This is a genomic window from Corallococcus sp. AB045 (assembly GCF_003668895.1).
GTDB classification, from domain to species: Bacteria; Myxococcota; Myxococcia; order Myxococcales; family Myxococcaceae; genus Corallococcus; species Corallococcus coralloides.
On sequence record NZ_RAWN01000017.1, the window covers coordinates 1 to 57671 of the forward strand.

The 57671-nt window shown below is 69.3% G+C and carries 42 protein-coding genes (1 of these 42 running past the window's edge); 21 read left to right on the plus strand and 21 right to left on the minus strand.

Annotated features, from left to right (window positions below; translation table 11 throughout):
• Positions 1–99: 99 nt before the first annotated feature.
• From D7Y21_RS06400 to D7Y21_RS06410, 3 genes are read right to left on the minus strand one after another with little or no spacing between them, the layout of a single operon-like run.
• Positions 100–594 carry a DUF3106 domain-containing protein gene (locus tag D7Y21_RS06400; RefSeq protein WP_121711932.1) on the minus strand — a complete coding sequence of 165 codons (495 nt, stop codon included), beginning with the start codon at positions 592–594 and terminating at the stop codon, positions 100–102.
• Entirely contained in the window at positions 594–1073 is a 480-nt protein-coding gene (locus D7Y21_RS06405; protein ID WP_121711934.1) for an anti-sigma factor, read from the minus strand. The genes D7Y21_RS06400 and D7Y21_RS06405 overlap by 1 nt, the downstream gene beginning before the upstream one ends.
• Complete coding sequence (locus D7Y21_RS06410; RefSeq protein ID WP_120576842.1) at positions 1070–1672, minus strand: RNA polymerase sigma factor; 603 nt, start codon at positions 1670–1672, stop codon at positions 1070–1072. Before D7Y21_RS06410 ends, D7Y21_RS06405 begins: the two co-directional genes overlap by 4 nt.
• Positions 1673–1762: 90 nt before the next feature.
• On the opposite strand from D7Y21_RS06410, the gene D7Y21_RS06415 reads away from it, so the two are divergent.
• The 3 genes from D7Y21_RS06415 to D7Y21_RS06425 all read left to right on the plus strand — a co-directional run bounded on the left by D7Y21_RS06415 (position 1763) and on the right by D7Y21_RS06425 (position 6115).
• A complete protein-coding gene (locus D7Y21_RS06415; protein WP_147469200.1) occupies positions 1763–2533 on the plus strand; it encodes a hypothetical protein in 771 nt (256 codons plus the stop codon).
• A gap of 112 nt (positions 2534–2645) precedes the next feature.
• Positions 2646–3731: a recombinase RecA gene (gene recA / locus D7Y21_RS06420; RefSeq protein WP_120561791.1), complete on the plus strand. Its 1086-nt coding sequence runs from the start codon at positions 2646–2648 to the stop codon at positions 3729–3731.
• 167 nt (positions 3732–3898) lie between these two features.
• On the plus strand, positions 3899–6115 hold the full coding sequence (locus D7Y21_RS06425; RefSeq protein ID WP_121711938.1) for an alkaline phosphatase: 2217 nt from the start codon (positions 3899–3901) through the stop codon (positions 6113–6115).
• An 84-nt stretch (positions 6116–6199) separates the two neighbouring features.
• Here the strand turns inward: D7Y21_RS06425 and D7Y21_RS06430 are convergent, their stop codons facing one another.
• A complete protein-coding gene (locus D7Y21_RS06430) occupies positions 6200–8755 on the minus strand; it encodes a carboxypeptidase regulatory-like domain-containing protein (RefSeq protein WP_158627241.1) in 2556 nt (851 codons plus the stop codon).
• Positions 8756–9093: 338 nt separating this feature from the next.
• On the opposite strand from D7Y21_RS06430, the gene D7Y21_RS06435 reads away from it, so the two are divergent.
• Together D7Y21_RS06435 and D7Y21_RS06440 are read left to right on the plus strand one after the other, a co-directional pair.
• Positions 9094–11151 carry a right-handed parallel beta-helix repeat-containing protein gene (locus tag D7Y21_RS06435; RefSeq protein ID WP_121711942.1) on the plus strand — a complete coding sequence of 686 codons (2058 nt, stop codon included), beginning with the start codon at positions 9094–9096 and terminating at the stop codon, positions 11149–11151.
• 53 nt (positions 11152–11204) lie between these two features.
• On the plus strand, positions 11205–13511 hold the full coding sequence (locus D7Y21_RS06440) for a Tex family protein (RefSeq protein ID WP_121711944.1): 2307 nt from the start codon (positions 11205–11207) through the stop codon (positions 13509–13511).
• Positions 13512–13523: 12 nt separating this feature from the next.
• On the opposite strand, the gene D7Y21_RS06445 is transcribed toward D7Y21_RS06440, so the two are convergent.
• From D7Y21_RS06445 to D7Y21_RS06460, 4 genes are read right to left on the minus strand one after another with little or no spacing between them, the layout of a single operon-like run.
• Complete coding sequence (locus D7Y21_RS06445) at positions 13524–16217, minus strand: NACHT domain-containing NTPase (protein WP_121711987.1); 2694 nt, start codon at positions 16215–16217, stop codon at positions 13524–13526.
• Complete coding sequence (locus tag D7Y21_RS43600) at positions 16196–16762, minus strand: HEPN domain-containing protein (protein ID WP_121711946.1); 567 nt, start codon at positions 16760–16762, stop codon at positions 16196–16198. The genes D7Y21_RS06445 and D7Y21_RS43600 overlap by 22 nt, the downstream gene beginning before the upstream one ends.
• Positions 16665–17786: a hypothetical protein gene (locus D7Y21_RS06455; protein WP_121711948.1), complete on the minus strand. Its 1122-nt coding sequence runs from the start codon at positions 17784–17786 to the stop codon at positions 16665–16667. Before D7Y21_RS06455 ends, D7Y21_RS43600 begins: the two co-directional genes overlap by 98 nt.
• Positions 17783–19636, minus strand: coding sequence for an HSP90 family protein (locus tag D7Y21_RS06460; RefSeq protein WP_121711989.1), 1854 nt, complete (start codon positions 19634–19636; stop codon positions 17783–17785). The genes D7Y21_RS06455 and D7Y21_RS06460 overlap by 4 nt, the downstream gene beginning before the upstream one ends.
• 210 nt (positions 19637–19846) lie before the next feature.
• Between D7Y21_RS06460 and D7Y21_RS06465 the strand changes: the two genes are divergently transcribed.
• Together D7Y21_RS06465 and D7Y21_RS06470 are read left to right on the plus strand one after the other, a co-directional pair.
• Positions 19847–20707 carry a metal-dependent hydrolase gene (locus D7Y21_RS06465; RefSeq protein WP_120561782.1) on the plus strand — a complete coding sequence of 287 codons (861 nt, stop codon included), beginning with the start codon at positions 19847–19849 and terminating at the stop codon, positions 20705–20707.
• A gap of 202 nt (positions 20708–20909) precedes the next feature.
• A complete protein-coding gene (locus D7Y21_RS06470; RefSeq protein WP_233612004.1) occupies positions 20910–22301 on the plus strand; it encodes a TerB family tellurite resistance protein in 1392 nt (463 codons plus the stop codon).
• Positions 22302–22326: 25 nt separating this feature from the next.
• Here the strand turns inward: D7Y21_RS06470 and D7Y21_RS06475 are convergent, their stop codons facing one another.
• Both D7Y21_RS06475 and D7Y21_RS06480 read right to left on the minus strand, forming a co-directional pair.
• Entirely contained in the window at positions 22327–23700 is a 1374-nt protein-coding gene (locus D7Y21_RS06475; protein ID WP_121711950.1) for a spondin domain-containing protein, read from the minus strand.
• A gap of 54 nt (positions 23701–23754) precedes the next feature.
• On the minus strand, positions 23755–25347 hold the full coding sequence (locus tag D7Y21_RS06480; protein ID WP_121711952.1) for an FAD-dependent oxidoreductase: 1593 nt from the start codon (positions 25345–25347) through the stop codon (positions 23755–23757).
• A 94-nt stretch (positions 25348–25441) separates the two neighbouring features.
• On the opposite strand from D7Y21_RS06480, the gene D7Y21_RS06485 reads away from it, so the two are divergent.
• On the plus strand, positions 25442–26038 hold the full coding sequence (locus D7Y21_RS06485) for a TetR/AcrR family transcriptional regulator (RefSeq protein WP_158627243.1): 597 nt from the start codon (positions 25442–25444) through the stop codon (positions 26036–26038).
• Positions 26039–26048: 10 nt separating this feature from the next.
• Here the strand turns inward: D7Y21_RS06485 and D7Y21_RS06490 are convergent, their stop codons facing one another.
• The 4 genes from D7Y21_RS06490 to D7Y21_RS06505 form a co-directional block, all read right to left on the minus strand.
• On the minus strand, positions 26049–26927 hold the full coding sequence (locus tag D7Y21_RS06490; RefSeq protein ID WP_120562554.1) for an aldo/keto reductase: 879 nt from the start codon (positions 26925–26927) through the stop codon (positions 26049–26051).
• Between the two features lie 57 nt (positions 26928–26984).
• The gene (locus D7Y21_RS06495; RefSeq protein ID WP_121711954.1) at positions 26985–27764 is read right to left on the minus strand and encodes an SDR family oxidoreductase; all 780 of its coding nucleotides are present in this window, start codon (positions 27762–27764) and stop codon (positions 26985–26987) included.
• Positions 27765–28151: 387 nt separating this feature from the next.
• The gene (locus D7Y21_RS06500; protein ID WP_121711956.1) at positions 28152–29966 is read right to left on the minus strand and encodes an ABC transporter ATP-binding protein; all 1815 of its coding nucleotides are present in this window, start codon (positions 29964–29966) and stop codon (positions 28152–28154) included.
• A complete protein-coding gene (locus D7Y21_RS06505) occupies positions 29963–31744 on the minus strand; it encodes an ABC transporter ATP-binding protein (RefSeq protein WP_121711959.1) in 1782 nt (593 codons plus the stop codon). Before D7Y21_RS06505 ends, D7Y21_RS06500 begins: the two co-directional genes overlap by 4 nt.
• 165 nt (positions 31745–31909) lie before the next feature.
• Between D7Y21_RS06505 and D7Y21_RS06510 the strand changes: the two genes are divergently transcribed.
• Complete coding sequence (locus tag D7Y21_RS06510; protein ID WP_120561776.1) at positions 31910–32944, plus strand: aldo/keto reductase; 1035 nt, start codon at positions 31910–31912, stop codon at positions 32942–32944.
• Positions 32945–33076: 132 nt separating this feature from the next.
• The gene (locus D7Y21_RS06515) at positions 33077–35431 is read left to right on the plus strand and encodes an arylsulfatase (RefSeq protein ID WP_121711995.1); all 2355 of its coding nucleotides are present in this window, start codon (positions 33077–33079) and stop codon (positions 35429–35431) included.
• Between the two features lie 60 nt (positions 35432–35491).
• On the opposite strand, the gene D7Y21_RS06520 is transcribed toward D7Y21_RS06515, so the two are convergent.
• Entirely contained in the window at positions 35492–37288 is a 1797-nt protein-coding gene (locus D7Y21_RS06520; RefSeq protein ID WP_121711960.1) for a M4 family metallopeptidase, read from the minus strand.
• Between the two features lie 364 nt (positions 37289–37652).
• Here D7Y21_RS06520 and D7Y21_RS43420 point away from each other — a divergent pair, with 364 nt between their 5' ends.
• Positions 37653–39851, plus strand: a complete 2199-nt coding sequence (locus D7Y21_RS43420; RefSeq protein ID WP_121711962.1) for an FUSC family protein — start codon at positions 37653–37655, stop codon at positions 39849–39851.
• 165 nt (positions 39852–40016) lie between these two features.
• Here the strand turns inward: D7Y21_RS43420 and D7Y21_RS06530 are convergent, their stop codons facing one another.
• Positions 40017–41612, minus strand: coding sequence for a HEAT repeat domain-containing protein (locus tag D7Y21_RS06530; protein ID WP_120561773.1), 1596 nt, complete (start codon positions 41610–41612; stop codon positions 40017–40019).
• A 103-nt stretch (positions 41613–41715) separates the two neighbouring features.
• On the opposite strand from D7Y21_RS06530, the gene D7Y21_RS06535 reads away from it, so the two are divergent.
• From D7Y21_RS06535 to rsmB, 4 genes are read left to right on the plus strand one after another with little or no spacing between them, the layout of a single operon-like run.
• Complete coding sequence (locus D7Y21_RS06535; RefSeq protein ID WP_120561772.1) at positions 41716–42306, plus strand: signal protein; 591 nt, start codon at positions 41716–41718, stop codon at positions 42304–42306.
• Positions 42307–42340: 34 nt separating this feature from the next.
• Positions 42341–43279, plus strand: coding sequence for a methionyl-tRNA formyltransferase (gene fmt, locus D7Y21_RS06540; RefSeq protein WP_121711964.1), 939 nt, complete (start codon positions 42341–42343; stop codon positions 43277–43279).
• Between the two features lie 49 nt (positions 43280–43328).
• Positions 43329–44288: a type II 3-dehydroquinate dehydratase gene (locus tag D7Y21_RS06545; RefSeq protein WP_199724179.1), complete on the plus strand. Its 960-nt coding sequence runs from the start codon at positions 43329–43331 to the stop codon at positions 44286–44288.
• Positions 44285–45601: a 16S rRNA (cytosine(967)-C(5))-methyltransferase RsmB gene (gene rsmB / locus D7Y21_RS06550; protein WP_121711966.1), complete on the plus strand. Its 1317-nt coding sequence runs from the start codon at positions 44285–44287 to the stop codon at positions 45599–45601. Before D7Y21_RS06545 ends, rsmB begins: the two co-directional genes overlap by 4 nt.
• 31 nt (positions 45602–45632) lie before the next feature.
• Here the strand turns inward: rsmB and D7Y21_RS06555 are convergent, their stop codons facing one another.
• Together D7Y21_RS06555 and D7Y21_RS06560 are read right to left on the minus strand one after the other, a co-directional pair.
• The gene (locus tag D7Y21_RS06555) at positions 45633–46532 is read right to left on the minus strand and encodes a LysR family transcriptional regulator (protein WP_120561769.1); all 900 of its coding nucleotides are present in this window, start codon (positions 46530–46532) and stop codon (positions 45633–45635) included.
• Between the two features lie 129 nt (positions 46533–46661).
• Entirely contained in the window at positions 46662–46958 is a 297-nt protein-coding gene (locus tag D7Y21_RS06560) for a hypothetical protein (protein ID WP_120561768.1), read from the minus strand.
• Between the two features lie 73 nt (positions 46959–47031).
• On the opposite strand from D7Y21_RS06560, the gene D7Y21_RS06565 reads away from it, so the two are divergent.
• On the plus strand, positions 47032–48141 hold the full coding sequence (locus D7Y21_RS06565; protein ID WP_121711968.1) for an MJ1255/VC2487 family glycosyltransferase: 1110 nt from the start codon (positions 47032–47034) through the stop codon (positions 48139–48141).
• Positions 48142–48182: 41 nt separating this feature from the next.
• Here the strand turns inward: D7Y21_RS06565 and D7Y21_RS06570 are convergent, their stop codons facing one another.
• Positions 48183–49223 carry an SDR family oxidoreductase gene (locus tag D7Y21_RS06570; RefSeq protein WP_121711969.1) on the minus strand — a complete coding sequence of 347 codons (1041 nt, stop codon included), beginning with the start codon at positions 49221–49223 and terminating at the stop codon, positions 48183–48185.
• Between the two features lie 43 nt (positions 49224–49266).
• The gene (locus D7Y21_RS06575; RefSeq protein WP_120566565.1) at positions 49267–49776 is read right to left on the minus strand and encodes a peroxiredoxin; all 510 of its coding nucleotides are present in this window, start codon (positions 49774–49776) and stop codon (positions 49267–49269) included.
• 161 nt (positions 49777–49937) lie between these two features.
• Here D7Y21_RS06575 and D7Y21_RS06580 point away from each other — a divergent pair, with 161 nt between their 5' ends.
• The 3 genes from D7Y21_RS06580 (at position 49938) to D7Y21_RS06590 (ending at position 53445) form a co-directional block, all read left to right on the plus strand.
• Positions 49938–51071, plus strand: a complete 1134-nt coding sequence (locus D7Y21_RS06580) for an aminotransferase class I/II-fold pyridoxal phosphate-dependent enzyme (protein ID WP_121711971.1) — start codon at positions 49938–49940, stop codon at positions 51069–51071.
• A 160-nt stretch (positions 51072–51231) separates the two neighbouring features.
• On the plus strand, positions 51232–52116 hold the full coding sequence (locus D7Y21_RS06585) for a hypothetical protein (RefSeq protein ID WP_120566566.1): 885 nt from the start codon (positions 51232–51234) through the stop codon (positions 52114–52116).
• Positions 52117–52155: 39 nt separating this feature from the next.
• Positions 52156–53445, plus strand: coding sequence for a hypothetical protein (locus D7Y21_RS06590; RefSeq protein ID WP_121711973.1), 1290 nt, complete (start codon positions 52156–52158; stop codon positions 53443–53445).
• Positions 53446–53481: 36 nt separating this feature from the next.
• Here D7Y21_RS06590 and D7Y21_RS06595 read toward each other — a convergent pair whose 3' ends face one another.
• Positions 53482–54504, minus strand: coding sequence for a hypothetical protein (locus tag D7Y21_RS06595; RefSeq protein ID WP_121711975.1), 1023 nt, complete (start codon positions 54502–54504; stop codon positions 53482–53484).
• A 407-nt stretch (positions 54505–54911) separates the two neighbouring features.
• On the opposite strand from D7Y21_RS06595, the gene D7Y21_RS06600 reads away from it, so the two are divergent.
• A complete protein-coding gene (locus tag D7Y21_RS06600) occupies positions 54912–55652 on the plus strand; it encodes a PP2C family serine/threonine-protein phosphatase (protein WP_120566569.1) in 741 nt (246 codons plus the stop codon).
• Positions 55653–55853: 201 nt separating this feature from the next.
• On the plus strand, positions 55854–57671 hold the 5' portion of the coding sequence (locus D7Y21_RS06605) for a methyl-accepting chemotaxis protein (RefSeq protein WP_120566570.1). 6 nt of this gene lie beyond the right edge of the window; the window shows 1818 of its 1824 coding nt (coding positions 1–1818); it begins with the start codon at positions 55854–55856; its stop codon lies beyond the right edge, outside the window.

A 57671-nucleotide genomic window follows, 5' to 3' on the forward strand; every position in this document is an offset into this window, starting at 1 on the left:
CGGGGACCTCGTCGGTCGGCGGGGGCGGCGGGGACTGCTGGGCGGACGCGGGCACACCCGCCGCGAGCGCGAACAGCAGCAGCCAACAGGGTGCGGGCCTCACTTGTTGCGCCGCCTTTCGCGCAGCCGCTCGCGTGCCTCCTGTCGCTGCTCCTGGGACATCTGCCGCCAGCGGCGCATGTTCTCCAGCATCTGCTCGCGGCGCTCCGGGTGTTCCTTGAGATAGGCGCGCACCCGTTCGCGCAGCTCCGCGCGGCGCTCCAGGGTGAGGCCGCGCAATTCGCGCACCTGCTCACGCACCGCCTGCCGCTCCTGGGGCGACAGCCTCTGGAAGTCGCGCAGGTTGTTCCTCAGCCGCTCGCGCTCCTCCGGAGGCAGCTGCCGCCAGCGCTGGAGGTTCGCGCGCACGCGGGCCTGCTCTTCCGGAGGCATCGCCTTGAACTCACGCAGCTTCGCGCGCAGGGACTCCTTCTGCTCCGGTGGGAGCTTCTCGAAGCGCTCCGCGGCGGTGGGCGCGGGGGCGTTGGCAGCTCGGGCCGGAACGCCGATGAGCAGCGCCAGGGCCAGCACTCCGGCGGTCATCCTTCCCAGCATCACGGCACCCCCAGTTCGTGGAGGTTCTCGACGACCTCCAGGTCTTCGGAGCTGTTGAGCCCCAGCACTTCGTAGTCCTCGACCAGCTCCAGGTTCGCCGCCACCTCCAGCGCGCCCGGGTCCCACTCCTCCAGCGCGGGCGCCTCCACGCGCGTGCGCCCGGCCACGAGCAGCGTCAGCACCACCGCGGCGGCCAGGCCCGCGGAGGGCACGAGCACGCCGGGCCTCAAGAGGTGCGCGAACCGCTCGCGCCAGGTGGGCGGCAGCGCGTCCACCCGCGCCAGCAGCTCGCGCCGGGCGGCCGGAGAGGGCGTGAAGGCGGGCAGCTCCGCCATCCGCGCCACCGTGAGGCGCAGCAGTCTCTCCGTGCCCTGGCACTCGGCGCAGGTGCCCAGGTGGGCCTCCACGCGTGCGCGGTGCGGGGGCGGCAACTCCCCGTCCACCCAGGCCGTCAGGTCTTCTTCGAACGCACAGCTCATGCCCGACTCCTCGCGGGCACGGTGCCCGCCTGCAACGCTTCAATCCTGCGCGCCACCGCCAGGGTGGCCCGGTGGATGAGGCTCTTCACGGCGGCCTCGCTCGCCTCCAGCGCCTCGGCGATGTCCCGGTACGCCATGCCTTCGAAGCGGCACATGGTGAACGCGGCCCGTTCGCGGTCGCTCAAATCCTTCAGGGCCAGTCCCACCGCCGCCTCCAGCTCCCGGCCGCTCAACGCCTGGTCAGGCCTGTCTCCGTCGGGCCCTGGCATCCGCATCGCCCCCACGTCTTCCTCCGCCGGGGCCTCCGCCGTGAGGCGCGCCACGCGGTACTCGCCGCGCCGCATCTCATTGAGGCAGTGGTTCGTCGCCACCCGGAAGAGGAACGTCTTGAACTTCGCCGTGGGCTTGTAGGAGCGCGCGTGGCGGTAGAGCTTCACGAAGATGTCCTGCGTGAGCTCCTCCGCCCGCGCCGCGTCCCCCACGAAGCGGAACGCGAAGCGCGCCACGCTCGCGTGGTGCCGGTCGAAGAGCCAGGCGAAGGCCTGCTTGTCGCCCGCCGCCACCTTCAGCATCGCCTGCGTGTCCGGGTCCCAATCCATCCGTGAGGCCAGAAACCCCGTTGCCCGCTGGAAGTTGCGGGCCCGCCCACTTTGAACCCCACGCCGCGCCCCGGTTACAGTTTCGCCACCGTGTCCGATGCTTTCCGCCCACGTTCGCGCACACCGGCTCCCCACCTGGGAGAGGAGGCGGAGCCACCGTCGGACCTGGCGGCCTGGGAGGCTGCGTCGGAGCCTCTGGCGCAGGGCGGCACGCCCACCCCGCCCACGGACTCGCCGCTGCCCATGTACCTGCTGGCGCAGCAGGCCCGGCGCGCGGGAGGGGACGAACAGAAGCGCCTGGCCTGGAACCTCAACCAGCTCCTGGAGGAGCTGGGGGCTCAGGGCGGGGGCCGGACGGAGGCGGACGCCTTCCACCGGCTGCTGGAGGGGGGCAACCTGGACGGGCTGGTGGACTCGGACGGGCGCTCCTGCCGGGCCACGGCGGTGGAGTCCCTGCTGTCGCTGGGCTTCCCCTACGCGCTGGAGGTGCGCCCGGAGGACCTGGAGCACCTCACGAACGCCCCCGTCCCGGGCACGCGGCTGACGCCTCCCAGGGGGGGGCCCTTCCCGGCCCTGGCGGTGGGGTTGGGGGCGCTGGCGCTCCAGGTGGTGCTGGGACTCACAGGCGTCGTCGTGCCCGGCGGGCTGCTCATCCTGCAGGGGCTCTTGACCCTGCTGTCCCTGACCGTGCTGACGGTTGCCTCCGTGGGCTCTCCCCTGTATCGCGGAGCCCTGGCGCTGCTGACGGTGGTGTCCGGGGTCGGGTTGGGGATGGTGCTGGTGCCAGAGGTTCCGGCGGGTTGGGCGGCCGGACTGGGCGGGCTGGTGGCCGCCTTCCTGGCTGCCCTGCGCAAGAGCTGACCGCCAGGACCCAAAACGGATGTCAGAGGGGTGGACTAGGGTCTACCCATCGCGTACTAAAAGCGCGTTCAGGTGGACCGGGGTGGTCCACTCTTCCAAGGAGCGACGAGAAATGGCCGTGAATCAGGAGAAGGAAAAGGCGATCGAGCTGGCGCTGGCGGCGGTGGAGCGTCAGTTCGGCAAGGGTTCCATCATGCGGCTCGGCAACGACGAGCCCATGATGAAGGACGTCCAGGCCATTTCGACGGGGTCCACTTCGCTCGACATCGCCCTGGGCGTGGGCGGCGTGCCGCGCGGGCGCATCATCGAGATCTTCGGGCCGGAGTCCTCCGGCAAGACGACGCTGTGCCTCCACATCGTCGCGGAGGCGCAGAAGAAGGGCGGCGTGTGCGGCTACATCGACGCCGAGCACGCGATGGACGTGGGCTACGCGCGCAAGCTGGGCGTGCGCACCGACGACCTGCTCCTGTCCCAGCCGGACACCGGTGAGCAGGGCCTCGAAATCGCGGAGATGCTCGTTCGCTCCGGCGCCATCGACGTGCTGGTGGTGGACTCGGTGGCCGCGCTCGTGCCGAAGGCGGAACTGGAAGGCGAGATGGGCGACGCGCACATGGGCGTGCAGGCGCGCCTCATGAGCCAGGCGCTGCGCAAGCTCACGGGCACCATCTCCAAGAGCCAGACGTGCGTCATCTTCATCAACCAGATCCGCATGAAGATTGGCGTGATGTTCGGCAACCCGGAGACGACGACGGGCGGCAACGCGCTGAAGTTCTACGCGTCGCAGCGCATGGACATCCGCCGCGTGGGCGCCATCAAGAACGGCGAGAACGTGGTGGGCAGCCGCACCCGCGTGAAGGTCGTGAAGAACAAGGTGGCGCCTCCGTTCAAGGAGGTGGAGTTCGACATCATGTACGGCGCGGGCATCTCGAAGGAGGGCGACCTCATCGACCTCGCCTCCAACGACAACATCATCGAGAAGAGCGGCAGCTGGTTCTCCTTCAAGGGAGAGCGCATCGGCCAGGGCCGGGAGAACGCGAAGGAGTACCTGCGCGAGCACCCGGACACCTACAAGGAGGTCGAAGCGCTGGTGCTGGAGAAGTACGGCATCGGCAAGCCCGCGGGTGCTGCGCCCGCCGCGGACGCCCCCAGCGAGCCGCCGGAAGGTGAGAAGCGCCCGCGCGTGAAGGCCGTGAAGTAATCGCGAAGCACTTCGCGAAAATGAACCGCCGCGCACCTCCGGGGGGAGCGGCGCGGCGGGTGAAGCAGAAAAGGGGCCGGTCTCCAGTGATGGGGCCGGCCCCTTTTGTTCACCGTGAGAGGGATTGGGGGCGTGACGCGCACGGTCATCACCGGCCTGTCGCCGGGATGTTTCGTGTGGAGGGAGGAGCGACTCTAGACTTCGCGGTCCGGGAGCCCCTTCACCCCTGCTTCCCGCTGGAGTCCATCGCCTTGTTCAACCCCTTCAAACGCCGCACGTTCCTGCAAGCCGTGGTTGCTGTCGCGGCGACGACGACCTTTGGATGCTCCGACGACTCGACGGACGCGTCGGATGGCTCGCCCTACTTCCCGCAGTCGCTGGCGTCGGGGGATCCGCGTCCAGACAGCGTGGTGCTGTGGGTGCGCGTGGAGGACACGGACCGCGCCGGGTCGGACCTGCCGCTGCGGCTGGAGGTCTCCACGACGGAGGACTTCAAGGCGCTGGTGCTGGACAAGACGGACCTGTCGGCGCTGGCGGAGCATGACCACGCGGTGAAGGTGAAGGTCACCGGGCTGTCCGCGCGCACGACGTACTACTACCGCTTCTCCTACGAGAAGGACGGCCAGAAGCACACCACGCGCACCGGGCGCACGCGCACCGCGCCCGCGGCGGGGGATGACGTGCCGGTGAAGTTCGTCTTCGCCAGCTGCCAGGACTTCATTGGCCGCTACTACAACGCCTGGCAGCGGCTGTTGCAGCTGGACGCGGACCTGGACTTCGTCGTGTTCCTGGGCGACTACGTCTACGAGACGACGGGCGACACGTCCTTCCAGTCTGGCGGCGGCGGCCGGGCCATGCGCTTCAGCGCACCAGACGAGGCGCTCCCGCAGGGCGCGGGCCTCACCTCGTTCCTCGCGGCGAACTCGCTGTCCAACTACCGCGACCTCTACAAGACGACCCGCACGGACAAGCAGCTGCAGGCGGTGCACGAGCGCTACCCGTTCATCATCGTCTGGGACGACCACGAGTTCTCTGACGACTGCTGGCAGGACGTGGCCACGTACGAGGATGGCAAGCGGGACGAGACGCAGCTCACCCGCAAGCTCAACGCGGAGCAGGCCTTCCTGGAGTACATCCCGCTGGACACGGCGCAGTCGGCCGCGGGCGCCATCGACGTGGGCAGCGAGCCGCGCTTCCCCAACTCGCGCATCTACCGTGACTTCGAGTACGGCAAGCACCTGAAGCTGCTGGTGACGGACTACCGCAGCTACCGGCCGGACCACCTCATCCCGGAGGACGGCTACCCGGGCACCGTGGCGTTGGACGCGACGCTGCTGGGCGCGGCGCTCCAGGACCAGCCGGACGCGGTGAAGCAGATGTTCCAGGCGGACACGTTCGCGTACGTGAACATCGACGACGCGGCGTACGCGGCCCAGAAGCAGGTGCTCCAGGGCGTGTACCTGAACCAGGCGAAGGCGGCGGGCCTGACGGACGCGGAGGCCGCGCAGAAGGCCGGCAAGTGGGTGGCCGGTCCGGTGGCGCTCTACTACGTGAACCAGGTGCTGGCGGCGGTGAACAAGGACCTGGTGATTGCGCCCGCGGACAAGCCCCGGGGCCTGGCGTACGCGCACATGGGCAAGGCGGCGCTCTTCAACATCCAGGGCTCGCGCTACGTGGTGGTGAAGGACACCTTCGACCTGTTCGCGGCGGTGAAGTACAAGATGACCGCCGGCCAGAGCGAGGACGTGTTCGGCCCGGACCAGGAGGCGTGGTTCCAGGAGACCCTCGCCACGGCGCAGAACACCTGGAAGATGGTGGTGAGCTCCACGTCGCTGTCGGCGCTCATCTGGGACTTCCGCCAGCAGGCGGACATCAGCGACCCGACGCTGCGCCAGCGCTTCTACTTCAGCGTGGACCAGTGGGACGGCTTCCCCACGAAGAAGAAGGCGATGCTCAAGGCGCTCAAGGCGGGCGTGACGAACACGCTGTTCATCTCCGGGGACATCCACGCGTCGTTCGCGTCGGTGGAGGAGGGCGTGCCCACGCTGACGGCGCCGGCCATCACCTCCGGCTCCATCAAGAGCCTGGCCAGCCTGGCGCTGATTGGCGCGGGCTACGCCACGGGGGCGCCGGTGTACCAGCACGCCGTCGTGGAGATGGAGAAGACGCTCCAGGCGTCCAACCCGGGCCTGCGCTTCGCGGACGCGGACTCGCACGGCTTCGTGCTGGTGGAGGTGAAGGCGGATGAGACGCTCGCCACCTTCCACCTCATCCCCGCCGGAGAGGTGGCCAAGGACTACTCCAAGCGCGCGGACAGCGAGCTGGAGGCGAAGTTCACGGCGAAGACCTTCCGCGTGAAGAACAGCGACATCCAGCCGGTCTGAGCCGGACCGTCTCGAGGTGAAGCGAAGGGCCGCGTGGGGACATTCCCCGCGCGGCCCTTTTTCATGCGTTGCCCGTGGGCTCTTTCAGCGCGGGGCGACCCGCAGGATGAGCCCCGCCGGAGGGAGCCGGAACTGCACCGACGCGCCCCACGTCGTGAGGGTTCCGTCCTGTAGCAGGGCGACGCCGTCGAAGATTCCCATGGGCATCGCGTCCGCGACGCCCGTCAGCGTCGCGGGCGGGCTCGCCTGCCCGTAGTCATCGCGTCCCCAGGCGCGCAGGGTCCCGTCCTGCCGGAGGGCCACGAGGACATCGTAACCGCCGCGCACGTCGATGAAGCCGACCGGGTCCGTGACGTTCTCATAGCCGTTGTGGCTGGCGCCGAAGTCCCAGCCCCGCAGGGTGCCATCCGACAGGATCGCGGCGCTGCCGAAGGTGTTGCCCCCGATGGCCGTCACGCCGGACAGGTCCGCCGGAGGAAGGCTCGTTTGTCCGGAGTCATTGCGTCCCCAGGTGACGACGGTGCCGTCCGCCTTGAGCGCCAGCGAGAAGTACGTGGAAACGGAGAGGGAGATGACGTCCTGGAGTCCCGGGGGGACCTTCGTCCGGTCGTATTCGAAGCCGCCCCAGGCGACGACCGTTCCATCCCGCCGCAGCGCCGCCGCGATGTTCGAGGCCGCCGAGATGGCGACGACGTCCGACAGGTCCGCGGGGACCGGCGCGCGGGAGCCGCTCAGGTCACCCCACTCCACGACCGTGCCGTCAGCCTTGAGGGCCACGGCGAAGGCGGAGCCCACGGCCACGCTGACCACGTCCGACAGGCCCACCGGGGGGCTGTGGAGCCTGGGGCCCCATCCGGTGACGGTGTCATCCGGCGTGATGCCCAGATTCCAGTCGTCAATGGAGGCGGCCAGGGTCTGCTGCCGCACGACGTGCAGGGACACCGTGGCGGCGGGCCGCCAGGCCGGGCCGGGCGTCAGGACGACGTCGCGCGGGCCCGGGCTGACGTTCGCGGGGACGCGCACCACCACCTGGGTATCGGACCAGAAGAAGTAGTCGGACACTTCGACGCCGCCCACCGACACGTGGGACTCGCCGCGCTGCGCTCCGAAGCCGGAGCCGGTCAGCTCCAGGTGGCCGCGCTGGACCGCCAGCTTGGGCACGACGACGGTGGGTGCCCCCTGCCGGGTGAGGGTGAGCTCGACCGTCGCCGGCTCGTCCACGCGGACCTCCACGGAGACCTCCGGGCTGACGTAGTGGTCCTTGGAGGCGGACACCGTATAGGCCCCGGCGAGCAGCTCGGGCATGGAGAAGCGGCCCTCCGCGTCCGTCGTCGTGCCCATCCGCTCCGGGCCGTCGGCCACGACCGTGAGGCCCTCGGCGCTCTCGCCGTCCTCCAGCACGACACGTCCGGTGATGCCACCGCGCTCCCGGTAGAGGAGCCCGGAGACGGACGTCTGCGCGTTCGTGCGCACCACCACCTGCTGTTCGTACGGGACATAGGTGTCGCGCCGCGCGCGCAGGGTGTACGTGCCCGTGGGGATTCCCGTGAGGGCGAAAGCGCCCTGGTCGTTCGTCTGGGTGATGAAGTCCGTGTCCACGAGCGCGACTTCGATGTTCGCGACGCCGACGCCGCCCTCCAGGAGGATGGTCCCCGCCACGGTGCCGCGCTCGCGGGTCAGCGTCTGGGAGACGGAGGACTGCGCGTTCGCGCGCACCTCCACCTGTTGCTCGTACTGGGCGTAACCCTCGCGCGAGGCCCGCAGGGTGTACGTGCCCGTGAGGACCCCGGTGAACTTGAAGCGGCCCTCCGCGTCCGTGACCGTGGCGTGGCTCGTGCCGACGAGTTGCACCGCGATGTCCGCGGCGCTCCCTCCGCCTTCCAGCTGGAGCAGTCCGACCACGGTGCCGCGCTCGCGGGTCAGCGTCTGGGAGATGGACGTCTGCTCGTTCGCGCGCACCTCCAGCGTCTGCTGATACGGATCATAACCATCGCGACGCACGCGCAGGGTGTACATGCCCGTGAGGACTCCGGTGAACGTGAAGCGGCCCTCCGCGTCCGTGACCGTGGAGTGCTCCGTTCCGACGAGTTGCACCGCGATGTCCCCGGCGCTGGCTCCGCCCTCCAACTGCAGGGTCCCGGCCACCGTCCCACGCTCGCGCTGGAGGGACAGGGTGACGGAGGCCTGGGCGTCCACTGCCACCTCTACCGTCTCCTGGGCCGGCGCATACGTCTCCTTCAGCGCCTGCACGGTGTACGAGCCCGTGGGCAGCCCCGTGAAGACGAAGTGGCCCTGCGCGTCCGCCTGGGTCTGGTGCGAGGTGCCCGTCAGCGCGACGGTGATGCCCTCCGCGCTGGCGCCCCCTTCCAACTGGACGGTGCCCGTGAGGCCGCCTCGCTCGCGCTGGAGTGTGAGCGTCGCGGACGCGGTCTGACGCGCCTTCACCTCCACGGCTTCACTTGCTTCACGGTAGCGGGGCTTCGTTACGACCAGGGTATGGGCGCCCGGCGAGACGCCCTCCAGCGTGAACCGGCCCTCCGTGTCGGTCGTCGCCGTGAGCTCGGTGTCCGTCACGGTGACCGTGATTCCCTCCGGAGGGGCCGCGTCGTCGAGCGCGACCTGCCCCGAGATCCGGCCCACGGACGGTCCTGCGTCGGGCGGCGGCAGTGGGGATTCGCCGGAGCCGTTGCAGGCCGCGGTCAGGACAAGAAGGAGGCAGAGCCAGGAGGAACGTGCGAGGCGCATGAAGAGCAATGACAGGCGGTGATGCGTTGGCGGGGCAGGGCTGTCTTTGCCGCCAGCGGGATGGGCCGTGGACGAAAAGCTACGAGCGCGGATTCTGACCCGGGCGCTCATGGAGAGCCACCCCCCAATCCTGACAGGGACGGGTCTTTTGGTTTTTTCTTGTTTATTCTGTTTTCCTTGAGCGCGGTTCCCCATGAGGGGAGGCCGGACCCGACACCGGGAAGGAGCACATCGTGGGCGCGCGCAAGGGATGGCAGGGACTGCTGGGAGCGGGGCTGATCGTGGCGGTGGGAGTAGCGGAGGCGGCGCCGTGGCGGAGCGTGCTGTATCCGTCGACGTGGACGCCCGGGTACTCGCAGCCGGGCAACCCGTCGCGGTTCCTGCATGACTTCTCCTACGCGGGCTACCGGATGCGGCAGGTGGAGCCGCCGGTGCGGACGGACCGGGTGCTGGACGTGACGCAGGCGCCGTACTTCGCGGACAACACGGGGGCGTCGGACGTGACGGCGGTGTTGCAGCAGGCGCTCGATGACGCGGGGGCGGTGGCGGGCGGTGGGGTGGTGTACCTGCCTCGTGGCACGTACCGGGTGGCGCCGCCCGCGGGCAAGCCGTACGCGCTGCTCATCCGGTACAGCAACGTGGTGCTGCGCGGGCAGGGCGCGACGTCCACGTTCCTCTACAACTCCGCCACGGACATGCGCAGCAAGCGCGTGGTGCAGGTGGGCCCGCGCGACACGACGGTGTCCTGGACGTCGGCTTCGACGGCGTCGGTGGCGCTGACGCAGGACGCGCCCAATCAGGCGACGCGCATCCAGGTGGCGAGCGTGTCCGGCTACACCGTGGGCACCTGGGTGGTGGTGCGGGCGGACCTGACGGCGACGCGCAGCGGGGAGCTGAACATGGGCACGGAGTGGACGTCGCTGCCCGGCCCGTCCTTCTACCGGCAGGTGGTGGCGGTGGACGAGGCCACGCGGATGCTGACGCTGGACATCCCGCTGCGACAGGGGTTGCTGATGCGCGACGCGGCGCGGGTGTACCGCGTGCCCGCGCACCTGTCGGAGGTGGGCGTGGAGCACCTGGCCATCGGCATGCGGGAGAACCCCACGCCGGGCCTGGCCGAGGAGGACTACACGGTGCAGGGCACGGGCGCGTACCAGGTGCACGAGTCCACGGCGCTCTTGATGAACCACGTGGTGGACGGCTGGGTGCGCGGCGTCAGTTCCTACCGGCCGCCGTCCAACACGCAGGACGTGCACGTGCTGTCCAACGGCATCGACTTGAACTACGCGCGCAACGTCACGGTGGAGGGGTGTGAAATCAACAAGCCCCAGTACAAGGGCGGTGGCGGAAACGGGTACCTGTATTCCATCCGGGGCAGCGACAGCCTGGTGAAGGACAGCGTGGCGTACGGCGGGCGGCACAACTTCGACTTCCGCTCCATGCACACCACCGGCAACGTGCTGTTCAACAACCGCGTGTCCAACGGCGAGAAGGTGTCCGACTTCCACATGCACCTGAGCGCGGCGAACCTGGTGGACAACACCACGCTGTACCAGGAGCGCTTCGAGGCGGCGGACCGCTCGCCCTACGGCACCACGAGCCACGGCGTCACCACGACGGAGAGCGTGTTCTGGAACACCAACGGGGCGAAGCCGCCGCCGTATGGGGGGAACAGCGTGGTGCGCTCGCAGCAGTACGGGCAGGGGTACGTGATCGGGATGCGCGGCAGCGCGACGGAGGTGAACGCGGTGGTGACGACGAAGACGGCCCCCGCGGACCTGGTGGAGGTGGCGCAGTCCGGGAACGAGCTGGTGCCGCAGTCGCTCTACGTGGACCAGGTGCAGCGCCGTCTGGGGCGCGCGGTGGAGCACGACGCGCGGGTGCTGGTGTACCAGGCGGAGAACCTGAAGCCGACGAGCACCCCGGACCCGTCGTCCACCGGCGTGGAGGCGGGGCCGGAGCTGGGCGGGGTGCGCTACCACAACACGAACGCGGTGGGCGCGAAGGTGACGTACACGCTCTATCCGCGCACGGTGGGCACGTTCGCGGTGCGGGTGCGGACCAAGCGCAACAACGGGCGGGGGCAATACCGGCTGGACGTGAACGGGGTGGCGGTGGGCGGGACGCGGGACGAGTACTCCGCCACCACGCAGTTCGTGGAGGTGGAGCTGGGGACGGTGACGTTCACGGACCTGGAGCCCCAGGCGTTCACGTTCACGACTGTTGGGAAGAACGCGGCGAGCACGGGCTACAACGTGGCGTTGGACGTCATCCGTCTGGTGCGGCAGTAGGCGAGCGGCGCGTCTCTGGGAGGCGCGGGCGGACCGAGGTATAGACGGGCGCCATGCACGTCTATGCCGCCGCGTTGGCCCAGGAGCTGGGCATCAAGCCGGAGCAGGTGGACCGGACCCTCGCACTGCACGAAGAGGGAGGCACGGTCCCCTTCATCGCGCGCTACCGCAAGGAGGCCACGGGGGGGCTGGATGAGGTCCAAATCCAGTCCATCCTGGACAAGGCCACGGAGCGCGCGGAGCTGGACGGGCGGCGCGACACCATCCTGCGCAGCATCGAGGAGCAGGGGAAGCTGACGCCGGAGCTGAAGAAGGCGCTCCAGGCGGCGCGCACGCGCGCGGAGCTGGAGGACCTGTACCTGCCGTACAAGCCCAAGCGCCGCACGCGCGCGGCCATCGCCCGGGAGAAGGGGCTGGAGCCGCTGGCGGACCTGGTGTGGAAGCAGGAGGGCCAGCGCGGGGAGAGCCTGGACGCGCGGGTGAAGCCCTACGTGAGCGCGGACAAGGGCGTGGCGGACGTGGCGCAGGCGCTGGCGGGAGCGCGGGACATCTGCGCGGAGCGGGTGGCGGAGGACGCCAGGCTGCGCCGCGAGGCCCGCGACATCTGCGCGCGTCGGGGCTCGCTGCGCTCGGACGTGGTGCCCGCGAAGAAGGGCGAGACGACCAAGTTCGAGAACTACTACGGCCACGAGGAGCCGCTGTCCCAGGCCCCGTCCCACCGCGTGCTGGCGCTCTTGCGCGGTGAGGAGGAGGGCGTGCTGAAGGTGAAGCTGGGCCTGCCGGACGATGAAGTGAAGGGGCTCTTCACCGGGCGCGTGGTGACCCGGCCGCAGTCGCTGTTCGCGGGCGAGCTGCGCGCGGCGGTGGAGGATGGGTGGGACCGGCTGATGGGGCCGTCGCTGGAGTCGGAGCTGCGCGGGGAGTTGAAGGAGCGCGCGGACAAGGGCGCCATTGGGGTGTTTGGGGAGAACCTGCGGCACCTGCTCTTGGCGGCGCCTGCCGGGGCTCGGGCGGTGCTGGCGTTGGACCCGGGGCTGCGCACGGGCATCAAGCTGGTGATGCTGGACGCGACGGGGACGGTGGCGGAGACGACGACGCTCTATTCGGAGCGGAGCGCGGACGAGCGGGCGCGTGCGGCGAAGCTGCTGGAGGCGGTGGTTCGCAAGCACAAGCCGGAGCTGATCGCCGTGGGGAATGGCACGGGCAGCCGGGAGGCGGAGGTCTTCACGCGCGACACGCTGAAGGCGATGGGCGTGCAGGTCCCCGTGGTGTCGGTGAGCGAGCAGGGCGCGTCCATCTACTCCGCGTCGGAGGTGGCGCGGGAGGAGTTCCCGGAGATGGACGTGTCGCTGCGCGGGGCGGTGTCCATTGGGCGGCGCTTGCAGGATCCGCTGGCGGAGCTGGTGAAGATCGACCCGAAGAGCATCGGGGTGGGGCAGTACCAGCACGACGTGGACCAGGGCCTGCTGAAGAAGAAGCTGGGCGAGGTGGTGGACTCGTGCGTGAACGCGGTGGGCGTGGACGTGAACACGGCGTCACCGCAGCTCTTGGAGCACGTGTCCGGCGTGGGGCCGTCGCTGGCGAAGAAGCTGGTGGCGCACCGGGCGGCGAAGGGGCGCTTCACCACGCGGCGGGAGCTGCTCAAGGTGAGCGGCCTGGGGCCGAAGACGTTCGAACAGGCGGCGGGCTTCCTGCGGGTGCGAGGGCCGGAGCCATTGGATTCGAGCGCGGTGCACCCGGAGCGCTACACGGTCGTGGAGCGGATGGCGAAGGACCTGGGCGTGGACGTGGCGTCGCTGGTGGGGAACGCGTCGCTGGTGCGCCAGATTGAAGCGAAGCGCTACCTGGGGCCGGAGCTGGGAGAGCTGACGCTGAAGGACATCCTGTCGGAGCTGGAGAAGCCGAGCCGCGACCCGCGCGGCGACTTCACGGCGCATGCGACGCGGGATGACCTGCGCACGCTGGAGGACGTGAAGGAGGGGATGGTGTTGCAGGGCGTGGTGACGAACGTGACGGCGTTTGGAGCGTTCGTGGACGTGGGCGTGCATCAGGACGGCCTGGTGCACGTGTCGCAGTTGGCGGCGCGCTTCATCAAGGACCCGTCGGAGGTCGCCAAGGTGGGCGACCGGCTGACGGTGAAGGTCCTGACCGTGGACCTGGCGCGCAAGCGGTTGGCGTTGTCCGTGCGGGCGGTGCTGGAGGGTGGGGCGCAGCAGCCGTCCGGAAGGCCGGCATCCGTGCAGGAGCGAATGACGGAACGGCACGGCAGAGCGCAGCCGCCGCAAAAGCCCGCGACGCAGGCTCCGGCGCAGAAGAAGCCGGAGCCGTTCAACAATCCCTTCTCGAAGATGAAACGCTGAGATGGAATGTATTTAAACGTACTTTGCAACTCGAATCGACATTTTCGATATGAGTTCGCGCAGGCGGAGAGGAGGCCGTCCATTTTTTAGGTAGTCAACCACCTGCTTCCTCCATGGCTTGGAAAGCGCAAACAGCTCCTTTGAGCCTGCGACAAGTTCGCTCTCGCACATTCGCGACAACGCTGTCGGGAGGATCACCTTGTCAAAGGCGAGCTGTAGTCCCCGATCATCATTGCGAAGGCGAAGATCGCTCATGGATCGCCGGTGAAAACGACCTTCCGGATCAGCCAAGTGCGATAGCAACTCGCGTAGTAGTTGCGAGCATGTTTCAGTCGCATTTCGCCCGGATGCCTGTCGCCGGATGAGAGGCTCTTGGGTCGACTGAAGAACTTCCTTTAGGTCTTCCCAGGAGTCGGTCGTCACGGACCTATCGGCCAAACGGACAGAAACCCTTAAAGGTATGCCTGCAAAAAATTCAGTTTGAGCTGAGATTTGGCAGTCGACAAAAAGTGCGAGATTCAAGTCGCATGCATGGATTTTTGTTCCAATGAACTCACAGTCTTCGAGAAGCGTGCCTTCGAGTTTACAGCCATTTAAGGTCAACTCGTCAAATGAGAGGCTCTGAAGGACTAGATTCGACAGATCTAGGCCTCTGATCGTTTTGTCTACGAGCCAGTGTTCCTCCCACCAGAGGCGAGGAGCTTCCGGACGACGGTACTCGGCGCCAGCCGTTACAATACGAAAAAGATTCCTTCGTGCTTGGCTTGTTGTTCTTCCGGTTTCAGAAAGCCAACCGGATGGAGTCATGGTCCGCTGGCTCAAGACATCCTTCGAGAGATATTGGATTGTTCCCTCTGGAAGGTCATGCTGTGAGATGACCGAGTTTGTTTTGATTCCTTCGAGTGCGGTTTCCTGCTTGAGGAATCGGCCAAGAACAACATCTCGAATGAATGGATGGACGAACGCCAGTCTACCTTCTCCTGCATTGTTGAGGAATGCGTGGTCCATCAATCGGCCCGCTAACTCTGGAGATGCCGCGTGGGCGCGTTCCGCAAACGCATCGGCATAAATGCGGACGTCGTCTTCTGTTACCCTGCCTGCGCCTATGCCAAAGCCCTCCGCTGCTATGTTCCCCAAGAATTCGACTTGTTCCTTTACTCCAATTCCAAGGTTTTGCCTTTCTTCTTCCCGCTCGCAGACCTTGTCGATCAGGAAGTCTACGCTCGCCACGGCCTCGTTGAGTTGCAGTGTCTTGTTTTGACTTGCCAAGCTGCAGATGAGCTTTAAGAAAAGAGGGGTTGAGCAGAGTTCCTCGTGGTCTGGCGATGCGGTCGAGAATGCGAATGCTGCCTCTTTTTGTTGTGTAGAGAGGCCGTCTCGAGTGCTTATGTATGTTGATATTTGGTCGGAGTCGAAGGGTAGGATTTCAAGCGTTTCAACCTCTACATCGCCTAGAAGGCTTCTGACTCGCTCGACTACGCTTTGGCTGCCGGCAAACTGGTGTGTGAATGCGGAGCGTCCGGCGAGGATTACTTTGGCCTTCCCAGACACAAGGGTGCGCATGCTTCTTACTTGGTTTTCGGCAACAGCAGCGCCTGCGTCATCTGCCAGTTCGTCAAAACCGTCAATCAGAAGTGCCGCATTGTCACTCTTGAGTAGTTCGGCGAACACCCCAAAAGTACCGCCTCGGAGTTGGTCGAGACGTTTATGCATTAGCGCTTCGAAGTCTACGGTGCGGCGTACTGATTCAAAGGGTACAAGAAGAGGAACTTGGCCACTCTGTCCTGCGAGAAAGTCCTTGGCGAGTTGCCGGGTCAGCTCAATCGTTAGGGTTGTTTTGCCGTGGCCGGCAGGAGCCATGAGTACTAGAAAGGAGGGCTTTGGTCGGCTAAGCCATGTGCGGATGAAGTCGAAAAAAGAGACGGATTTCTGTTCTGAGCCGCCTGCGATGACGGTCGGTTCGATAATTTGGCCCTTGTGTTCCGGAGCCAGTTTTGCCGATTCGAGTTCGCAATGGCGTATAAGTTGCTGGGCCAGGGTGACGGAGTTGTTGAGGCTGTGTAGAAACGCTATGGCGTCAAGCGTTTGGAGCCAGTCTGCGTTTGTTTGATTTGAAAATGGCCTCTCTAGTTTTCGTGGGGTGATGTAGTAACAGGCTTGGAATCGCTGGCTTTGTCGTGCCAGTGTGATTGATTTCCTTAGCTCGAGATCGACGGTGCTGGCGTTGGGTGAGGGGGCCAACGCAATGAGGATTTTTTCTGTCGAAAGCCCTTCTTTTGAAGCGATGATTAGTGAGTTGTTGATGAGCGGATCGATATTGTATCTCCCCGCCTCTAGCGCCCGAATAATGGCGTTTTGCTGCTCGCGCCATGCCTTCCTGTTGAGCCGCTCTTCTTGAGGTGTTTCTTGATCTGCCGCCTCGGATGTGTCGTCAGTTGGCTCTTCGAACTCGTCTGGTGAGTTTAATTCTAAGACATAAGAGGTTCGAGGTAACGACGCGGCAATGAGAGCACGTGCGACCGCTGGACGGATTCGCATTTCGCGGTCTAGGTATGTTTGGCCATCGAATGCATTCGAGATGACTCGGATGACAATCGCCTCCCCTGCGTTGTCCAAGAGGTCGATATCAATTTTGTCGGCGACGATGCTGATTTTGGATAGTTCGTTGTCGAGTAGTTTGGTGATTAGAGGTATGTCGATAGGCATCGGTGGATTTCCTTTGCGACGTTGACGAAGTTGACTGCGGTTTTGGCGGTAGTGGGCTCGTTGCTATATCGATATAGGTGGGTCCACGGGGGGATGGCACGGACTGTTTGATGATCTGAGGCGTTGATGAATTTGCATGCCTCATCAATCAGTATGGCGAGGTCGTGAATTGCGAATCTCCCCGGGAGCCTGCCTCCATAATTCTTGGCAATGACTGCCTTGAGGGCGCATTCGGCTATGTATCCTGCGAGATATAGAGCTCCTTGCCATTCTTTGCCGCGCAGCAGGCAGTTTGCTTCGCGATATCGTAACTGTGCGAGGAAGATGAATTGGTTGTGGCTTGTGGCTGTGATGACTCTCAAGGAGGTTTGGTGGGGTGGAGTGTTGTGTGGTTGGGGGTGGTGTTGTTTAGTATTGATGGTAGCTTGGCTTGCCCGGCATCGCAGCTTAGTCTGGTCGGTCAATTGGGAACAGCCGCGCTTCCTTCGCCAGCACCTCATTGCGCGCCAGCAATCCCGTGAACCGCTTCGTCCCGTTCCTTGCATCGAACCGCGCCGCGATGTCGCGCGCCTGTGACTCCAGCCAGTCCTTGAGCGCTCGCGTCCCGTAGCCCCCGTCCACCGCGTGCATCGGGAACGCGCGGGGCAATCGCAGGCTCACTTCGTCGCGGCCGTCCGCCACCACCTGTCCCACCAGGAACGACGCCGCCGTGTAGAAGCTGAACCGGTCCCGGTAGCTGGAGTGCTCCAAAGCCCAGCCCAGGTGCTTCTCCAGCAGCGTCAGTCCGCGCGACAGGTTGCCCGTCAGCGCCAGGAACTCCAGGTGCTCTCCCACCGTGGAGAGGAACTCGCGGTTCTTCGCCACCATCGCGTAGCCGCGCATGTGGCAGTCCCGCGCTTCCTTCATCCGCTCCAGCTTGAAGAGCGGATACAGCAGCGTGCCCAGCGTCAGGTGTGGAATCTCCGCGCAGGACTGGCGCCCGTCCAGGATGGGCTTCGCCTTCTGGATGGCCTGCTCCCACTCGCCCTTGTCCACGTGGTGGTCCAGCTCATCGTCCAGCTCGCAGACACGGCAGTCCGTCAGGTGGTCCCTGGGCGTGACGAGCCACGCCTCCCAGAGGCGCTCCGCCTCCTCCGTGTCGCCCATGTCCCGAGCCATCTGGTAGCGCAGCTTCAGCGCCGCCCGCTTGCCCGCGTCCAGCTTCGCGAAGCTCTGATCCACGTCATCCAGCGCGTCGGAGATCTGCTTGCGGCTGATGTGCGGGAACTCGTCCAGCCGGCCCACCACCCACTTCTGCTTCCAGAGCATGTCCTCCGGGTCGAACCGCTGCGGGTCCTTCTTCTGCTGCCCCCGGCACCACGCGAACGCCACCAGCGCCTTGTCCGGATACCCCCCGAACGTCGCCGCGTCGATGAGCGAGTCCCGCAGCTCGTACCCCAGCGGCACGTCGCCGTGCGCGTCCGTCAGCCGCACCGCCTCCTCCAGCGCGCGCACCTTCGCGTCGCCTTCCGGCAGCTCTTCCGCCTGCCCGCGCAGGGCCTCCACCTGCTGGCGCCAGTCCGCCATCAGTGCATCCCCCGCGAGCCCGGACCCGACGAACCGCCCCCTCCGCCACTGTCATCCAGCCGCGCCGAGATGAGCCCCAGCAGTCCATGGTTCAGCAGCGCCATCTCCTGCGCGTTCAGCGGGTGCTGACCCAACAGCAGCGCCTGCACGTAGAGCATCTCCACCGACAGCTTCAGCAACTCCCGCCCCTCCACCGCGGCCAGCCGGCGCACCACCGGGTTGTGCAGGTTGAGGCAGAGCAACGCGCGCTCCTGTCCGCCCGTGCCCGCCATCACCCCGTCCAGCACGCCCGCGTACAGGTCGTCCGACTCCTCCCGCGCCCGCTCCGCGTCCCGCTTGAACGCGCCCTCCGCGTCCGAGCTGTAGAGCGTGGGCACCTCCGCCGGGAAGAACTTCTTCACCTCCACCCCGCAGCGGAACGGCGCCAGCACCCGCTCGGCCAGACGCAGCAGTGGGTAGACGGCCTCGCGTTCGTCCAGCGTCAGCTCCTCGAAGCTCTGCGGCAGGTCCGCCGACGAGAACGGCGCCACCTGCGCCTCCGGCACCACGTGCGGCAGCTTCTCCAGCAGCGCCGTGTCGTGCGTGTACGCCGCGTTCAGCACGCACAGCCCCTGCGCCGCCGCCACCCGCGCCACCTGCCGGAACCCGTCCAACGTCGGCGTGTAGCGCACCACCGGCCACGACTTCCGGTAGTCCGCCAACGTCATCACCCCGAGCGACGTCTCGAACGGCAGCCAGTGGATGACCAGCCGGTAGAAGTCGTCATCGTCCAGCGCAAGCCCCTTCACCGACAGCCCGTGCAGCGCAATCAGCCGCTGCAACGACCGGGGATCGTCGTGCGCCAGGTCCATCAGGTACTTGCGCAGGGACTGGCCCAGCGCCTCGCGCGCCTTCGCCAGCACCGTGTCCTCGTAGAAGGACTCGCGGCTCGCGGTGGGCCTCAGGCCGTTCGCGTTCACCACGCACTTCACGAAGAAAGCCCACTCCGGCAGCAGGTTCTCCGCGCTCTCCGACAGCAGCATCTGCTTCAGGTACACGCGGTGCTTCTGCTTCGCGTTGAAGTGCGGCGACGCCGGCAGCACATATGCCACGCCGTCCACGTCCCCCGCCTCCGAGCGCAGCGGAATCACATCCAGGAAGTCCGTGCCGAACACCTCCCGCCCGTACGCGAGCAGCGCCTGCCGCCGGTCTGCTGGCGTCTCGTAGAAGCGGCGCCAGGGCGGACCGTCCGGGTTCAGCGCCTCCGTCTGCCCGTCCACCGTGAGCCGCACGGGGAAGGGCAACAGGCCGCCATAGTGCTTCGCCAGCTGGCGCACCCGCTCCGGCGTGAACCACTCCGCCATGTCCGGGCGGGCCACCAGGTAGACGTGCGTGCCGGGGGCGTCCAGCGGGTGCTCGGAGACGCGCACGTCGTAGGTGCCGTCGTGCCGGCCCCGCCACTCCAGCGTCCGCCCGTCCCCCTTCGCCGAGCGCGTCACCACCAGCAGCTCGTCGCACACCATGAAGCACGACAGGAGGCCAATACCGAACTGACCGATGAAGTCGTTGCGGCGGGCTTCCAGCTGCTCGCGCTTGGAGGACTCGCCGATGGTGGCCAGGAAGCGGTGGATCTCCTCCTCCGTCAGCCCCACACCTTCATCCGTGAAGAGCAGGGTGGGCGGCCCGCCGTCCTGCTTCTCCCGCAGCTCCAGCCCCACGGCTCCGGTGGCCTGGGGCTCCAGCTGCTGGCGGGCGCGGATGGCGTCCGTGGCGTTCTGGAGCAGCTCCCGCACGTAGACCCCGGGCGAGCTGTACAGGTGGTGGGACAGGAGGTCGATGACCCCGCGGAGGCTGACTTGGAATCGATGGTCCACGCGACCGTCGAGCGTAGCGCGCTGCATCCTCCCCGGGGCCACAATCCCCCGCCGTGGGTGGATGAAGGCATGTGTCCTTCCCAAGGCAACCGGACGCGCCAGCCCCCTTCCGCCTCCCTGGCGGGGTGGTATGTCGCGCCCCGGCCGTGCGGCGCCCCCGGGCGGCACGGCGACATGTCGTCTCTTTCCTTCCTCCTGGAGTGGACAACGATGGGCAACAAGCTGAAGGCAGTGGTGGTGGGCGCGGTGCTGGGCGTCGCGGGCGCGGCCTTCGCGCAGGGCACGCCGACGACGCCGGCGGCGGGCAAGGCCGACGTGAAGGCGGCGGCCAAGGCGGCGGCGGGCAAGGCGGCGGCCACGGCGGGCAAGACGGAGGTGACGTGGTGGGGCCACGCCGCCTTCGTGGTGAAGACGCCGGGCGGCGCGACCATCGCCATCGACCCGTGGTTCACCAACCCCAAGGCGCCGCAGGGCGCCACGTGGCCGGAGGCGGTGGACGCCATCCTCGTGTCCCACGGCCACTTCGACCACGTGGGTGAGACGAAGGCCCTGGCCCAGAAGACGAGCGCCAAGGTCTACGGCTCCTTCGAACTGGTGAACCTCCTGGGTCTGCCGGAGGCGCAGGGTGTGGGCGCCAACGCGGGCGGGACGTTCACGGTGAAGGACGCCACCATCCACCTGGTGGAGGCGGTCCACTCCAGCAGCTACCAGGCCGACCCCAAGGCCGCGTCGCAGTACGCCGGCGCGCCCCTGGGCTTCGTCATCGAAATCGCCAACGGCCCCACGCTGTACCACGCGGGTGACACCGGGGCCTTCAGCTCCATGGCCCTCATCGCCGAGCAGTTCAAGCCCACCGTGGCCCTGCTCCCCATTGGCGGCCACTTCACCATGGACCCCGCGCAGGCCTCCGTCGCCGCGAAGCTGCTGAAGGTGAAGACCGTGGTGCCCATGCACTACGGCACCTTCCCCGCCCTGGCCGGCACCCCGGACGCGCTCACCACCGAGCTGAAGAAGACCCGGGCCACCACCAAGGTGCTCGCCCTGGAGCCGGGCAAGGCCACCCCGCTGTAGGCCTTCCTGTCGCGAGGGCCTCTCGCGCCGCGCTCGTCCGCCCTGGGTGGACGGGCGCGCTGTTTTTCCACCAGGCATCAGCATCTGTTGCCAGACGCCGCCGTGGGCTTGGGGTCGGGTGGCATCGCGGAAGCGACTGGGTTATTCCCCGCCTCGTGCGCTTCCGGCGGGGTCCGGCCGCACGCTTTCGAGGGGTGTACCGGTGGCGGTGCTGGTTTTTGGAAGGGGGACCTGGCTGGCCACGCTCCTGACGGATGTGGTCGCCGCGCATGCACGCACCCCCGTGTCCGTCCCGGCACCTCCGTTTCCGGAAACCGCCTCCGGCCGGGCCCGGGGACGCGCCTTCCTGCGCCGCACGCTGCGCGCTTCCGGGCTCGTCTACGGCACGCCCGTGCCGCTGCCCTCGCCGGTGGATGGCGGTGAGCCCTTCGACGCCCCGGCGCGAGCGGTAGAGGACGAGCTGTTCCACTCCGTGGTGCGCACGCTGGCGCGCATGGCGCTGGACCTGGCGCGGGTGATGGACGCGCCCGAGGGCCCCCGGGTGGAGCAACTGCTGGTGCTCTTCGCGGTGCTGGCGGGTGAGCTGGACCTGGCGATGGCGCTGGACGCGAGGCTCGCGGCGGGACTGCCGGTGCCCCGGCGGATGGTGGGCCGGGTGGAGGACGCGCTCGACAAGCGGGCGCCGTCGCTGGCCGGTGACCCGGTGTACGGCCTGGTGCTGCACAACGGCGCGCAGTACGCGGACGCGCAGCTGTTCTGCCGGCAGGCCATTGATTTGTTCTCGCGCGGGCGGCTGTCTCGCGCGGTGGTGGAGCGGCGGCGGGACTTCGCGGCGCGGCAGAAGGCGCTGCTCGTGGACGTGCTCACGGCGCTCGCGTGCGTGGACCGCGAGCCCAGCGCGCCCGCGCGCCGCGCCATCCTCCGGCAGGTGGAGGGGCTGAAGCTGCCGCACGCGCTGGAGGGCGAGGTAAAGGCCGCGGTGCGCCAGTCCTTCGAGCGCAAGCGCGACGTGCGGGACGTGGTGCGCCGCGTGCGCAGTGTGGACATGCGCCACCTGTTGCTGGAGCAGGCGCTGCTGGCGGCGCTGGTGGACGGCCGGCGGACGCGGCGGGAGCGGGCCTTCATCGACACGCTGGCGGGCGCGCTGCATGTGCCCCACGCGGAGCTGCGCCGTCTGGAATTGGAGATGGCGGAGTTCTACGCGCGGCACCGCTCGCTGGTGGATGTCTTCACCGTGTCGGACGCGGCGGGCGCCATGGGCGAGGAACTCATGGGCGGCATGCAGGAGACGCTGGAGAAGAACTTCCACCGGCTCATGCAGGAGGCGCGCGAGACAGGCGACCTGGCGGTGCTGCTCACCAAGGCGGCGAGGCGCCAGAAGCTCACCGCCGACGAGCGCCAGCGCATGCGCGCGCAGCTCATCGACGTGGCGAAGGCCATCCCCGCGCTGGCCATCTTCGCCGCGCCGGGCGGCATCCTGCTGTTGGCGGCGCTGGCGAAGGTGCTGCCCTTCAGCCTGCTGCCCAGCGCCTTCCAGGACGGGCCCGCGGTGGACTCCGACGACGAGGACACCCTGGAGCGCGAGGCCGTCTGACGTCCCGCGTGAAGCGCGGCGTGAACTACTCCGCCGCGAGGGTGACGCGCAGGTGCTGGGACAGGGGCGTGCCGTAGCGCGACGGAGGAACCCGGCGCACGGTCTTGTCGGTGTCCACGGTCCACTCGGGAGCGCCCTGGTGCGGGCCGGCGGCAGGCTCCTCGTCCAGCTCCGTGCCCACGTCCCACAGGTACACCTTGGACGTGATGTCGCCCGTCACGGGGGCATTGGCCTTGTCGAAGAGCGTGATGCCCTGCTCGTCGGGGCCGAAGAACCAGTCATTGGACTGGCCGAACATGGTCGCGAAGGTCAGCCGGTCGCCGGGGCTGGCGTTGACGGTGAATTCGTAGGCGCGGCCCGGCAGGAGGGGACCGGGGGCGGACGCGTCCACGGGCGTGTTGAAGGTGCCCGACTTGCTCACGCCCGTGGGCGGAGTCGAAGAGAGGGCACTGGCCAGCCGCGAGGCATCGCCCGTCTCCGCGAGCGCCTCCAGTCCCAGGCCCCGGTCCAGCGCGCCTTCCGTGAACAGCGGCGAGGCGGCGTTGTGCACGGCGAAGACGCCCGGTGACAGGGGCGTGGCCACGCCGTTCAGCGGCTTGAGCCAGGTGTCCAGGGCGGTGGCGTCGCCGCCTTCCGCGAGCGTCTCCAGGCCCTGGCCCCGGTCCGGCTGACCCTCGGTGAAGAGGGGCTCATTGCCTGCGCCCACCACCCAGACTCCCGGGGAGATGCGCACGGGCTTGATGCCCTCGGAGGTGCTGAGGGTGTTGCGGTCGTCGGAGACGTTCTCGATGCGCATGGTGAAGCGCTGGGTGGCCGCGTCGTGGGCCAGTTGCACGCGGATCATCGATGCGAGCGGGGGCAGATTGAACGTCAGGCCGCTGCTGAGCACGGGCTGCGCGCCCACGCGCCGCACGTTGTTGGAGTTGAAGTCGTTGATGCCCGGGCCGTCCGTGGAGGTGGCCTGCTTCGGCGCGGTGTGCGCGCCCACGGCGGGCTCCTCGTTCACCTCCGTGCCGGCGTCCCAGAGGACCACCTGCGAGGTGATGTTGCCGATCAGCGGCTGCCCGTCGGAAGAGTAGAGCGGGATGCCCTGGGGCTCGGTGCCGAAGAACCAGTCGTTGGACGCGCCGAACATGGTGGCGAAGGACAGACGGTGGTTGCGGCCCGCGGTGAAGCTGAATTCGTAGGTATCACCCGGGGCCAGCGGACCTGGGGACGTGCCGCTCACCTTCGTGTCGAAGCGGCCGGACTTGAGGTTCTGGAAGGGCGCCACGTTCTCGATGCGCACGCGGAAGCGCCGGGAGGACGGGTCGGTGTCGTCGCCAGAGCCGCAGGCGGACAGCGTCAGGAGGCCGAGCGCTGCGCGGGCGGCGCTTCCACGGAAGGAGCGGATGGACATGGGGAGAGTCTCCATGGGCCTCGCCAGAATGCGAAGCCCCGCAGGTTGCTCCCTCTACGCGGCGGGCGTTCCAGCGGTTACGTCCAGCGCGACCTCTGCGTGCGCGGGCAGGAGCGGCGTGAGGAATGCGGTCAGCGCAGCGAGGTCGCCGGGCCGGGACGCGTGTCCCACGTAGCCATCCGGGCGCACCAGGATGAGTGCAGCCCTTCCCGGGAGCACGTCGTAGGCACGGTGGGCGTGGACGTCCCTGTCGAAGAGGGCCTCGGAGCTGGGGGCCGCGCCCTTTCCGAGAATGTGGACGACGCGCACGGAATCCCCTGGGCATTCGCGAGCCCATGCCTCGACACCCGCGTGCGCGGGGCCAAAGGCGAGCAGCGTCCAGTGGGGGCCGCGAAACCTGTCCGACAGTCGGACAGGTTCGCCGCGAGCATCCACGCAGGGGGCGTCCGGGGCACGGTCTCCGGCCTGCACCCGGGCCGTGTCGCCGGGGACCTCCGGAGCGAGCGGACCGCCGCGATAGCTCAAGCCCAGCTGCAGCAGCTCGTCGCCGCGGTTCAGTGCCTTCATGCGTCCCTGCCGCATGCCGTCGAACAGCTTCGAGGACAGTCCGAGCACCCGCGCGGCGATGGGCAGCCGCTCCGCCTCGTAGGTGTCGAGCAGGGCAGGGGCCGCGCCCTGGAGCACGTGGACCAGCTTCCACCCCAGGTTGTAGGCATCCTGCACGCCGGTGTTGAGCCCCTGGCCTCCGGCGGGCGGGTGCACGTGCGCGGCGTCGCCCGCGATGAAGACGCGGCCCACGCGGTAGCGGTCCACCATGCGCACGTTGGGGCGGTACACGGACAGCCAGCTCGCGTCATGCAGCCGCAGCCTGGAGCCCGGGCGGGCACCTTCCTGGATGCGCTGGTGGATCGCGGCCTCGGTGAGCTCCGGCACGGTGCCGCCAGGCTTCACCTGGAGGGCGAGCTGGAAGCGGTCCGGGCCGGGCAGCGGGCACAGCGCCACCATGCCGCCCGTGGCGAAGGGCCACACATGCCAGTGCGTGCGGTCCAATCCGTCCACGCGCACGTCGCCCACGACCATGCGCTCCTCCTCATGGGTGACGCCGTGGAAGGTCAGGCCCAGCTCCTTGCGCACGCGACTGTGTCCGCCGTCCGCGCCCACCAGGTATTCCGCGCGGACGGTCTCCTCCGCGCCGTCGCGTGTGAGGGTGGCGGTGACGCCGCTGTCGTCCTGGGTGAAGCCGGTGAGCGCGGTGCCGAACTCCACCGAGACACCCAGCGACGCCAGCCGGTCGCGCAGGATGCCCTCGGTGCGGGCCTGGGGCACGAGCCGGGGATTGGGGTGGGGCACGTCCGGGGTCACGGCGCGGCGGGCCATCATGGTCCAGCGCCCCACGACGAAGCGCCGCCAATGGATGCGGAGGCGGGGATAGGCATTGCCCGCGGCGAGCACGGCATCGAGCACGCCCAGGTCGTCCAACACCTCCAGCGTGCGAGGCGAAAGCCCCTTGCCGCGAGAGCCGACGAAGGGACGCGGCGCCGCATCCACGATGCGCACGCGAACGCCCCGGCGAGCGAGGTCGCAAGCGAGCGTCAGGCCTGTGGGCCCTGCGCCGATGACGAGCACCGGCAGGATGTCATGGGACATGGAAGGTCTCCTGTCGCGAGTCAGCGGCGACGGAGACAAGAATGTAAGGGACTGCTTATGTTGTCAGCTTGCGTTCCCGCCCCAGGAGTCCGGCATGCCGCGCGCGAAGCTTTCCCCTCGGAAGACACCCACGCAGGAGCGCTCGCGAGCGACGGTGGACGCGTTGGTGCAGGCAACTGCTGACATTCTGGTGCGCGACGGCTACGCGAAGCTGACGACGAACCGCATCGCGGAGCGGGCGGGCGTGAACGTCGCATCGCTTTACCAGTTCTTCCCCAGCAAGGAGGCGCTGGTGGCGGAGGTGTTACGCCGGCACGTGAAGGAGCAGCGCGCCGCCGCGCGAGAGGTGCTGGCGACGCGAAAGTTCAACACGCTGGAGGACCTCATCCGGACGCTGGTGGCGCTGGGCTTCGCGGCGCACGCGGTGAATCCGAAGCTGCACCACGCGCTGACGGAGGAACTGCCAGCGCGTCCGGCAAGGAAATGGGATCCGGACGACTCGCCCATGCTGGAGGCCCTGAGCAAATTCCGCACGGACGTGCCGGACCCGGAGCTGGCCCTGTGGCTCATCGACACGGTGTCCCACGCGGTCATCCACCGAGCCGTGGTGGAGCGCCCCGAGTCCCTGTCCCAGGGGCTGCTCCAGGAGGAGCTGGTGACGCTCCTCCTGCGCTACGTGAAGCGGAAGTGAGTGCCGGTCTTCAGCGCCCCGACGCCTGCGCGTCCACGGCGGCCAGCTCATCCTTGCTGAGCTTCACCTCCGCGCCCGCGACGTTCTCCTCCAGGTGCTTCACGGAGGACGTGCCCGGGATGGGCAGCATCACCGGCGAGCGCTCCAGCAGCCAGGAGAGGGCAATCTGCGCGGGCGTCGCGTTGTGCTTCTTCGCCACGGAGTCGAGCGTGCTCCCCGGCTTCGCCAGACCGCCCGTCGCCAGCGGGAACCACGGGATGAAACCCAGGTTCTCCTTCTCGCAGTAATCCAGCACCTTCTCGTGCACGCGGTCGGTCAGGTTGTACCGGTTCTGCACCGACACGATGTCCACCACCTTGCGCGCCCGCTCAATCTCCTCCACCGACACCTCCGACAGGCCGATGTGGCGGATCTTCCCTTCCTGCTGCAGCGCCTTCAGCTCACCCAGCGACTCCTCCACCGGGACCTTCGGGTCGATGCGGTGCAACTGGTACAGGTCGATGCGCTCCAGCTTCAGCCGGCGCAGCGACAGCTCCAGCTCCTGGCGCAGGTACTTGGGCGCGCCCACCGGATGCCACTCGTTGGGCCCCGTGCGCACCAGGCCCGCCTTCGTCGCCACCACCACGCCCTTGGCGTAGGGGTGCAGGGCCTCCGCGATGATCTCCTCGCTGACGTAGGGGCCGTAGGAGTCCGCCGTGTCGATGAAGTCCACGCCCAGCTCCAGCGCGCGGCGCAACACGCGCACCGCCTCCGCCCGGTCCTTGGGCGGGCCCCAGATGCCAGGGCCCGTGAGCTGCATGGCGCCGTAGCCCAGCCGGTGGACGGGCAGGTCGCCGCCCAGCTTGAAGGTGCCGCTCTTCTCCGCGGGTCGCGTCGAGGTTCCGCTCATGAGTGCTTCCTCCGTGCAGATGAACGCCAAAATGGATGCATGTGCAGCAAATGCGTTTCAGGCCGTCCGGTACCGCCCGGCCAATGCGTGGGTCGCACCACGCAGCAATCCGGCCTCCGCCTTCTCCAGGGCCGTGAGGGACTCCGCGGCCTCCAGTCCCGGAACGCAGACCGTCTCACCGCGCTCCAGCGCGACGAGCGACGCCGTGACGACGTCCTCCGGCGACATGGTGCCGGGATAGCCGCCGTTGAACTCCGTGAAGGTCATGCCCGGGCAGACGACCTGCGCCACCACGGGCGTGCCGCGCAGCTCTCCCGCGAGCGTGCGGGTGAAGTGGACGAGGAACGCCTTCGCGCCCGCGTAGGTGGCCCGGTGGGGCAGGGGACCCGGTGGCATCGCGCCGGAGAAGGCGAGCAGGGAGGCGACGTTGATGACCGCGCCCTTGCCCCGCGCCAGCATGCCGGGCAGCGCCGCGCGCGTGGCCAGCATCGGCGCCATCATGTGCAGGTTCGCCAGGCCCTCCAGCGCCGCGGGCTCCACCTGCGCGAAGGGGCCATAGCCACCCACGCCCGCGTTATTGATGAGCAGGGTGAGGTCGTCACCCGCCGCGCGCCCGGCCACCCGCTGGAGGTCCGCGTGCACCGTGAGGTCCGCCCGCAGCACCTCCGCGCGGATGCCATGCGCCGCCGTCAGCTCCGCCGCCAGCGCCTTCAGCCGCTCCTCCCGCCGAGCGACGAGGACCAGGTCATACCCAAGCGCCGCCAGCCTTCGGGCATACACCGCGCCGATACCCGCGGACGTACCCGTCACCAATGCTGTCCCTCGACTGCCTGCCATGCCTGCTCCCTGAAGGGGTGAAGGGGGCGCGTCCTACTTCGACGCAATGAATGCTGGAGATGGGGACTGCCGGCGCGAAGCGCATGCCGATGGGCCGCACCCTCGGCCGCTGGGTAACGAAGGGCGTTCGACCGTGCAAGCGGGATGCAGGCCCAGAGGGCGTCAAAATGACGGAGGTGGTCCAGCGCGCAACGGTCGATCACCGTGGGTGCACGTTTCCGCCCGAAGCAGGGGCGAAGTCCCCGCCGCGACGCACCGAAGAAACCTGTCCGACAGTCGGACAGGTTTTGGAGCGCCGTGGCCAGGGGGCCAGCGCTCCGCCCGGGGCCGCACGAACCTGTCCGACAGTCGGACAGGTTTTGGGGAGCCGCGGCCGGTGGCGCGCCTTCAGCCCAGCGCCTTGACCGTCGGCTCCGGCGTGTCGCGGAACTGCTGGTGATACAGCTCCGCGTAGAGCCCGCCCTTCGCGAGCAGCTCCTCGTGGTTGCCCCGCTCGGCCACGGTGCCGTGCTCCAGCACCAGGATGAGGTCCGCGTGGCGGATGGTGTTGAGCCGGTGCGCGATGACGATGCTCGTGCGGCCGGACAACAGTTGCCCCAGCGCCAGTTGGATGAGCGCTTCCGTGCGCGTGTCGATGTTCGCCGTCGCCTCGTCCAGGATGAGCACCCTCGGATTGGCGATGACCGCGCGAGCGAACGCGAGCAACTGCCGCTGCCCCTGACTGAGCGTCGCGCCGCCTTCGCCCAGCACGGTGTCGTAGCCCTGCGGCAACTGGGTGATGAAGTCGTGCGCGTGCACCGCCTTCGCCGCCGCCTCCACGTCCTCGCGGGTGGCGTCCGGCTTCCCGTAGGCGATGTTGTCCGCCACCTTCCCGCTGAAGAGGAACGGCTCTTGGAGCACCATGGCCATCTGCCGGCGCAGGCTGCCGCGCGTCACCTGGCGCACGTCCTCGCCGTCCACGCGCACCATGCCCCCCGTCACGTCGTAGAAGCGCGGCACCAGGCTGGCCACCGTCGTCTTGCCCGCGCCCGTGCGACCCACCAGCGCCAGCGTCTGGCCGGGCTCCAGGTGGAAGGACACGTCGCGCAGCACCGGCCTCGACGCGTCGTACCCGAAGGACACGCCCTCGAACACCACCTGGCCCTGGAGCGACCCCAGTTCCACCGCGCCCGCCACGTCTGGCGGCTCCGTTGCCTCGTCGAGGATGGAGAAGATGCGCTCCGCCCCCGCCAGCGCGGACTGCATCAGCGCGGCCACGGACGCGGCCAACTGCACCGGCCGGAAGAACTGCTGCACGTAGATGAGGAACGCCGCCACGCCGCCCACCGTGAGCTGCCCACTCAGCGCCAGCGCGCCGCCGTAGCCAATCACGAGCGCCGTGGACAGCGTGGAGAGCAGGTCGATGGCCGGCGAGAACGCGGACGTGATGCCCACCGCCGCCACGTTCGCGTCGCGGTTGGCCGCGTTGCGGTCGCGGAAGCGCTCGATGTTCTTCTCCGTGCGGTTGAACGCCTGCGCCTGCCGCACGCCGCCAATCTCCTCCTGGAGGTTCGCCGTCACGTCGCCCACCGTCTGCCGCGTCTTGCGGTAGGCATTGCGCGCCCGCGACGCGAAGAACCACGTGGTGAGCACGATGGCGGGGATGAGGGAGAAGCACGCCAGCGCCAGGCGCCAGTTGAGCGCGAACATCGCGACGAGCACGCCCACCAGTCCCAGCAGCGACCCCAACAGCTGCGTCAGCCCCTGCGCGAAGAGCTGGTTGAGCGTGTCCACGTCGCTGAGCAGCCGGCTCATCAGGTCGCCCAGCGGCCGGCGGTCGAACCACGACAGCGGCAGCTGCTGGAGCCGCGCGAAGAGGCGCTGGCGCAAATCCGACAGGACGTGCTGCCCCGTGTGGCCCACCCGCCGCGTCTGCGCCTGCTGCGTCAGCACGCCCACGACGTAGACGACGAACAGCACCCCCAGCGTCCGCAACAGCCCCCAGCCGTCTCCCGAGCCGATGTCGTGGTCGATGGCCCGGCTCATCAGGTACGGCCCCAGCGCCTGGCACGCCGCGCCCACCAGGATGAAGGCCATCGCCACGGTGAGCGTGCCCGCGTGCGGACGCAGCTCGCCCAGCAGCCGGCGCAGCACCTTCCCGCGGTGCTGCGCCCGGCCCGTCTCCAGCTCCGCCATCGCCTCGATGCTTCCAGGCCGCCTCATGCCACCTCCTCCTGGCGCGGCGGCAGCAGCTGCGACCCGAGGATGTCGTTGTACAGCTCGCTGGTGGCCTTCAGCTCCTCGTGACGTCCCTTCGCGGCGATGCGCCCCTCGTCCAACACCAGGATGAGGTCCGCGTCCCGCACGGTGCTGATGCGCTGGGCGATGACGATGGCCGTCCTGCGCTTGTCCCGCATCAGCGCGTCCAGCGCTCCCTGGATGGCGGTCTCCGTGCGCGCGTCCACCGCGGACGTGCTGTCGTCCAGGATGAGCAGTCTCGGATCCGTGAGCAGCGCCCGCGCGATGGCCAACCGCTGCCGCTGCCCGCCGGACAGCCCCACGCCGCGCTCGCCCACCACCGTGTCGTAGCCCTGGGGCAGTTCGCGGATGAACTCCGCCGCCTGGGCCGCCTCCGCCGCGGCCTCCACCTGGGCCTGCGTCGCCTCCGGGCGCCCGTAGGCGATGTTCTCCCGCACCGTTCCGGAGAACAGCAGCGCGTCCTGGAGCACCACGCCCATCTGCGAGCGCAGGCTCGCGAGCGTCACGTCCCGCACGTCGTGCCCGTCCAGCAGCACCGCGCCCCCGGTGACGTCGTAGAAGCGGGGCAGCAGGTTGATGAGCGTGCTCTTGCCGGAGCCGGTGGTGCCCAGCACCGCCACCAGCTGTCCGGGCTCCAGCGTCACGCTCACGCCGCACAGGATTTCGCGCTCGCTGCCCGCGTAGCGGAAGCGCACGTCGCGCAGCTCGATGCGGCCCTGCAAAGGAGGCAGCGGCACCGCGCCCGGGCGGTCCGTCACCTCCACCGCCGTGTCGAGCAGCTCGAAGACGCGCTGCGCGGACGCGCTCGCTCGCGACATGCTGGCCGCGAAGAAGCCCAGCGTCATCAGGGGCATCAGCAGGAAGGCCAGGTAGCTGGTGAAGGCCACCAGCTCTCCCAGCGTCAGCTCCTGATGGAGGATGCGCCAGCCGCCCACGCCCACCACCATCAGCGTGCCCAGGTTGGCGAAGAAGGTGACGAAGGGGAAGTTGGCAGCCAGCGCGTCCACCACCCGCAGGTTCTTGTCCTTCAACTCCGCGTTGGTCTTCCCGTAGCGCTCCAGCTCCCGCGCCTCGCCGGAGAAGGCGCGCACCACGCGCAGCCCGCGCAGGTCCTCCTGCAGCGTGCTGTTGAGCGAGCCCAGCAGCGCCTGCAACTGTCCGAACAGCGGACGCATCCGCCGCATGAACCGGCGCAGCACCCACAGGATGGGCGGCACGGTGCTCAGCGCCGCCAGCGCCAGCACCGGATCCAGGTACAGCAGCAGCCCCGCGCAGCCCACCAGCATCGCCGCCGCCGCGGCGAACTGCACCACGCCGCTGCCCACGAAGGTGCGCACCGCCTCCACGTCGCTCGTCAGCCGCGTGAGCAGCTGCCCCGTCTGTGCCTGGTCGTAGTAGCTGAAGGACAGCCGCTGGATGCGCGCGAAGAGCGCGTCGCGCAGGTCGAACGCCACGCCCTGCGACGCGCGCTCCGCCAGGTAGCCCTGCAGGAAGTTGAACAGGCCGCGCCCCAGCGCGATGGCGACCAGGCCTCCCACCGCCAGCCACACGGGCTGTATCTCCCCACGCGCGAGCCCGTGGTCGATGGCGATGCGGATCATCTGCGGCGCGCCCAGGTTCGCCACGGAGACGAGCAGCAGCGACAGCAGCGCCCCCAACGCCTCCAGGCGGTAGCGGCGCAGATAGCCCAATGCCCGCAGGATGGGCGGACGGCCGGATGCGGGTGGCGCGGACGTGCTCACGTGAGACCTGGACCCCTGCCTCCCCGCCCGGGAAGGCGCGCGCATGATGGGCGCCCCCACGCGCCGCTTCAAGCATCACGCGTGTCGCGAAACGACGGTTGCGCGCCGCGCCACGGCCCGTTACGTGGGCCGCCTTTCGTCCCGCTTCGTCACGAGGTGAACGTCATGGAATACCGGCAGCTGGGTGGTTCTGGTTTCAAGGTCCCCGTCCTCAGTCTGGGCACGGGCACGTTCGGTGGCTCGGGTGAGTTCTTCAAGGGCTTCGGCTCCAGCGACGTGAAGGAGGCCACGCGGCTCGTGGACATCGCGCTGGACGCGGGCGTGAACATGTTCGACTCCGCGGACGGCTACTCCGCGGGGCTCGCGGAGGAGATTCTGGGCAAGGCGCTGGAGGGCCGGCGCGACAAGGCCATCATCTCCACCAAGGCCACCTTCCGCGCGGGCACGGGGCCCAACGACGTGGGCTCCTCGCGCTTCCACCTCACGCGCGCCGTGGAGGCCGCGCTGCGCCGGCTGAAGACGGACTACATCGACCTGTTCCAGCTCCACGCCTTCGACGCGGTGACGCCCGTGGAGGAGGTCCTCAACACGCTGGACGGCTTCGTGCGCGCGGGGAAGATCCGCTACCTCGGCTGCTCCAACTTCTCCGGCTGGCACCTGATGAAGTCGCTGGCCGTGTCGGAGCGCTACAACCTGGCGCGCTACGTGGCCCACCAGGCCTACTACTCGCTCGTGGGCCGGGACTACGAGTGGGAGCTGATGCCGCTCGCGCAGGACCAGAAGGTGGGCGCGGTGGTGTGGAGCCCGCTGGGCTGGGGCCGGCTCACCGGCAAGCTGCGCCGGGGCGCGCCGAAGCCGGAGACAAGCCGCCTCAACAACCCCGCCACCGCGGCCGGCGGCCCGCAGGTGCCGGAGGAGTACCTCTTCAAGGTCGTGGACGCGCTCGACGCCGTGGCCCAGGAGACGGGCAAGACGGTGCCGCAGGTGGCGCTCAACTGGGTGCTCCAGCGGCCCACCGTGTCCAACGTCATCATCGGCGCGCGCACGGAGGAGCAGCTGCGCCAGAACCTGGGCGCCATCGGCTGGAACCTCACGCCCGCGCAGGTGGCCACGCTGGACGCCGCCAGCACCACGCCCTGGCCGTACCCGTACTTCCACCAGCGGCAGTTCCACGAACGCAACCCGTTCCCCGTGACGTGAGCGGGGCGTGAAGCAGGAGGCGGCCAGGGCCTGGGTCCGGCCGCCTCCGTCCCGGGGGCAGATTCGCTGCCTCCGGGGGCGATGCACCTCACGCAAGAGAACGTTCCGGTTCGCGTGGAGGCGCGCTCGCTCATGTCCCTCAAGGAATACAAACCCGGCAGTCCCTTCCCCGGCGTCATCGGACGCACCTGGGAGCAGTCGTCTCCCGCGTGGCCAGCGCCCCTTCGCTCGAAGCCCGGCGCGCCCAACGTCCTGTTCATCATCCTGGATGACATGGGCTTCGGACACCTGGGCTGCTACGGCTCGCCCATCCGCACGCCAAACCTGGACCGGCTGGCGCAAGGCGGGCTGCTCTACAACAACATGCACACCACCGCGCTGTGCTCGCCCACGCGCTCGTGTGTCCTCACCGGCCGCAACCACCACTCCAACGGGATGGGCACCATCACCGAAACGTCGCTGGGCTACCCCGGCTACAACGGCACCATCCCCTTCGAGAATGGCTTCCTCTCCGAGATGCTGATGGAGGCCGGCTACAACACGTATGCCATTGGCAAGTGGCACCTGACCCCCGCGGAGCAGACGAGCGCCGCCGGGCCGTACTCGCGCTGGCCGCTGGGCCGTGGCTTCGAGCGCTTCTACGGCTTCCTGGGCGGAGACACGCACCAGTACTACCCGGACCTCATCCACGACAACCACGCCATCCGCCCGTCCGGCACTCCCGAGGAGGGCTACCACCTCACGCCGGACCTGGTGGACCGCGCCATCGACTGCATCGCGGACACCAAGCAGGTCGCGCCCGACAAGCCCTTCTTCCTCTACTTCGCCACGGGCGCCATGCACGCGCCCCACCACGTCCCCCGCGAGTGGGCGGACGCCTATGCGGGCAAGTTCGACGACGGCTGGGACGCCTACCGCCAGAAGGTGTTCCAGCGGCAGCTGGAGCTGGGCGTGGTTCCCCGGGGCACGCAGCTGTCCCGGCATGATCCGGACGTGCAGGAGTGGGGCTCGCTGCCCCCGGAGGAGAAGCACCTCTACGCGCGGATGATGGAGGTGTTCGCGGGCTTCCTGGAGCACACGGACCACCACATCGGCCGGCTGCTGAAGTTCCTGGAGGACACCGGCGAGTTGGACAACACGCTCATCATGGTGCTGTCCGACAACGGGGCCAGCGCGGAGGGCGGGCCACACGGCTCCGTGAACGAGCTGAAGTTCTTCAACAACGCGCCGGAGTCCCTGGAGCAGAACCTGGCGGCGCTGGAAGACCTGGGCGGCCCGAAGCACTTCAACCACTACCCGTGGGGCTGGGCCTGGGCGGGGGACACGCCGTTCCGCCGCTGGAAGCGGGAGACGTACCGAGGCGGCACCACCGACCCGTTCCTCGTCCACTGGCCCCAGGGCATCCAGGCGAAGGGCGAGGTGCGCACGCAGTACGCGCACGCCATCGACATGGTGCCCACGGTGCTGGACTGCCTGGGCCTGGAGCCGCTGGCGGAGATCCGCGGCGTCACCCAGTCACCCATCGAGGGCGTCAGCCTCAAGCACACGTTCAACGACGGGGACGCGCCGAGCCGCCACCGCACGCAGTACTTCGAGATGTTCAGCTCGCGCGCCATCTACCACGACGGCTGGCGCGCGGTGTGCCCGTTCCCCGGCCCGTCCTTCACGGAGGCTGGAGAGGCGTTCGGCCAGTCGCTGCTCGACGAGGACCGGCTGCGCGAGCTGGATACGCACGGCTGGGAGCTGTACCACGTGGCGCAAGACTGCTCCGAGACGCGGAACGTGGCGGAGGAGCACCGGGGCAAGCTCATCGAGATGATCGCTCTCTGGTACGCGGAAGCGGGTCGCTACCAGGTGTTCCCGATGGCGTCGCCCAGCTTCGCCGTGTTCGCCACGGAGCGCCCGCAGCTCACGAAGGACCGCACGCGCTACGTGTACCGGCCGCACACGTCCCCCGCGCCGGAGAACGCCGCGGTGCACGTGCTCAACCGGCCGCACACCATCACCGCCGACGCGGAGGTGAAGCCCGGCACGGAGGGCGTGCTGCTCAGCCACGGCGGCCTCACCGGCGGCTACACGTTCTTCATCCAGGGCCGGAAGCTGCACTACGCCTACAACTACCTCGGCGAGCAGGAGTTCCACATCGAGTCGGCGGTGGACGTGCCGGAGGGGCGCTCGGAGCTGCGGTTCGAGTTCGAGCCCACCGGCAAGGCGGAGCCCGCCGTGGGGAAGGGCACCCCCGGACGCGGCCGGCTCTACATCAACGGGGACCTGGTGGCGCAGAGCACCATCGACGACACCATGCCGGTGGCCATCAGCCTGGGGGAGGGGCTCACCTGCGGCCGGGACGAGCAGTCATCCGTGAGCAAGCGCTACGCCGCGCCCTTCGAGTTCACCGGCACGCTCCATCAGGTGACCGTGGACGTCGCCGGGGAGCATGTCCGTGACCTGCAGGCCGAACAGAAGGAAGCCCTGTCGAAGCAGTGAAATGAAAAAGGCCCGGACGGGAGCAAAAGGGCTCCCATCCGGGCCTGAAAGCTCAGAGGACTACTTGGTCACGCCAACGGCGGTCCAGGCCTCGGCGACCTTCTTCGCCTCGGTGGAGTCCTTGCCGTACAGGTCCGTGGCGGCCTTGATGGTGGCGGCGCGGGCCTGGGAGAAGTTCGTCTGCGGCGTCATGTACGTGGTGAGCGCGCGGCCGAAGACCTTCAGGCTCTTCTCCATGCCGATGCCGTCCTTCACCTCGATGCCGGACGTCTTGTTCTTGCCGCCCTCGGTGAGCAGGAAGAAGGCGTTGTTCGCGATGCCGCTGGAGCCGTGGACCTCCGTCATCTTCGGGAAGTTCTTGTAGTTGTCGATGGAGTAGCCGTCCGCCGTCGGGTCGTTCATGTAGCGGAGGGCGTCCGTGTTGTCGCCGTTCTTGGGCGTCCACGCGTCCTCGCCCACCGCCCAGTCGAACTTCACCGCGCTGTTCTTCTGGCTGGCGAACCACTCCACGCCGGTGCCCATGATGTCGCTGAAGGACTCGTTGAGGCCGCCGGACTCACCCTCGTACTCCAGGCCCGCGGTGCGCTCCGTGAGGCCGTGGGTGATTTCGTGGCCGGCGATGTCCAGCGTGGTGAGCGGGCCGGAGTCCTTCCCGTCGCCGTCGCCGTACTGCATCTTCTCGCCGTCCCAGAACGCGTTCACCAGGTTCACGTCGGTGTGCACGTAGGAGACCAGCTTCTCACCCTTGCCGTCGATGGAGTCGCGGCCGAGGATCTCCTTGTAGAAGTCGTAGGTCATCTCCGCGCCGTAGTGCGCGTCCACCGCGGTGGCGGCGCGCGACGGGTCGGTCTTCTCGCCCCAGACGTCGTTGTTGTCCGTGAAGCCCGTGGTGCCGGACGCCTCGGCCTTGTTCTTCGCGTCGTACGTCACGATGCCCTTGCCGCGCGTCTTGTCATCCAGGGAGAACGTGCCGTCCTTGTTCTTCGTGGTCTGGATGTCGACCTTGCCGCTGTACATCGTCTGGTCGTCCGCCACGCGGCCCGCGCTGCCCGGCGTGGTGGGCGTCGTCGGCGGGGTGGGCGTCTGCGCGGGCGTGCCGGAGGTGCCGCCAGCGCGCCTGGCGTTGGTCGTGCGGTCCAGGTGGCTCAGCGTGTTGTACTGCTTGAGCGACTCGCCGGTGTTCGCGTCGATGAAGTAGTTCATCGAGCGCGGGTCCTTGCCGCTGGACACCTTCGTGTCGGTGAGCGTCACGTGGTAGGCGGCGTGGTACTGGCCGTCCTTGCCCTTGACGATGACCTTCTCCGCGGTGGGCGCCTTGGACGTCTCGCCGTTGAAGTCCTTCTGCGCCACGGCCAGCGCGTCCTTCGCGGTCAGCTTCGTGGGCGCCTTGCCAATGCCCACCGGGACGTTGGACACGTCGCCCGTCAGGCTGTCGAACTGACCCTTCGCGTCCAGGTGGCCGATGATCTGCTCACCGGCGACCTTCAGGCCCTCGTGCATGCGGTCCATGCGCACGTGCGTCATGCCCAGCTGGTCGCGCTCCACCGTGCGCGGCGAGAACGACGTGCCGCCCGTGATGCCGGTCAGCTGCGGGTTCTTCTGGTTCACGTACGACACCGTCTGCTGCACGGCCTGCTGCGCCTGGGGGCTGGTGAGGTCCACCGGGCCCGGCGTCAGCTTCTGGCCCACGCCGTTCAGCGCCACCGTGGCCTTCGCCTTGGAGGGCGCGCCCGCGCTGAAGCTGGACTGCGAGCTCATGCCCACCGGGCCCTGCGGCTTCACGGTGTTCACCGGCTTCGTGTCGGTGCGGTTCTGGGTGGCGACAACGGGCTTGGAGAGGTCGGTGCGCAGGGCCATGGGGGAGTGCTTTCGGGGGACAGGTGAGCCGGACAAATTGATTCTCGTGTCAGCCGTCCCATTGTTGCGTGTGGGTGGCTGCTTACACAGTCATGAGTGGGTCCAAGCTCATGAATTCACAGGTGAAGTTTTCAGCCTACATCGACCCCGGAAACACATTCCGACCGGTAGGTAGGCAGGTGCGCGGGGGTGTATTTCCGTTCATTTTCATCCTGCCTGTGCACGCCCGTCCACCCACACCCCGTGTCTGGACGCCAGGCGTTCTGGCCCGTCCGCCGTGCATGCGGGCGGGCAGGGGCGGAATCCGGCGCTCGCGCACCCCATCTTCTTCCTCCGGAGACGTTCACCCGGGGAAGGAGCGGGGATGCGCGGGGACGGAGGCGAGACGGTGGCGGAAGGCTGGGTGGCACCCCGAGGGCGTGCGGCCCGGGGACACCTGCCTCGCCACGTCGCGGGCCTCTTCCGCTTCCAGCCGGGCCGTCCCGCGGTGGCGGCGGGGTTGCGCACGGGGCTGGCGCTGGGCGTTCCGCTGCTGATCTCCGCGCTTCTGTCGCAGCCGGCGGCTGCGTGGGCGGGCATGGCCGGGCTCTTCGTCGCGCTGGTGGACAAGGGCGGGCCGTACCGCACGCGCGCTCGGGCCATGGGGGCGATGACGGTGCTGGGCGCGTTGGTGGGGCTCGTCATCGTGCTGCCGAGTCCCTTCTGGGTGGACGTGGCGCTGACGCTCTTCTGGGTGACGGCGTGCGGCTTCGCGCGCAGCTTCGGGGACACGCCGGGCATCGTGGGCATGCTGCTGGCGAACCTGTTCGTGGTGTCGCTGGCCCTGCCGCAGCGAGGACCGGAAGCGGCGCTGATGCAGGCGGCGTACTTCGTCGCGGGCGGCCTGTGGTCCATGTTCCTGGCGCTGGTGCTGTGGCCGCTCCGGCCATACCGCCCCGCGCGGCTGGCCATCGCGGCCTGTTACGACGAGCTGGCGGACGTCGCGGACGCGGTCGCGGGCTGGCCCATGGAGGGGCCCTCTCGGGTGGGGACATGGGAGGCGGTGCAGCGGGCCGCGCGCATGCGGCAGTCGCTGGAGACGGCGCGCGCGATGCTGGGGGCCACGCGCCAGGGACGGCAGGAGGAGAGCGGCCGGGGCGAGCACCTGCTGGTGTTGCTGGAGGACGCGGACGCGCTGTCGCTCCTGCTCACGGCGATGTCGGAGGCGCTGGACGAAGCGCCGCGCCAGGGGGCGTGCCGCACGGCCCGCATCGAGGCGCAGCACGCGCTGGGCGCGTTGGCGGTGGACCTGCGGGGCGTGGTCGGCTCGCTGGTGCGCGGCACGGTGCCGGTGCCGTCGTCGTGGGACGCGGAGCGGGTGACGCGGGTGCTCCATGCGGACGGGGGCCTGCCGGAGCCGGCGCGCTCGCAGTACTCGCACGTGGCGGGGCTTTTGGGGCGGCTGCGGGAGTACAGCGCGGTGGCGCTGGACGTGGCGTCCCGGCTGGAGAGCAGCGAGCCGCTGCCGGAGCGGGACACGAAGCCGCTGGGGTTGGAGCCGGGGCGCAGGCGTTCGTGGTGGAAGGTGCTTCGCGACCACCTGACGCCGGAGTCGGTGGTCTTCCGGCACGCGCTGCGGCTGGGGCTCACCGCGACGGTGGCGACGGCGCTGGCGGAGGGGCTGGGGCTCAATCACTGGTACTGGGTGACCATCACGGTGATTGTCGTGTTGCAGCCGTACTCGGGGCTCACCACGGAGAAGGGGCTGCAGCGTGTGGCGGGCACGTTCGTGGGCAGCGTGCTGGCCATGGGGCTGGTGCACGTGCTGCCGGCGCCGTGGATGATGCTCGCGGCCATCGTGCTGCTGGTCTGCGTGTCGGTGAGCGTGCGGCCGCTGAACTTCACGGTGTACCAGGTGCTGCTGGCGCCGGCGCTGGTTCTGCTCGCGGAGATTCAAACAGGGGACTGGCAGCTCGCGGGGGTGCGCATCCTCAACACGCTGATGGGGGGCGTGCTGGCGCTGGTGGGCATCCGGCTGCTCTGGCCAAGCCCCGAGCACGCGCGCTTCGCCGAGCAGGTGGCCTGCGTGCTGAAGGCGGACCAGCACTACCTGCGCGAGGTGTCGCGCACGCCCGTGTCCACGGAGGCGGCGCTGCGAGAGGCCCGGCGCAAGGTGGGCGTGGCGCTGTTGTCCGCGGAGGCGTCGTTCCAGCGCTTGCTGAGTGAGTGGAAGGGACCGGCGAAGGAGCTGGAGCCGGGGATGGCGTTGATTACGTACGCGCGCCGCTTCACCGCGGCCGTGACGGCGCTGGCGGCGAGCCGCACGTGGCATCAGGACTCGGACCTGGGGCCGGTGGTGCGCTACGCGTCGGACGCGCTGGAGGAACTGTCCGCGGCGCTGGTGGCGCGCCGCGTGCCGTCAGCGCTCAAGCGTGAGGCGCCGGGCCTGGAGGGCACGGACGCGCTGGCGCGCACGCAGCTGTCGCGGCTGGTGCGTCAGTTGGGCGTGCTCCAGCATGCGGTGGAGCGGATGCCACCCGCGCTGCGTGCTTCTGAGGATGGCGCAACGCCCGTTCCCGCATGACACGTGGCATGCGCGGGGGCTGCCAGCTGCGTGCTTCGCCACGCGGTAGAGCATCTGCTGCCGCGCTACGCCCGCTCCCGCGTGACACGTGGCCTTTATCGGATGCTGCTCGCGCGCGGGGGCACATGCTCGTGCCCTTCGCGCCGCGCACTTCCAGGATGCGCGCTATGCCCGCTCCAGCTTGACCATCAGCCGGCGCAGGTCCTCGTTCACGCGCACGAAGTTGGAGTTGCCCTTCTCGTCCTCCAGCTGCTTCTTCAGCGCGGGCAGGGACGCCTCGCGCAGCTTCTTCGCCGCGCCGGGCGCGTCCGCCAGCCAGTCCACCGCCTGGATGACCGTGGCGCGCGCCTCGGTGTCGCGCTCGGTGAGCCGGCTCGCCAGCGTCGGGCCCTGGTCCGCCGCCCCGGAGCGCCCCAGCTCCATCGCCGCGCGCTGCAACAGCACCGCGTCCGCCTTGGGCAGCCGCTGCGACCAGCAGCCCGCGTTGCCGCTGCACGCCTGCGCCGCTTCGAGCACGGCCCCATAGCCCTGGACCTGATCCGCGCGCTTCTTGCCCAGCGCCGCCGCGTCCTGGCACCCGTCCTCGCCCGTCTCCTGGCAGTCCGCCGCCGTGCGCGCGGGCTCCGCCGCCGCCAGCTTCGCGAGCACCGGCTGCTCCCGCGCATCCCCCAGCAGCGCGATGCCCTTCACGGCGATCTCCCGCGAGTACCAGTCGCCGGTGCCCGCCGCCTTCTCCAGCGCGGGGAGCGCGTCCCGGTTGCCCAGCAGCGTCAGCGCCCGCACGTACGCATCCCGCACCGTCGGGTCCGGCTCACCCACGAGCCCCGCGAGCGGCTTCACCGCCTCCTGCGCACGCATCCTCCCGAGCGCGTCCGCCGCCTGCATCCGCACCAGCGCCTGGATCTGCGGATCCGAATGCGTGAACGACAGCTGCTTCAACAGCGTGGGCACCGCGCGCTTCTCCCGGAGGTCGCCCAGCACCTGCGCGGCCTTCATCGGGTAGCTGGCGGGGTTGACCCCCTGCGCCTTCGCCCACGTGAGCAGCTCCGCGTCCTTGCCCTCCAGCACCGGCAGCAGCGCGTCCGCCGCGGGCGCGCCCAGCTGGAACAGCGCGAAGCTGCTCTCCACATAGAACGACATGCCCCGGCGCTCCTTGGTCAGCGTGCGCATCAGCGCCGGCACCGCGCGCGGATCCCCAATCTGCCCCAGCGCCTCGATGGCCTTCTTGTTGAGGAACGGCTCCGCGGACTCGTCCGTCGCCAACTGGATGAGCGGCTCCACCGCCGGCTTCGCCTTCAGCGAGCCCAGCACCTGGATGGCCTCGATGCGCGTGTAGTTGTCCTTGCTGCGCAAGAGCGGCACCAGCGACGGCACCGCGCGCTCATCCCCAATCCGCCCCAGCGCGCCCACCACCGCCTTGTTCACCTGCTGCGCCGGCACGTCCGAAGCCCCGGGGTCCAGCGCCGCCGTCAGCGGCTCCAGCGACGTCGGGTGGTGCAAATCCCCCAGCGTCCGGGCCACCGCCGCCTTCACCTCCGGCCGGCGCTCCGAGGACAGCCTCGCGTGCAGGAAGGGCAGGAACTGCTCGTTGACGTTGCCCGACGTGCGCAGCGACTCAATCACTCGCACCTTGTCGTCGGGGCGCTTCGCCCCCTCCAGACTGGACTGCCAGTACTCCGGCGTCTTGGGGTCCTCCTTCTTGCAACCCCCCAGCGCAATGCAGGACACGGCCAGGGACAGGGCGACGAATGAGCGGGACATGGGGCTCCTTTACGTCCGAACGTCTGGGCTTCCGTCGGGTGTAGACCTGTCCACACGAAGGACGCAAACCTCCCCCACCTCCTGGGGTACGCTGGTCAACGACATGCCCCATGCCGAAGACAGTCGTAACGCGTCGCGTCCGACCATCATCCGCCGGACGTACCTGCTCGACCGGGAGTTCCAGCTCAAATACATCCTGCTGCTCACCGGCATGGGCGCCGGGAGCATGTTGCTGTTCGGCGTGCTCGCCCAGCAGGTGCACCGCATGTCCGCCGAAGGGGGCCTGTCCAGCGTGGAGACGCTCTGGTGGCTCACCGGCGTGGCCACCGTGGGCCTGGGCATCGCGCTCGGGTTGTTCGGGCTCCTTTTCACGCACCGTGTGGCGGGCCCCGTCCACGTGATGAGCCTCTACGTCGCGGCGCTCGCGGCGGGCCGCTATCCGCGCCTGCGCCCCCTGCGGCGCAAGGACGAGCTGCGCGCCTTCTTCGCGCGCTTCAGCGAAGCGGTGGACCGCATCCGCCAGCGCGAGGCGGACGAAGCGCTGGCGCTGGAGAAGGCGCTGGACGCGCTCAAGGACGTGGCCACCACCCCGGAAACGCGCGAGGCCCTGTCCACGCTGGAAGCGCTGCGCGCGCGCAAGCGCCAGGCGGTGGACACCTCCGCGCCGCCCGCCGCCTTCAAGTCCGTGGCCTGACCCAACTCCTTTCCCCACACGAGATTTCCCTCACATGAGCAGCCGACCCCGCATCGTCTTCATGGGTACGCCCGAGTTCGCCGTGGCCTCGCTGGAGGCCTGCTTCGACGTGGGCGACGTCGTGGCCGTCGTCACCCAGCCGGACAAGCCCAAGGGCCGGGGCAACGCCGTCACCGCGCCGCCCGTGAAGGAGCGCGCGCTGGAGAAGGGCATCCCCGTGCTCCAGCCGCAGAAGCTGCGCACGCCGCCGTTCTCCGAGGAGCTGCGCCAGTACGCGCCCGACGTCTGCGTGGTGACGGCGTACGGGAAGATCCTCCCCAAGGACCTGCTGGCCCTGCCCGCGAAGGGTTGCGTGAACGTGCACGCGTCGCTGCTGCCGCGCTTCCGGGGCGCCGCGCCCATCCAGTGGGCCATCGAGCATGGCGACAGCGAGACGGGCGTGTCGCTGATGGTGATGGATGAAGGCCTGGACACCGGCCCCGTGCTGGCGATGAAGCGGCTGCCCATCGCGCCGGACGAGACGAGCGCCACGCTGCACGCGAAGCTGTCCGCGCTGGGCGGCGACATCCTGCGCGAGTCCCTGCCGCGCTACCTCCGCGGCGAGCTGACGCCTCAGCCCCAGCCCTCCGAGGGCATGGTGCTGGCGCCCATCATCGACAAGGAGAACGGCAAGCTGGACTTCGCGAAACCCGCGGTGGAGCTGGACCGCCGCCTGCGCGCCTTCACGCCGTGGCCCGGTGCGTACACGCTGCTGGGTGGCAAGGTCTTCAAGGTGCACCGGATGCGGCCCGCGGAAGGGAAGGGCGCGCCCGGCACGGTGCTGTCCGCGGGGCCGGAGGGCATCGAGGTCGCTTGTGGCGAGGGCTCGGTCGTCTTCCTGGAGGTCCAGCCGGAGGGCAAGCGGGTGATGCGCGCGGCGGACTTCCTCTCTGGAAACAGATTGCAGCCGGGCAGTCAGCCGTTCACGTCTTGAGCGCGCCGACGAGCGCCATGTGGAATTCTCGCGTCATGGAGTCGCACGGATGGGCATGAAGCTGCTGGTGTTGCACGGGCCGAACCTCAACCTCCTGGGCGAGCGCGAGGACGTCGCGGGGGGCCGCCTGACGGACCTCGACGCGGCCCTGCGCGCGAAGGCGAAGGAGCTGGGACTGACGCTGACCATCGTCCAGTCCAACCACGAGGGCGTCCTCATCGACACGATCCACGCCGAGCGCAAGAACGTGGAGGGCATCCTCATCAACCCGGCGGGCTGCTTCACGTCCTACGCGCTGAAGGAGGCGCTGGAGGCGGTGGGGCTGCCCGCCATCGAGGTGCTGCTCAAGCCGCCCGCCCGCGAGTCCGTGGTGGCCGAAGCGTGCGCCATGCAGGTGCTGGGGCTGCACGGCTTCGACCCGTACATCCAGGCCCTGGAGACCTTCGCGAGCGGCATCTTCCACCCCGCCATCCCCGGGCCGCTGAAGTCGCTGGGCCGCCGCAAGAAGGCCGCCGGGCCCGAGGACGAAGACTCGCGTCCGAAGCCCAAGCTGGTGGGCCGCGTGCACCCGCTCAAGAAGGACGACGCGCCGGAGCCCACTCCGCTGGCCACGCCCGCGCGGTCGCTGCGGCGCACGGCGGAGGCCGGGGGGCCGCTGAAGACGCTGGGCCGCAAGTCCGTGCCCACGGTGGTGAAGACGGACGGCAAGCCGGGCAAGACGCTGGGCCGCGCGGCGAAGGGCGGCTCCACGCCCGCGTCGGACCTGCTCACCCGGGCGCTCGTGCGCCAGAAGATCGCGGACCGGCTGGCCGGACGGCTCAGTGAAGCGGAGCTGGCCACCTGGGCCCGCGCGAAGTATCAGCAGGTCCAACGTGGTGAGCCGGCGGAGAGCGGCCACCGCGAGCTCCTGGAGGACAGCCTCCAGAGCCTCACCCTGTCCCATCTGCCCGCGACGCGGCTGACGGACACGCAACTGGTGGACCTGATGACCCGGCTGGAAGAAGGATGAGCGCCCGTATCCTCGCCATCAACATCCTCGCGCGCGTGCGCGCCACGGATGCCTATCTCAACGTGGTGCTGGACACGGTCCTGTCGGAGTCGCCTCCGAAGGACCCTCGCGACGCGGCGCTCGTCACCGAATTGACCTACGGCGCCACCCGCCGGCAGCTCGCGCTGGACTACGCCATCACCCGCTTCGCGGACCGCAAGCTGGACGCGCTGGAGGACAAGGTCCTGGCCGCCCTGCGCGTGGGCGCCTACCAGCTCTTCCACACCCGCGTGCCCGCGCGCGCCGCCGTGGCCGAAACGGTCCAGGCCCTCAAGGACGTGGGGCTCGGGCGCGCGGCGGGCTTCACCAACGCCATCCTGCGCAAGCTGTCCGAGCTGCCCTCGCCGCCGCTGCCCTCCCAGAAGGACCCGGTGGAGTACCTGTCCGTGCGCGAGAGCCACCCGCGCTGGCTGGTGGAGCGGTGGATCCGCCAGTTCGGCCGCGAGCGCGCGGAGGCGATGCTCGTCGCCAACAACCAGCCGCCCGCCGTCGTCATCCGCGCCAACACCTCCAAGGTGACGCGCGACGCGCTGCTCGCGCAGCTGAAGGACGTGGGCGTGGAAGCGCGCGCCACGGAGGCCTCGCCCGTGGGCATCGTCCTGCCGCCCGTGGGCCGCGTGGAGGACGTGTACGGCTACTCGGAAGGGCTGTGGCAGGTGCAGGACGAGGCCGCGCAGCTCGTTGGCGTCTACGGCGCCATCCCGGAGACGGCGCGCGTGCTGGACGCCTGCGCGGCGCCGGGCGGCAAGGCCTGCCATCAGGCGGAGACGCACGACGTCGTCGCGGTGGACCTGCACGCCAACAAGCTGCGGAAGATTGAAGCGGAGGCCCACCGCCTGGGGCTGTCCGGCCGCCTGAAGGCCTACGCGCACGACGCGTCCGAGCCGTTCCCCGAAAGCTGGGGCGAGTTCCACGCGCTGGTGGTGGACGCGCCTTGCACCGGGCTGGGCACGCTGCGCCGGCACCCGGAGCTGAGATACCGCCGCAAGGAGGAGGACGTGGCCCGGCTGGCGACGCTCCAGCGGCGCATCCTGGAGAACTGCCAGGAAGCGGTGCCGGCTGGCGGCCTGCTCGTCTACGCCGTCTGCACGCCGGAGCCGCAGGAGGGACAGGACCAGGTGGACATGTTCCTGCGCAGCCACCCGGAGTGGACGGCCGAGCCGCCCGTGCTGCCCGGCCTCAAGCTGCCGCTCGCCCAGGCCTGGCTGCGCACGCTGCCCGGGCCGGAGGGCTACGACGGCTTCTTCGCGGCCCGGCTGCGCAAGCTCTACTGAGCGCCGGGCGCGCGGACCGCGGGAGGACGCTTCAGTCGTCCTGCGGAATCAGGGCGGCCTGCTTGAAGGCCTCCAGCACCGCGGCGGACGCGCGGTCCAGGTACTTGCCCTTGCGGATGAGCAGGCCAATGGGGCGCGACACCGGCCCCTCCGCGAAGGGCTTCGCCACCAGCGAGCTGTTCTTGATTTCGGCGTGGGCCGTGGCGAGCGGGAGGATGGCCACGCCCAGGCCCATCTCCACCGCGCGCTTGATGGTCTCCACGTTGTCCATCTCCATCACCGGATTGATGTCGATGTTCTTCTCGCGGAACAGGCGGTCCAGGGCCTTGCGCGTGGGGGCCTCCCGGTCGAAGGCGATGAAGGGCACGCCCGACAGCGCGGTGACGCTCACCTTCGTCTTGCTGGCGAACGGGTGGTTGGGCGCGCAGACCACCGCCAGCTTGTCGTCGCGGAACGGCAGGATGTCCACGCCCGCGCGCGGCTGCGGATAGGCCACGATGCCAATCTCCGCGGCGCCAAGAATCACATCGTCGTAGACCTGATCATTGCGCCGGTAGTTCAGGCGCATGTTGACCTTGGGGTGCGACTTCAAGAGCTGCTTCTGCACCACGTTCAGCTCGTGCAGACCCACCGAGTAGATGGTGGACACGGTGGTCGCACCCTGGACCTCCGTGGCCTGCTCGCGGATCTCCTGCTCCACCTCCGCGAAGCGCGCCAGGATTTCCTTGCAGCCCCGGAACAGGCGCTCGCCCGCGGGCGTGGGCGTCACCTGCCGCGCGCTGCGCGAGAGCAGCTTCTGCTCGTAGCGGTTCTCCAGCGCGCGAATCTGCTGGCTCACCGCCGACTGGGTCACGTGATTGAGCTGCGCCGCGCGCGAGAACGAGCCCGTCTCGACCACGTCACAGAACATCTTCAACGATTCGAGCTGCATGGGCCGTCTCCTACCCTCAAACCTAATGGCCGGGCCAGTAGTAATTAGTTGACCTACCCCGCGCGCGAAAATGACCTACAGGCACAATCTGCCTGGCTGCTTGCGCGCCGCGGCGAAATCCTCGGGCTCTCAAACGTTGGAGTCATGGCCGTCCTCGGGCGGACGCGGGCGGGTGAGGGCGAAGAGGGCGGCGCCCAGGGCGACGAGCGCCCCGCCGGAGAGCGTCTGCACTCGGCCCAGGTCGCGGTCCGTCTCGTGGAGGAGCTGGCACTCCTGAGGGGACAGCTTGTCGCAGTCGGCGGGGGCGAAGACGGCCCTCACGCCCAACCCGAGCAGGCTCACGCCGCCCAGCATGAGGCCGGCGATGCCGCCGAACGCCGCGGCGCGCAGGACGGAGGCACCCCGGGGCGAGGGCAGGGAGGTCATGGACCGGGAGGCGTAGCACCGTCCCGGGCCGGAAGGGACAGGGGAGGGTGTCCCGGGCGTATGCTTCCGGACCATGCGAATCCTGTATGGGGTCGTCGGCGAAGGGATGGGCCACGCCACGCGCTCGCGCGTGTTGCTGGAGGCGCTGACGAAGGAACACGAGGTCCACATCGTGGTGTCCGGGCGGGCGCAGAACTACCTGGCCCAGCGCTTCCAGAACGTGCACGGCATCTGGGGGCTGACCATCGCCTACGAAGGCAACTCGGTGAAGAAGTGGCAGACGGTGCTGCAGAACCTGAAGGGCGCCGTGACGGGCTGGCCTCAGAACGTGCGCCAGTACTTCGACCTGGTGGAAGGCTTCAAGCCGGACGTGGTGGTGAGCGACTTCGAGACGTTCAGCTACCTGTTCGCGAAGAACCACCGGTTGCCCGTCATCAGCGTGGACAACATGCAGGTCATCAACCGCTGCCAGCACGACCCGGCGCTGCTCGCGGGCCATGAAGAGAGCTTCGAGGCCACGCGCGCCATCGTGAAGGCGAAGCTGCCCGGGGCCTTCCACTACCTGGCCACGACGTTCTTCTACCCGCCCGTGCGCAAGCGCCGCACCACGCTGGCGCCGTCCATCCTCCGGCCCGAAATCCTGGCGGCGAAGCCGGAGGCCGGTGAGCACCTGCTCGTGTACCAGACGTCGACGACGAACACGCACCTGCCCGAAATCCTCAAGCAGTCCGGCGTGCCGTGCCGCGTGTATGGCCTGCGCCGCGACCTCAAGGAGGACGTGGTGGACGGCAACCTCACCTACCGGCCCTTCAGCGAGGCGGGCTTCATCGACGACCTGCGCACCGCGCGCGCGGTGGTCGCGGGCGGCGGCTATACGCTGATGAGCGAGGCCGTCTACCTGCACAAACCCCTGCTCAGCATCCCCGTGGGAGGCCAGTTCGAACAGGTGCTCAACGCCCTCTATCTGGAGCGGCTGGGGTACGGGATGTATGTGAAGGAATTGAGCCTGGACGCGCTGAAGACGTTCCTCTCACGCGTGCCCGCCTGCGCGGAGTCCCTCAAGGGCTACGAGCAGGACGGGAACGTGAAGATGCTCACCGCGCTCAATGAGCAGCTGGCGCAGGCCTACGAGCACCGCGGCCACTGGCGCATGGAGCTGGCGGAGATGGACGGCAAGGCCTAGGCCCTCCGTCCACCGACCGAGCCTCACTGGGTGTCCTTGCGTCAGTGCAGGGACACCTCGTTCTCGTTGTTGCGCTCCGCCGCGCGGCGGCTCATCTCCGTGAGCCAGGAGCGGGTGAGGGGCGTCTCGCTCTCGCTGCCCTTGTGGCGCTCCGGGGTGCTGTCCTGGGGCAGCAGCCGGTTGACGGCGTCCAGCACGCGCGCGGTGAGGTTGGGTGCCAGGGCCCGGCCCACCGCGCCCAGCTTCGCGGGCATGCCCACCAGCGCCTCCGCGTCACCCCGGCGGCACGCCTCGATGATTTTGCGCGCCACGCGTTCGGCGCTCATGGACACGCCCATCATCGAGTTGCTCACGTGGAACCACGCGTACTCCTTCTCGTGGTCGCCCTTGAAGCTCGCGTTGCGCGGGCTGCCCGTGCGGATGAGGGACGGGCACGCCGTCGTCACGAGGATGCCGTCCTGGGCCAGCTCCGTGCGCAGCCCGTCTGACAGGCCCACCAACGCGAACTTGCTGGCGGAGTACGGCACCAGGTGCGGGATGCTCAGCTTGCCGCCCATGGAGGCCACGTTGACGATGCGGCCCTCGCCGCGCGCCTTCATGGCCGGCGCCACCGCGAGCGTCGTGTACAGCGGCCCCCACAGGTGGACGTCCACCGCCTCCTCGAAGTCCTCCAGCGTCATGGACTCCAGCGGGCCCACCATGATGACGCCCGCGTTGTTGATGAGCACGTCCACCGCGCCCCACCGCTCGTGGACGGCGCCCACCATTGCGTCCACCTGCACCTGGTCGCGCACGTCGCAGCGCAGGGTGAGCACCTCTCCGCCCATGCGCTCCAGGTCCGCGTGGGCGCGCTGGAGCGTCTCGACGTCGCGTCCGCAGATGGCCACGCGCGCGCCTTGCTTCAGGAGCATGCGCGCCATCACCAGTCCCAGCCCCCGGGAGCCTCCGGTGATGACCACCGTCTTGCCCTGGAAGCTGTAGCGCGGACGCAGCGCGTGCTTCAGCCCCACGACAGCCCCCACCCCGGCGGCCAGCGCGCCCAGGGAGAAGCCCTTTCGCTCGATGTGTCGTCGGTCAGCCATGGTGCGACTCTCCAAGGGAGGGAAGGGTGGGGCAGCGGGGCGCTCAAGGATTCGAGGCCGCGACCTGGTCTTCCTGTTCGCGGGACACCTCGCCGTGGAGCGCGGGCGGCTCCTGGCCGGGCAGGTCCTTGAGCAGCGCGCGCACGCGGCGCAGCGCGTCCTTGCCGCCGATGCGGTTCTTCAGCCGCCCATCCGTGCCGAAGAGGAGGAAGGCGGGGTGTTTGTCCACGCCGTAGGCCTTGGCCATGGAGCCATCGTCCATGGCGATGGGGTAGCGCAGGCCGTGCTCGCGCGCGAAGCCCTCCACCTTGTTGGTGTCCCGGAGCTCCGTCTCGTTGTGGGTGACGTCCACGCCAATGACCTTCAGGCCCTTGGGCCCGTAGTCCACCACCCACTGGTTCACGGCCTCGAACTGCTTCGCGCAGTCCTCGCAGTCCATGGTCCAGAAGTGGAGGAGGACGGGCAGTCCATCGAGCTCCGAGACGTGGACGGGGGCGTTCACCCACCCGCCATCCGGGTCCAGCAGCGTGAGCGGGATTTTCGTCGAGGCCATACGGGCTCCCTGTGGGAAGTGGAAAGCGCTTCAACGGGACGTGACTCAAGCTATGCATGCGCCACCGGTTGCTCCCGGCTGCGCGCCCGTCCGCTCGCCTGTCCGGCAAGGGCTGTTGGCCCGCTCCGCCCTCCGGTGGGCAGGCGGGCATGGAGGACGTGATGCGCATCCCCGACTTCGAACTGGAGCGGTACTTCGCGCGCTGGGAGTTCGCCGCGCCCTACCTCCTGTGCTCCTCCGACGTGGAGGGCTGGCGCATGGCGGACCTGCTGGCGCTCGCGTCGCCGGAGGACCGCGCGCGCTGGGACGGGCTGACGCTCGGCTACACGGAGACGCCCGGCCTGCCCGCGCTGCGCGAGACCCTCGCTGGCATGTACCCGGGGCTGTCCTCCGACGACGTCCTCACCTTCGCGGGCGCGCAGGAGGCGCTGTTCGTCGCGATGAACGTCCAACTGGGTCCCGGCACGCACGCCGTCGTCACCTGGCCGGGCTATCAGTCGCTCTACGAAGTCGCGCGCTCCGTGGGCGCGGACGTGACGCTGCTGCCCCTGCGCGAGGAGGATGGCTGGGCCCTGGACCTGGACGCGCTCACGGCGGCGCTGCGCCCGGACACGCGCATGGTCGTGGTGAACTTCCCGCACAACCCCACGGGCTCGCTGCCGGACCGCGCGACCTTCCAGAAGCTGTGCGCGCTGTGCGAAGCGCGCGGCATCCACCTCTTCTCCGACGAGGTGTACCGCCTGCTGGAGTACGACACGAACGACACGCTGCCGCCCGCCGCGTCGTGCTTCACGAAGGGCGTGAGCCTGGGCGTGATGTCCAAGGCGTTCGGCCTCGCGGGCCTGCGCGTGGGCTGGCTCGCCACCCGGGACGCGGAGCTGCTCGCGCGCTGCCGCGCCTTCAAGGACTACACCTCGCTGTGCAACAGCGCCCCCAGCGAGCTGTTGTCCCTCATCGCGCTGCGCGCCCGCGAACGTGTGCTGGAGCGCAGCCGCGGCCTGCTCTCCGCGAACCTCGCGCGGCTGGATGACTTCTTCGCGCGCCACGCGGACACCTTCCACTGGGTGCGCCCGCGCGCCGGCAGCGTGGCCTTCCCCCGTCTGCTGCGAAACATCCCAGTGGCTCGTTTCACTGAGTCACTGATTACCCGCGAGGGCGTGTTGCTGTTGCCTGGCGACGTGTATGGCTTTCCGGGCAATCACTTCCGGTTGGGGTTGGGGCGCGCCAACCTGCCGGAAGCACTGGCACGGCTGGAACGCTTCGTGCGGGACGGGGCCCTGGACGCGCTGGGGTGACTCCCAGAGCCAGCGCGGTGCGTCAGGGTTTTCACTGACAGCTGGACTTTCGGCTTATCGCCTTCATCTGAAACAACCCCTAGAGTGGTTGTCCCCTCGCCCGGCCTGGGGCCGTGCGGAAGCCCTCTCATCCCCCCGAGAGGCCAGGAGACACACCCCGATGAAGATGCTGATTGGCGCGGCCGTGACCGCCGCGACGCTGTTGGTGGGTACCGAAGCCGCCGCGACGAACTACACGCTGTGGATCCACGGCAGGAACGGCAACACGACGAAGGCGGGCAACTACGCCGACTTCAGCTACTGGGGGCCGTCCACCACCGCGGCGGGCGTGAACAAGAAGGCCGTCAACTGGAACGGCACGCAGCGCGTGGGCTCGGAGAACTACCGCATCCGCAACGCGCTGGACTGCTTCTGCACGGGCACCAACTCCTGTTACATCGCCGTGCACAGCGCCGGTGACCTGCAGATCGGCTACGCGCTGTCGCTGTACGGCACCAGCACGCGGCAGGTGAAGAACGCCACGCCCAACGCCAACGGTGAGTGCGGCAACGTGGGCACCTCCACGCAGAAGGGCTGGAACATCAAGTGGGTGGCCGTGGCGTCCGGCGCGGGCGGCGGCAGCGAGCTGGCGGACCACGGCGACTGGGCGATGAGCGAACCCCTGGTGAGCGACCTGGTCACCACCACGGCGCGCTCCATGTACAACCACAACGCCACGGCCAACGTGGAGTTCCTCATGTTCGCCGGCTCCAAGGGGACGCTGTACTCCGGCATCCTCCCGGGCCAGGACGACGAGGCGGTGTCCTACCACTCCACGGGCGGTGTCTCCGGCAGCAGCGGCGGGTCCTACTGCAACCCGGGCGACTGGTTCTGCGGCGGCACGCTCAACCTGCTCAAGAACGCGTGCAGCGACGGCCGGGCGAAGTGGAGCTTCCACTCCGTGTACCTCCGCGACGACGGTGAGTCTTTCAACCACTACGCCAACGGCAACTGGGGAGGCATCGTCTCCAAGGTACGCGAGTACATGGCCCAGTACGCGTACTAGAATGACGGCTTCCCCCGCCCCCTCCGGCGAAGCCCGCTCATGACACGCGACGACGGTCCCGTCTCTTCCGCCTCCCGGCTGCGCCACGGCCGGTGGTTGCTTGCCCTCGTGCCCCTGGTGCTCGTGGGCGGAGCGTTCTTCTGGTGGCAGGGAAGCGAAGGGGCCGAAGCGCCGGAGGGCGCACCGGAGCCCACCTCCGTTCCGGTGCCCGCCCCCCGCGAGGTGGCGCGGGCATCGGCGGAGCGCTCCAGCGCGGCGATGGCGGCCGAGCCCGCCGCGCCGTCGCTGCTCAGCCCGGAGGCCCGCGAGCGCGAGGCCCGCCGCGAGCTGTGGCAGAAGCGGTTGGAGCGCGCGAAGCGCTCGTTGGAATCCTACGTGGCGGCCACGCGCTACCCGCCCGAATCGCGGCCCAGCCGCGAGCATCCGGACCAGTTGGAGCTGGCGGAGCCGGAGCGCACCCGGCCGCTGAGCCCCAAGGCCGCGGAGGACGGAACCTCCGATGTGCAGCTGCGGCTCAAGCAGGACAAGGTGTTCGTCGTCGGTGACGAAGCGGTGCTCTTCACCGTGGCGTGCGAGGACTCACGCCGCGCGCCGCGCCCGTGCGATGTGGTGTCCGCGATGGCGCACGAGGCGGACCACCTGGCGGACGCGGGCGGCGTGCCGGGCGTGCCGGTGACGTTCGTGGACTCGGGCCAGGGCGGCGACGCGGTGGCGGGTGACGGGATGCTCACCGGCCGCTTCCAGCCGTCGAAGCAGGGCTTCGCGATGTTCTCCGGCACGCTGCGCGTGGCCCTCCGCGTGCGCTCGGGGTCGCTGGAGGACTCGGCGTTCTTCGACGTGCTCTACACGCCCGCGCCGCCGGCCACGTTCACCCGCCGGGTGCGCGAGGTGGTGGAGGCGGGGTCGCTGGACCTGTACCTGTCCGTCCAGGTCCGCAAGGCGGGGCGGTACGTGGTGTCCGGCCGGCTGGACGACGAAGGCGGCGTGCCGTTCGCGGTGCTGTCCTTCAACGAGGAGCTGCAGGAGGGCGCGCAGGAGGTGAAGCTCAACGTCTTCGGCAAGGTCGTCCGGGACGACAAGCCCACGTTCCCGCTGACCCTGCGCGACGTGGAGGGCTTCCTGCTCAAGGAGATGGGCGACCCGGACCGCGAGCTGATGGTCACGCTGCGCGGGCCCGTGCACACCACGCGCGTGTATTCGCTCGATCAGTTCTCGGATGCCGAGTGGTCGAGCCCCGAGCGCGACCGCTACAAGAACGAGCTGGAGAAGGACGTCATGGAGGCGCAGAAGCAGCTCGACGCCGCGCTCTCCGACACGCCCGAGCCCTGAAGCGTCAGGGCCCGCTCCAGGGGGCTTCGGTGAGGCTCAGGATTCGAGCGGAGGCGGCGGAGGCGTGTGGGCCGCGTCGACCTCCACGAGGTCGGCGTCCTGCACGTCTTCAATGACGTCCGGGAGGTCCGCCGTCGCGTCAGCGGCCTCGGGGGCCACCACCACGGCAGGCTCCGGTTCGGAGGCGGAAGCCGCGTTCTTGCGGGCCTCGGCATACGCGGCGGCGTAGGCGGCCTCGGCCTGGACGGCCTCCATCGTGAAGTCGTCCGCGTCCGCGAGGAAGTCATTCGACGACGGGGCGCTCCGCGGCGCATCCGGTGACAGCGCCTCCGGCCCGCTGTCCTCCAGCGTGGCCAGGAACCCGTCTGACTCCTCCGGCGCACCGGACGCCTCCAGGCCGTCCGCGTCGTAGGACGCATCCGGCGCCGCTTCGTCCACACCCAGGTCGTCGCTCAGCGCGGCCAGCTCCTCATCGCTCAGGCTGGACAGGTCACCGGACTCCAGGAGGAAGAGCAGGTCCTCCGCCTCCTGCGCGGAGACGGTGCTCGGCATGGTGTCCAGGTTCTGCAGCTCCCACGCGGCCGCGTCGGGCGACAGGATGTCGGAGGGGTCCAGGGACGGATCCACCGGCGCGGCCTCCGCGTGGCGCTCCGCCTGCTGGAAGTGGCGCGCCTGCATGAGCGGCGTGGACGTCTGCGGTGTGCCCAGCCGCTGCGCGTACGCGGGCCCGGCGGCCTCGAAGGTGCTCTCCCCCGCGAAGGTGCGCAGGTGGGGGTTCTCCAGCAGCGCGGCCCGGGCCTCCGGGGCCTCCAGGCCCGACGCGCGCCCCCCGGCCTCCGAGGACGGGTCCGACGTCAGCCCCAGGTCCTCGAGCAGGGCGCCGGCCAGGTCGCCGTCGGCGTCCGCCCGGAAGTCGCTCGTGTCGGAGAAGCCCCGCCGCACCGGATCCACCGGCGCCATGGGCTCCTGCTTCACCGGGGCGGTGACCTCCAGCTCGTTGGAGATGGACCAGGCCCGGGACGTCGAGATGCCAGAACCCACGCGGCGGATGGATGTCATGGTTCTCCTCGGGTGATGGCCCGCAGGTCGGGCGGCTCATGCATTGTCCGCCGGGCCCGGCAGGAGTTGCTAGGGGGACACGAGCAATCCCCATTGGCCACGATGCCCGGTATCCTACCGGCGCCCATGAGTCCCACCCTGGCCGCACACGTGGACGCCGGTCCCGCGTCCTCCCACGAAGTCCGCCCTGGCCTTCGGGGTGTCATGCCCGTTGAAAAGTCGCGGGGGGACGGGGTGGAGACGACCGCAACGTCGGTCCGCGGACAGGGGAGTACGGGGGCGCGGAGGGAACGTGCACCCGGACGTTCTCCAGAGGCGAAAACCCCATGGGGGTGCCCCGGGCATGAAGCGACCGGGCCGTTGGCCTCTCGTTTGCTGTCCGGGAGCCCAGCCAGGAGGCGGTGGTGATGAGATTCGAGTGCGCGGGGCAGACCCACATCGGTCGGCGTCCGCACAATGAAGATGCGTACTGCGTGCTGCCCGAGCGCGGGCTGTTCGTCGTGGCGGACGGCCTGGGCGGGCAGGAGGGCGGGGAGGTCGCCAGCCAGTGCGTGGTGGACACCTTCGCGGGGTTCAGCGACCGGTTGGACCGCGATCGCGACGGCACCTGGCCGGACGCGGTGGATCCCGCGCGAAGCCGCGAGGAGAACTACCTGGCCGCTTGCACCGCGCTCGCCCAGCGCACGTTGCGCGTGCGCCGCGTGGGCAAGCTCAAGGAGATGGCCTCCACGGTGGTGGCGCTCGCGGTGGGAGAGCGCTTCGCGGCGGTGGCCCACGTGGGCGACAGCCGCCTGTACCGCCTGCGCGAGGGCCAGCTGGAGTCGCTCACGCGCGACCACTCGCTCATCGAGGAGCTGCGCGCCGCGGGGCGCGAACCGCCCGGCAATCCGGCCAACCTGCGCCACCTCATCACCCGCGCCCTGGGCACGGAGAACGCGGAGCCCACCGTGCAGCGGCTGGAGACGCAGCCCGGGGATGTCTTCCTCCTATGCTCGGACGGCCTGTATGAGCCCCTGGGCCCGGAGGTGATGAAGGAGCAGCTGCACGCGCCCTCCGCTCAGGCCGCGTGTGACGCGCTCGTCACCGCCGCGTACGAGGCCGGTGGCCGCGACAACATCACCGCCGTCGTGCTGCGCGTGGCGGTCTGAGCGTCTACCCACCGCGTCACACGCTGAGAGTGCGCGGATGATGAACTCCACAGGTCGGCCCTGACCGCCGACCCGACGCGATGGGTCCGCCCGGACGGAGGGGAGTCACCCTGCACAGGGACTTCAATCCTTCGCACCTTCCAGGTTAATCTGGGGGCTCCCCCCTCGCGTCTCCCTCCCCCCTCCGAGCACCCGTTGCGTATGACGCTCAGCCTTGCCGCGCGCCTGACCGCGGCCCTTACCGCCGTTGTAATCGCCCTCACGCTGCTGACCGTGACGTTGATGGGGGTGTCGCTGCGCTCGCGCGTGGAGTCCGAGATGGCCTCCGCCCTGACGCGGGACGCGACCCGCTGGAAGGCGTTGAAGGACCAGGAGCTGCGGGTGCTGGCGGAGCTGGGGCGTGTGGCGGCGGCCAACCCCGCGTTCACGGCGGCCTTCGCGGAGGATCATTCGGAGACGGACGCCCTGCTGAACGAGCACCGCACGGTGCTGGGCGTGGACCTGATGGCGCTGGTGGGCGTGGACGGGACGGTGCTCGCCTCCTCCGGCGAGCGGACCCTGCCGGGCATCGACAAGGTGGTGCGCCAGCAGGGACAGGTGCTGCTGCCGGCCACGGGTGTGCCCCTGCTCGCGGTGGGGCAGCCGCTCCAGTCCAACGGCGTGCCGGTGGGCTACCTCGTGGTGGGCGCGGAGCTGGGCGGAGAGGACCTGCGGCGGCTGGGCGAGGGGAACGAGGACCTGGAGGCGTTGCTGCACGCGGGGCCTCGGCTGGTGGCGAGGTCGGTGCACGCGGTCCAGGCGAAGGCGCTGCTGGCCGCGGCGAGCGCGAGCAGGGCGAACGGCGCCGAGGTGAACGTGGGCGGCGTGTCGCTGCACGTGTCTCGCGTGGAGGTGGGCGAGGGCCTGGAGCTGGTGCTCGCGCGCGGCGCTCAGGCGGAGTGGGCGCTGATGCGCGCCACGCTGATGGAGGTGCTGGGACTGGGGCTGTTCGTGGCGCTGGTGGCGGGCGGGGGCATGTTCCTGCTGGTGCGGCGGATGATGGCGCCCCTGGGCGCGCTGACGGCGGCGGCGGCGCGGGTGGTGGCGGAAGGGGACTTCAGCGGCACGTTGGACATCCACTCCAGGGATGAGATTGGCCAGCTGGCCACGTCCTTCGGGGACATGATGGCGCGGCTGCGCGCGGTGCTGATGGCGCTGAAGAACTCCGCGCAGGAGCTGGAGGCGACGGCGCTGGAGCTGGCGAACTCCGCGTCGGACCAGAACCTGGCGGTGACGCGGCAGGCGGCGGCGCTGCACCAGACGCAGATCGCCGCGCGGCAGCTTCAGGAGAGCTCGCGGGCGGCGGCGCAGCGGGCCACGGGCGTGCTGCGCGAGGCGGAGAAGGCGGGCGCGGTGGGGCAGGCGGGCGAGTCCGCGGTGGCGGGCAGCGTGGGCGGGCTCACGCACATCCGTTCGCAGGTGGAGCGCATCTCCAACACGGTGTCGGAGCTGCGGCAGAGCACGCGGCAGGTGGGCGACATCACCGGCACGGTGAAGGACCTGGCGGACCAGTCCAACGTGCTGGCGTTGAACGCGGCCATCGAGGCGGCGCGCAGCGGCGAGGCGGGCCGGGCGTTCGCGGTGGTGGCCCGGCAGATGCGCTCGCTGGCGGACCAGTCCGCGACGGCCACGGCGCGTGTGCAGACCATCCTGGCGGACATCGGCCGCGCCATCTCCGAGGCGGTGCAGACGAGCGAGGGCGGCACGCGCGAGGTGGAGGGCGGCCTGGAGCAGGCGCGCGCGGCGGGAGAGAGCCTGCGCGCGCTGGCCGAGGTCATCCAGAACAACAGCGTGTCCGTGAAGAGCATCGCGGACATGGTGAGCCAGCAGGACGCGGGCATCGCGGAGCTGTTCGCCGCGCTGAGCGACCTGACGCGGCTGGCGGACGAGACGGTGGAGCGCGTGGCCACCAGTGCCGTGGCCGCCGCGCGCCTCACCACCGCGTCCCACGAGGTCAGCAACATCGTGGAGCAGTACCGC

Coding starts and splice junctions, on each gene's coding strand:
- D7Y21_RS06585 (WP_120566566.1), top strand. CDS start 51,232: ATGAAGATGCTGATTGGCGCGGCCGTGACCGCCGCGACGCTGTTGGTG.
- D7Y21_RS06555 (WP_120561769.1), bottom strand. CDS start 46,532: ATGCAGCTCGAATCGTTGAAGATGTTCTGTGACGTGGTCGAGACGGGC.
- D7Y21_RS43600 (WP_121711946.1), bottom strand. CDS start 16,762: ATGCAAGGAACGGGACGAAGCGGTTCACGGGATTGCTGGCGCGCAATG.
- D7Y21_RS06410 (WP_120576842.1), bottom strand. CDS start 1,672: ATGGATTGGGACCCGGACACGCAGGCGATGCTGAAGGTGGCGGCGGGC.
- D7Y21_RS06510 (WP_120561776.1), top strand. CDS start 31,910: ATGGAATACCGGCAGCTGGGTGGTTCTGGTTTCAAGGTCCCCGTCCTC.
- D7Y21_RS06565 (WP_121711968.1), top strand. CDS start 47,032: ATGCGAATCCTGTATGGGGTCGTCGGCGAAGGGATGGGCCACGCCACG.
- D7Y21_RS06580 (WP_121711971.1), top strand. CDS start 49,938: ATGCGCATCCCCGACTTCGAACTGGAGCGGTACTTCGCGCGCTGGGAG.
- D7Y21_RS06570 (WP_121711969.1), bottom strand. CDS start 49,223: ATGGCTGACCGACGACACATCGAGCGAAAGGGCTTCTCCCTGGGCGCG.
- D7Y21_RS06405 (WP_121711934.1), bottom strand. CDS start 1,073: ATGAGCTGTGCGTTCGAAGAAGACCTGACGGCCTGGGTGGACGGGGAG.
- D7Y21_RS06425 (WP_121711938.1), top strand. CDS start 3,899: ATGTTTCGTGTGGAGGGAGGAGCGACTCTAGACTTCGCGGTCCGGGAG.
- D7Y21_RS06485 (WP_158627243.1), top strand. CDS start 25,442: ATGCCGCGCGCGAAGCTTTCCCCTCGGAAGACACCCACGCAGGAGCGC.
- D7Y21_RS06575 (WP_120566565.1), bottom strand. CDS start 49,776: ATGGCCTCGACGAAAATCCCGCTCACGCTGCTGGACCCGGATGGCGGG.
- D7Y21_RS06545 (WP_199724179.1), top strand. CDS start 43,329: ATGGGCATGAAGCTGCTGGTGTTGCACGGGCCGAACCTCAACCTCCTG.
- D7Y21_RS06595 (WP_121711975.1), bottom strand. CDS start 54,504: ATGACATCCATCCGCCGCGTGGGTTCTGGCATCTCGACGTCCCGGGCC.
- rsmB (WP_121711966.1), top strand. CDS start 44,285: ATGAGCGCCCGTATCCTCGCCATCAACATCCTCGCGCGCGTGCGCGCC.
- D7Y21_RS06440 (WP_121711944.1), top strand. CDS start 11,205: ATGCACGTCTATGCCGCCGCGTTGGCCCAGGAGCTGGGCATCAAGCCG.
- D7Y21_RS06480 (WP_121711952.1), bottom strand. CDS start 25,347: ATGTCCCATGACATCCTGCCGGTGCTCGTCATCGGCGCAGGGCCCACA.
- D7Y21_RS06465 (WP_120561782.1), top strand. CDS start 19,847: ATGGGCAACAAGCTGAAGGCAGTGGTGGTGGGCGCGGTGCTGGGCGTC.
- D7Y21_RS43420 (WP_121711962.1), top strand. CDS start 37,653: ATGCGCGGGGACGGAGGCGAGACGGTGGCGGAAGGCTGGGTGGCACCC.
- D7Y21_RS06495 (WP_121711954.1), bottom strand. CDS start 27,764: ATGGCAGGCAGTCGAGGGACAGCATTGGTGACGGGTACGTCCGCGGGT.
- fmt (WP_121711964.1), top strand. CDS start 42,341: ATGAGCAGCCGACCCCGCATCGTCTTCATGGGTACGCCCGAGTTCGCC.
- D7Y21_RS06535 (WP_120561772.1), top strand. CDS start 41,716: ATGCCCCATGCCGAAGACAGTCGTAACGCGTCGCGTCCGACCATCATC.
- D7Y21_RS06475 (WP_121711950.1), bottom strand. CDS start 23,700: ATGTCCATCCGCTCCTTCCGTGGAAGCGCCGCCCGCGCAGCGCTCGGC.
- D7Y21_RS06590 (WP_121711973.1), top strand. CDS start 52,156: ATGACACGCGACGACGGTCCCGTCTCTTCCGCCTCCCGGCTGCGCCAC.
- D7Y21_RS06520 (WP_121711960.1), bottom strand. CDS start 37,288: ATGGCCCTGCGCACCGACCTCTCCAAGCCCGTTGTCGCCACCCAGAAC.
- recA (WP_120561791.1), top strand. CDS start 2,646: ATGGCCGTGAATCAGGAGAAGGAAAAGGCGATCGAGCTGGCGCTGGCG.
- D7Y21_RS06530 (WP_120561773.1), bottom strand. CDS start 41,612: ATGTCCCGCTCATTCGTCGCCCTGTCCCTGGCCGTGTCCTGCATTGCG.
- D7Y21_RS06600 (WP_120566569.1), top strand. CDS start 54,912: ATGAGATTCGAGTGCGCGGGGCAGACCCACATCGGTCGGCGTCCGCAC.
- D7Y21_RS06515 (WP_121711995.1), top strand. CDS start 33,077: ATGTCCCTCAAGGAATACAAACCCGGCAGTCCCTTCCCCGGCGTCATC.
- D7Y21_RS06500 (WP_121711956.1), bottom strand. CDS start 29,966: ATGAGGCGGCCTGGAAGCATCGAGGCGATGGCGGAGCTGGAGACGGGC.
- D7Y21_RS06560 (WP_120561768.1), bottom strand. CDS start 46,958: ATGACCTCCCTGCCCTCGCCCCGGGGTGCCTCCGTCCTGCGCGCCGCG.
- D7Y21_RS06490 (WP_120562554.1), bottom strand. CDS start 26,927: ATGAGCGGAACCTCGACGCGACCCGCGGAGAAGAGCGGCACCTTCAAG.
- D7Y21_RS06445 (WP_121711987.1), bottom strand. CDS start 16,217: ATGCCTATCGACATACCTCTAATCACCAAACTACTCGACAACGAACTA.
- D7Y21_RS06400 (WP_121711932.1), bottom strand. CDS start 594: ATGCTGGGAAGGATGACCGCCGGAGTGCTGGCCCTGGCGCTGCTCATC.